51 protein-coding genes (2 of these 51 running past the window's edge) are annotated in these 57425 nt (G+C 68.0%); 19 read left to right on the plus strand and 32 right to left on the minus strand.

All coding sequences use genetic code 11. The features are described 5' to 3' along the window. Positions 1–1268: the start of an error-prone DNA polymerase gene (locus JHW40_RS06400; protein WP_170851732.1), read on the minus strand. 2014 nt of this gene lie to the left of the window's left edge; 1268 of the gene's 3282 nt are visible here — the first part of the coding sequence; the start codon lies at positions 1266–1268; the stop codon falls past the left edge of the window. Next, positions 1265–2761, minus strand: a complete 1497-nt coding sequence (locus tag JHW40_RS06405; RefSeq protein ID WP_244519119.1) for a Y-family DNA polymerase — start codon at positions 2759–2761, stop codon at positions 1265–1267. Before JHW40_RS06405 ends, JHW40_RS06400 begins: the two co-directional genes overlap by 4 nt. Positions 2762–2993: 232 nt before the next feature. Here JHW40_RS06405 and JHW40_RS06410 point away from each other — a divergent pair, with 232 nt between their 5' ends. From JHW40_RS06410 to JHW40_RS06455, 10 genes are all read left to right on the plus strand, one after another. Next, positions 2994–3149: a hypothetical protein gene (locus tag JHW40_RS06410; protein ID WP_170851733.1), complete on the plus strand. Its 156-nt coding sequence runs from the start codon at positions 2994–2996 to the stop codon at positions 3147–3149. Between the two features lie 131 nt (positions 3150–3280). Beyond that, on the plus strand, positions 3281–3853 hold the full coding sequence (locus JHW40_RS06415) for a winged helix DNA-binding protein (RefSeq protein WP_090610641.1): 573 nt from the start codon (positions 3281–3283) through the stop codon (positions 3851–3853). An 8-nt stretch (positions 3854–3861) separates the two neighbouring features. Then, positions 3862–5793, plus strand: a complete 1932-nt coding sequence (locus tag JHW40_RS06420) for an ABC transporter ATP-binding protein (RefSeq protein WP_090610642.1) — start codon at positions 3862–3864, stop codon at positions 5791–5793. 4 nt (positions 5794–5797) lie between these two features. After that, positions 5798–7327, plus strand: a complete 1530-nt coding sequence (locus tag JHW40_RS06425; RefSeq protein WP_090610643.1) for an ABC transporter substrate-binding protein — start codon at positions 5798–5800, stop codon at positions 7325–7327. Positions 7328–7385: 58 nt separating this feature from the next. Further along, positions 7386–8309, plus strand: a complete 924-nt coding sequence (locus JHW40_RS06430; protein ID WP_090610644.1) for an ABC transporter permease — start codon at positions 7386–7388, stop codon at positions 8307–8309. 3 nt (positions 8310–8312) lie between these two features. Beyond that, complete coding sequence (locus tag JHW40_RS06435) at positions 8313–9164, plus strand: ABC transporter permease (RefSeq protein WP_090610645.1); 852 nt, start codon at positions 8313–8315, stop codon at positions 9162–9164. Further along, positions 9161–10888, plus strand: a complete 1728-nt coding sequence (locus JHW40_RS06440) for a M14 family zinc carboxypeptidase (RefSeq protein WP_090610646.1) — start codon at positions 9161–9163, stop codon at positions 10886–10888. The genes JHW40_RS06435 and JHW40_RS06440 overlap by 4 nt, the downstream gene beginning before the upstream one ends. A gap of 4 nt (positions 10889–10892) precedes the next feature. Then, on the plus strand, positions 10893–11654 hold the full coding sequence (locus tag JHW40_RS06445; RefSeq protein WP_090610768.1) for a LamB/YcsF family protein: 762 nt from the start codon (positions 10893–10895) through the stop codon (positions 11652–11654). Between the two features lie 17 nt (positions 11655–11671). After that, positions 11672–13243 (plus strand): 5-oxoprolinase subunit B/C family protein, encoded by a 1572-nt coding sequence (locus JHW40_RS06450; protein ID WP_090610647.1) that lies wholly within the window; start codon positions 11672–11674, stop codon positions 13241–13243. Next, positions 13240–14961 (plus strand): acetyl/propionyl/methylcrotonyl-CoA carboxylase subunit alpha, encoded by a 1722-nt coding sequence (locus tag JHW40_RS06455; RefSeq protein ID WP_090610648.1) that lies wholly within the window; start codon positions 13240–13242, stop codon positions 14959–14961. The genes JHW40_RS06450 and JHW40_RS06455 overlap by 4 nt, the downstream gene beginning before the upstream one ends. 4 nt (positions 14962–14965) lie before the next feature. On the opposite strand, the gene JHW40_RS06460 is transcribed toward JHW40_RS06455, so the two are convergent. Continuing rightward, entirely contained in the window at positions 14966–15865 is a 900-nt protein-coding gene (locus tag JHW40_RS06460; RefSeq protein ID WP_090610769.1) for a LysR substrate-binding domain-containing protein, read from the minus strand. A 116-nt stretch (positions 15866–15981) separates the two neighbouring features. Here JHW40_RS06460 and JHW40_RS06465 point away from each other — a divergent pair, with 116 nt between their 5' ends. Together JHW40_RS06465 and JHW40_RS06470 are read left to right on the plus strand one after the other, a co-directional pair. Next, positions 15982–17214 carry an aminopeptidase P family protein gene (locus tag JHW40_RS06465; protein ID WP_090610649.1) on the plus strand — a complete coding sequence of 411 codons (1233 nt, stop codon included), beginning with the start codon at positions 15982–15984 and terminating at the stop codon, positions 17212–17214. A 116-nt stretch (positions 17215–17330) separates the two neighbouring features. Further along, positions 17331–18407: an ABC transporter substrate-binding protein gene (locus JHW40_RS06470; RefSeq protein WP_090610650.1), complete on the plus strand. Its 1077-nt coding sequence runs from the start codon at positions 17331–17333 to the stop codon at positions 18405–18407. 27 nt (positions 18408–18434) lie between these two features. Here the strand turns inward: JHW40_RS06470 and JHW40_RS06475 are convergent, their stop codons facing one another. From JHW40_RS06475 to JHW40_RS06545, 15 genes are all read right to left on the minus strand, one after another. Further along, positions 18435–22883, minus strand: a complete 4449-nt coding sequence (locus JHW40_RS06475) for an eCIS core domain-containing protein (protein ID WP_090610651.1) — start codon at positions 22881–22883, stop codon at positions 18435–18437. 189 nt (positions 22884–23072) lie between these two features. After that, positions 23073–26390 (minus strand): hypothetical protein, encoded by a 3318-nt coding sequence (locus tag JHW40_RS06480; RefSeq protein WP_090610652.1) that lies wholly within the window; start codon positions 26388–26390, stop codon positions 23073–23075. 59 nt (positions 26391–26449) lie between these two features. Continuing rightward, a complete protein-coding gene (locus tag JHW40_RS06485; RefSeq protein ID WP_090610653.1) occupies positions 26450–29707 on the minus strand; it encodes a phage tail protein in 3258 nt (1085 codons plus the stop codon). Next, positions 29704–32232: a baseplate J/gp47 family protein gene (locus JHW40_RS06490; protein ID WP_090610654.1), complete on the minus strand. Its 2529-nt coding sequence runs from the start codon at positions 32230–32232 to the stop codon at positions 29704–29706. The genes JHW40_RS06485 and JHW40_RS06490 overlap by 4 nt, the downstream gene beginning before the upstream one ends. 4 nt (positions 32233–32236) lie before the next feature. Then, positions 32237–34669 carry a baseplate J/gp47 family protein gene (locus JHW40_RS06495; RefSeq protein WP_090610655.1) on the minus strand — a complete coding sequence of 811 codons (2433 nt, stop codon included), beginning with the start codon at positions 34667–34669 and terminating at the stop codon, positions 32237–32239. Next, on the minus strand, positions 34666–35058 hold the full coding sequence (locus JHW40_RS06500) for a GPW/gp25 family protein (protein ID WP_090610656.1): 393 nt from the start codon (positions 35056–35058) through the stop codon (positions 34666–34668). Before JHW40_RS06500 ends, JHW40_RS06495 begins: the two co-directional genes overlap by 4 nt. Before the next feature lie 12 nt (positions 35059–35070). Then, positions 35071–35547, minus strand: coding sequence for a hypothetical protein (locus JHW40_RS06505; RefSeq protein ID WP_090610657.1), 477 nt, complete (start codon positions 35545–35547; stop codon positions 35071–35073). Positions 35548–35550: 3 nt separating this feature from the next. Next, positions 35551–36291, minus strand: coding sequence for a phage baseplate assembly protein V (locus JHW40_RS06510; RefSeq protein ID WP_090610658.1), 741 nt, complete (start codon positions 36289–36291; stop codon positions 35551–35553). Continuing rightward, the gene (locus JHW40_RS06515) at positions 36288–37433 is read right to left on the minus strand and encodes a phage late control D family protein (RefSeq protein WP_090610659.1); all 1146 of its coding nucleotides are present in this window, start codon (positions 37431–37433) and stop codon (positions 36288–36290) included. The genes JHW40_RS06510 and JHW40_RS06515 overlap by 4 nt, the downstream gene beginning before the upstream one ends. A 7-nt stretch (positions 37434–37440) precedes the next feature. Next, positions 37441–37719 (minus strand): hypothetical protein, encoded by a 279-nt coding sequence (locus JHW40_RS06520; RefSeq protein WP_090610660.1) that lies wholly within the window; start codon positions 37717–37719, stop codon positions 37441–37443. A gap of 8 nt (positions 37720–37727) precedes the next feature. Then, positions 37728–38408, minus strand: a complete 681-nt coding sequence (locus JHW40_RS06525; RefSeq protein WP_090610661.1) for a CIS tube protein — start codon at positions 38406–38408, stop codon at positions 37728–37730. Continuing rightward, positions 38405–38677 (minus strand): hypothetical protein, encoded by a 273-nt coding sequence (locus JHW40_RS06530; RefSeq protein WP_090610662.1) that lies wholly within the window; start codon positions 38675–38677, stop codon positions 38405–38407. The genes JHW40_RS06525 and JHW40_RS06530 overlap by 4 nt, the downstream gene beginning before the upstream one ends. Next, positions 38674–40554, minus strand: a complete 1881-nt coding sequence (locus JHW40_RS06535) for an AAA family ATPase (protein WP_090610663.1) — start codon at positions 40552–40554, stop codon at positions 38674–38676. The genes JHW40_RS06530 and JHW40_RS06535 overlap by 4 nt, the downstream gene beginning before the upstream one ends. Further along, positions 40551–41708 carry a Pvc16 family protein gene (locus tag JHW40_RS06540; protein WP_090610664.1) on the minus strand — a complete coding sequence of 386 codons (1158 nt, stop codon included), beginning with the start codon at positions 41706–41708 and terminating at the stop codon, positions 40551–40553. The genes JHW40_RS06535 and JHW40_RS06540 overlap by 4 nt, the downstream gene beginning before the upstream one ends. Position 41709: 1 nt before the next feature. Continuing rightward, positions 41710–42243: a hypothetical protein gene (locus JHW40_RS06545; protein ID WP_272849080.1), complete on the minus strand. Its 534-nt coding sequence runs from the start codon at positions 42241–42243 to the stop codon at positions 41710–41712. A gap of 162 nt (positions 42244–42405) precedes the next feature. On the opposite strand from JHW40_RS06545, the gene JHW40_RS06550 reads away from it, so the two are divergent. After that, positions 42406–42540 (plus strand): hypothetical protein, encoded by a 135-nt coding sequence (locus JHW40_RS06550; protein WP_272849081.1) that lies wholly within the window; start codon positions 42406–42408, stop codon positions 42538–42540. Positions 42541–42715: 175 nt separating this feature from the next. Here JHW40_RS06550 and JHW40_RS06555 read toward each other — a convergent pair whose 3' ends face one another. The 11 genes from JHW40_RS06555 to JHW40_RS06605 form a co-directional block, all read right to left on the minus strand. Further along, positions 42716–43432, minus strand: coding sequence for a hypothetical protein (locus JHW40_RS06555; RefSeq protein ID WP_090610666.1), 717 nt, complete (start codon positions 43430–43432; stop codon positions 42716–42718). Positions 43433–43457: 25 nt separating this feature from the next. Continuing rightward, on the minus strand, positions 43458–43958 hold the full coding sequence (locus JHW40_RS06560; protein ID WP_090610667.1) for a phage tail protein: 501 nt from the start codon (positions 43956–43958) through the stop codon (positions 43458–43460). Between the two features lie 29 nt (positions 43959–43987). Next, positions 43988–45895 carry a phage tail sheath C-terminal domain-containing protein gene (locus JHW40_RS06565; RefSeq protein WP_090610668.1) on the minus strand — a complete coding sequence of 636 codons (1908 nt, stop codon included), beginning with the start codon at positions 45893–45895 and terminating at the stop codon, positions 43988–43990. Between the two features lie 516 nt (positions 45896–46411). Continuing rightward, a complete protein-coding gene (gene rpmE, locus JHW40_RS06570) occupies positions 46412–46633 on the minus strand; it encodes a 50S ribosomal protein L31 (protein ID WP_090610669.1) in 222 nt (73 codons plus the stop codon). Positions 46634–46644: 11 nt separating this feature from the next. Beyond that, a complete protein-coding gene (gene rplS, locus JHW40_RS06575) occupies positions 46645–47028 on the minus strand; it encodes a 50S ribosomal protein L19 (RefSeq protein WP_090610670.1) in 384 nt (127 codons plus the stop codon). Further along, entirely contained in the window at positions 47006–47893 is an 888-nt protein-coding gene (gene trmD / locus JHW40_RS06580; RefSeq protein ID WP_090610671.1) for a tRNA (guanosine(37)-N1)-methyltransferase TrmD, read from the minus strand. The genes rplS and trmD overlap by 23 nt, the downstream gene beginning before the upstream one ends. Beyond that, a complete protein-coding gene (gene rimM, locus JHW40_RS06585; RefSeq protein ID WP_090610770.1) occupies positions 47890–48390 on the minus strand; it encodes a ribosome maturation factor RimM in 501 nt (166 codons plus the stop codon). The genes trmD and rimM overlap by 4 nt, the downstream gene beginning before the upstream one ends. Positions 48391–48434: 44 nt before the next feature. After that, a complete protein-coding gene (gene rpsP / locus JHW40_RS06590) occupies positions 48435–48797 on the minus strand; it encodes a 30S ribosomal protein S16 (protein ID WP_090610672.1) in 363 nt (120 codons plus the stop codon). A 37-nt stretch (positions 48798–48834) separates the two neighbouring features. Further along, positions 48835–49143 carry a chorismate mutase gene (locus JHW40_RS06595; RefSeq protein WP_090610673.1) on the minus strand — a complete coding sequence of 103 codons (309 nt, stop codon included), beginning with the start codon at positions 49141–49143 and terminating at the stop codon, positions 48835–48837. Between the two features lie 6 nt (positions 49144–49149). Beyond that, the gene (gene ffh, locus JHW40_RS06600) at positions 49150–50649 is read right to left on the minus strand and encodes a signal recognition particle protein (protein WP_090610674.1); all 1500 of its coding nucleotides are present in this window, start codon (positions 50647–50649) and stop codon (positions 49150–49152) included. Between the two features lie 299 nt (positions 50650–50948). After that, a complete protein-coding gene (locus tag JHW40_RS06605) occupies positions 50949–51539 on the minus strand; it encodes an FMN-dependent NADH-azoreductase (RefSeq protein ID WP_090610771.1) in 591 nt (196 codons plus the stop codon). Positions 51540–51641: 102 nt separating this feature from the next. On the opposite strand from JHW40_RS06605, the gene JHW40_RS06610 reads away from it, so the two are divergent. Then, the gene (locus JHW40_RS06610; protein WP_090610675.1) at positions 51642–52496 is read left to right on the plus strand and encodes a LysR family transcriptional regulator; all 855 of its coding nucleotides are present in this window, start codon (positions 51642–51644) and stop codon (positions 52494–52496) included. On the opposite strand, the gene JHW40_RS06615 is transcribed toward JHW40_RS06610, so the two are convergent. Then, complete coding sequence (locus JHW40_RS06615; protein ID WP_211657221.1) at positions 52493–52765, minus strand: putative hemolysin; 273 nt, start codon at positions 52763–52765, stop codon at positions 52493–52495. The two genes, JHW40_RS06610 and JHW40_RS06615, sit on opposite strands and share 4 nt — an antisense overlap. 116 nt (positions 52766–52881) lie before the next feature. Here JHW40_RS06615 and JHW40_RS06620 point away from each other — a divergent pair, with 116 nt between their 5' ends. Both JHW40_RS06620 and JHW40_RS06625 read left to right on the plus strand, forming a co-directional pair. After that, on the plus strand, positions 52882–53457 hold the full coding sequence (locus JHW40_RS06620) for a peroxidase-related enzyme (RefSeq protein WP_090610676.1): 576 nt from the start codon (positions 52882–52884) through the stop codon (positions 53455–53457). Next, a complete protein-coding gene (locus tag JHW40_RS06625; RefSeq protein WP_090610677.1) occupies positions 53454–54431 on the plus strand; it encodes a DMT family transporter in 978 nt (325 codons plus the stop codon). The genes JHW40_RS06620 and JHW40_RS06625 overlap by 4 nt, the downstream gene beginning before the upstream one ends. Here JHW40_RS06625 and JHW40_RS06630 read toward each other — a convergent pair. Continuing rightward, positions 54412–54681: a hypothetical protein gene (locus JHW40_RS06630; protein ID WP_090610678.1), complete on the minus strand. Its 270-nt coding sequence runs from the start codon at positions 54679–54681 to the stop codon at positions 54412–54414. The genes JHW40_RS06625 and JHW40_RS06630 overlap by 20 nt on opposite strands. Beyond that, a complete protein-coding gene (locus JHW40_RS06635) occupies positions 54678–54851 on the minus strand; it encodes a hypothetical protein (RefSeq protein ID WP_170851735.1) in 174 nt (57 codons plus the stop codon). The genes JHW40_RS06630 and JHW40_RS06635 overlap by 4 nt, the downstream gene beginning before the upstream one ends. A gap of 285 nt (positions 54852–55136) precedes the next feature. Between JHW40_RS06635 and JHW40_RS06640 the strand changes: the two genes are divergently transcribed. The 3 genes from JHW40_RS06640 to JHW40_RS06650 all read left to right on the plus strand — a co-directional run. Then, positions 55137–55907, plus strand: coding sequence for a division plane positioning ATPase MipZ (locus JHW40_RS06640; RefSeq protein WP_090610679.1), 771 nt, complete (start codon positions 55137–55139; stop codon positions 55905–55907). Positions 55908–55998: 91 nt separating this feature from the next. Beyond that, the gene (locus JHW40_RS06645; protein ID WP_090610680.1) at positions 55999–57243 is read left to right on the plus strand and encodes an efflux RND transporter periplasmic adaptor subunit; all 1245 of its coding nucleotides are present in this window, start codon (positions 55999–56001) and stop codon (positions 57241–57243) included. Beyond that, positions 57240–57425 carry the 5' portion of an efflux RND transporter permease subunit gene (locus JHW40_RS06650; RefSeq protein WP_090610681.1) on the plus strand. Its footprint extends 2859 nt past the window's final position, so 186 of the gene's 3045 nt are visible here — the first part of the coding sequence; its start codon is at positions 57240–57242; the stop codon falls past the right edge of the window. Before JHW40_RS06645 ends, JHW40_RS06650 begins: the two co-directional genes overlap by 4 nt.

Below are 57425 nucleotides of genomic sequence, written 5' to 3' on the forward strand. Positions count from 1 at the left end.
GCCCGGTCGCGGGTGTATTTCTTGTAAATCCACTGGATCACCTCTTCGCGGCGTTCATGTTCGAAATCGACGTCGATATCGGGCGGCTCTCCGCGGTGGCGAGAGATGAAGCGTTCAAAGACCATGTGGATCTGATCGGGGCTGACATCGGTGATGCCAAGCGCCCAGCAGATGATCGAATTCGCCGCCGAGCCGCGCCCCTGACACAGGATCCCCTCTGACCGTGCATAGCTGACGATGTCATGCACGGTCAGGAAATAGGCGGCGTATTCCATCTCGGCCACCAGCGTCAGTTCCTTGGCCGCCAGTTCCCGGTGACGGTCCGTGATGCCATTGGTACAGCGCCGCGCCAGCCCTTCGGCCACCAGCCGCTCCAGCCGCGCCTGCGCCGGTTCGCCATTGACGACCTCATCGGGATATTCGCCGCGCAGTTCGGCCAGATTGAAGCTGCATCGTGCGGCGATTTCCAGCGTGCGGCGGATCGCGGCGGGGTGGTGGTGAAAGATCCGCGCCATCTCGGCCGCGCTTTTCAGGCGGCGTTCGGCATTCATCAGCGCCTGCGTGCCGATCCGGTCGATGGTGATGCGGTGCCTCATGCAGGTCAACACATCGGCCAGCGGGCGACGGTGGGCGCGGTGCATCAGCACATCCCCCACCGCCACCATCGGCGCCGAGGCCCGCAGCGCCAGCCCCGCACAGGCATTGAGCCACGCCTGATCGCTGCCGTCATAGCGCGGCGCGGCACCCAGAAAGACATGGCGGGGAAAGTGGCGTTGCAGGGTCTGGACCGGTCCCAGCGCCTGCGCCAGATCGGCGGGCGGCAGGGCGATCAGGATCATGCCCGCGCAGCCCTGTTCCAGATCGGCCAGCGTCAGGTGACATTCCGCCTTGCCCGCCCGCCGCTTGCCCTGCGTCAGCAGCCGCGACAGCCGCGCATAGGCGGCCCGGTCGGTGGGCAGCGCCAGCCATTCGACCGGGCAATCCCGCAGCACCAGCCGCGCGCCGGTGATGAGCCGGGGCAGTTCAAGGCCCTCTGGCCGGTCGGGATCGGCGGCGATGCCGCGCAGCCCTCGCCATGCCCGCACCACCCCGGCCAGAGAGTTGCGGTCGGTGATGGCGATGGCCTTCAGCCCCAGTTCCGTGGCGCGTTTCATCAGCTCATGCGGATGCGAGGCCCCGGTCAGAAAGGTGAAATTCGAGGTCACGCACAGTTCGGCATAATCCGGGGCAGGGGGCGCGGGATCGGCGGGCGGCGGTGCGGGCGTCACAGGAATTCCCCCTGCACGAACCAGCCGGGCCGCTGCGGGGTGTGGAACATCCACAGCCGCCAGCCCTGATGGGTCTCGACGCGCCAGTAATCGCGGATGCCGCTGCGCCAGTCGTCATTCTCGGTCCACCATTCGGGGGCGATGCGTTCCGGCCCGGTGGCGCGACCGGTGGTCAGGGGCATCCGCCGCCAGCGGAACCGGGCGGGCGGGGTCGCGCCGCGCGCGGTGACGGGTTCGGGCGGAAACAGCCGCAGGGGACGCGGGCGGGCCATCTGCCAGTCGCCGCAGGGCCGCGATGCCGTGACGGGAACCAGCCGGAAGCTACCTTCGGGAATATGGCTGTCAAGCCGCTGAAAGCGCCGGATATTCTCTAACCCGATCCGCAGCCCGATGCGGGTGATCAGGTGATCCAGCCGCTCGGTTTTGGCCATGTCGGGGCCGGTCTGTTGCAGATGCAGGACTTCGGTCTGCACCGCCTCCAGCCGCAGCTGGTCGATGCCGAAACCGGCGTCGATACCCTCGATCCGGCGTTCCAGCAGCGGCAGGATACGGGCCGGGTCGCGCATGGCCGAGGCCAGCCGCAGCTCCAGCACCTGACTGCCCTGATCGACCCGGCGCAGGGTCAGGCACAGATGGCGCGCGCCTGCCTCATGGGCCTTCAGTTTCGCGCAGAGAGCATCCAGCAGGCGTTTCAGCGCCGCCATCACGTCCGAGGCCAGCCCGATCGGTTCGGGCAGGGTCAGTCGCACGGCGAAATGGGGCGGCTGCACCAGCGGGGCGATCGCCTCGGCCCGCCGTCCCAGCGCCTGATCCAGCCGCATCAGCAGTTCCGGCCCGAACCGGCGCGCCAGAGGCGCACGCGCCGCCGTCGCCAGCGCCCCGATGCTGCGCAAGCCCAGTCGTTGCAGGGCGATGGTGCTGCCCTCATCCAGACGCAGCGCGGCGACGGGCAGGGCCGCCAATGCCGCCAGACCGTCGCCCGGCGGGGCGATCCCCGGCCCGTGATGCGCCAGCGCCCATGCCGCGCCGCGGGTATCGGCCAGCCCGATCCGCGCCCCGATTCCGGCGCGCTCCAGCCGGGCGCGCATATCGGCCAGCAATTCGGCCTCGCCCCCCGCCAGATGGGCCGATCCGGTGATGTCCAGCACCAGCCCGTCGGGTTCTTCGCGCCCGGCCCAGGGGCAGTAACGCAGGCTCCAGCGGCGCAGCCCTTCCAGAAAGCGGGCATCGGCGGGGGGATCGGCGGGGCGGGCCTGCAATTGCGGGCAGAAGGCGCGGGCCTCGGAAAAGGGCATGCCGCGATGCAGTCCCTGCGCTTCGGCCAGCGCGTTCAGGCAGAAGATCCGCTCGGTATTGTCAACCCGCAGGGTCAGCGCGAAGGGGCCTTCGACCGGGCGCAGCCGCAAGGCCCGGTCCGAGGCCAGTCGCGGAAACCAGATCGACACGACGCGCCTTTGCGTCAGATCGAACAGAAGAGGGCTTGGATGGTCCATCCGTCAGATCATACAGTTCCTGTTTTGTTCTTTTTAATTTCCCCGCCTGCCAGAGTCGAGTCACACTGGCAGGCGGGGTTCTGCGACCATCCTGCCGCAGATCTATTGTACAAATGGACAGCAAGGCAAAACATCGCCCACCCTTGACGGGGGTTTGGCAGGTTTCGGCTGCGTCTGCGGGGCCGGTCTGCCCCCTTTTGGCCATTTGCGTTAACCTTAATTCATGGGGATCATGTTGTTCTTGCCGCTGACCGCGCTTGCCGCTTTTCTTGTCGGGCTGGACCGCCGGGGCAAGGGACGGATTCTGGCCTTTGGCTTTGGCAGTCTGGCAACCGCCGTCTGGCTGTGGGTCGTGGTGGCGCTGGTCGTCGTCAACCGCCCCTTCTGATTCCGGGAAATCCTGTACAACCAGCGCTGGCCGTCGTCGTGGTTTCCAGTGCCATTCGGCATGTCATGCGACAGATACATTGACAAACCGTCTATAAATCGTCGATGAATTACCGATGAGATGGAGGACGGATGGCTGCCAGACCTGACAAAGCCCTGCCCATTGCCGCAATCGCTGCCCCTGCCGATGCTGCGCGGGCCGATATCGGGCCGGTCGTTTCCTCGGCGCATCTGGCCTCGGGGCGGTCGCCGGGCCTGTCCGAGGTCGAATACGGCATGATGATCGCGGTCAGCGCCTTCAACCGCTGGATGGTGCGCTGCATGGCGGCGGCGGGACTGCCGGGCCTGTCGGCGACCGAGGTCGCGATCCTGCATTCCATCGCCCATCGGGGCCGCGAACGGCGCATGGCCGATATCGCGCTGGTGCTGGATATCGAGGATACGCATATCGTGACCTATGCGATCCGCAAGCTGGAAGCCGCCGGGCTGATTACCACCCGCCGCGCCGGCAAGGAAAAGCTGGTCTCGATCAGCGATGCCGGGTTCGATGCCTGCAAACGCTATGGCCAGCTGCGCGACAAGCTGCTGCTGGACATCACCAGCGAGGCGAGGATTTCCGAAGACAAGCTGTCCGAGGCCGCGGCCCTGCTGCGTCTGCTGTCGGGTGCCTATAATCAGGCGGCCCGCGCCGCCGCGACCTTCTGAGGGCCGTGATGACCGATCAAACCTGTCCGGTATTGCTGAGCGTCGAGAACCTGTCGGTACGTTTCGGCGCCTCGGAGGTCGTGGATGACCTGAGCTTTGTGGTGCGTCAGGGGCGCACGACGGCGGTGGTGGGCGAAAGCGGCTCGGGCAAGTCGGTAACGTCGATGTCGATCATGCGGCTGGCTGATTTCGGCGGCGCGACCTATCCGCAGGGGCGGATCATGTTCGGGCAGGACGGTCAGGCCAGCGACCTGCTGACCCGCGACAGCCGCGCCATGCGCCGGATCCGCGGCAACGAGATCGCGATGATCTTTCAAGAGCCGATGACCTCGCTGGACCCGCTGTTCTCGGTCGGGGACCAGCTGGCCGAAGTGCTGATGCTGCATGAAAACATGGGCCGCAGGCAGGCGCTGACCGAGGCCGAGCGGCTGCTGACGCTGGTCCGGCTGCCTGACGCCCGGGCGCTTCTGGGCCGTTACCCGCATCAGCTGTCGGGCGGGATGCGGCAGCGGGTCATGATCGCTATGGCGCTGGCCTGTCGTCCGAAACTGCTGATCGCGGATGAACCGACCACGGCGCTGGATGTGACGGTGCAGGCGCAGATCCTGACGATCATGCGCGAATTGCAGGCTGAACTGGGCATGGCGATGATCTTCATCACCCATGACATGGGCGTGGTCGCGGAAATCGCCGATGATGTGGTGGTGATGTGGAAGGGCAAGAAGGTCGAGGAAGGCCCGGTCGATCAGATTTTCGCCAATCCGCAGCATCCCTATACCCGTGCGCTGCTGTCGGCGGTGCCCCGGCTTGGCTCGATGACCGGGCAGAGGTTTCCGCTGCGCGAGCCCTTGACCGTGCTGGAGGATGGCCAGCCCCGGCTGGTCGGCGAGACCCGGCAGCAAAAGACCGCCCGCCATGACGGCCCGCCGCTGTTGCAGGTGCGCGATCTGATGGTGCGTTTCGACCTGAAAAAGAATTTCCTTGGTCGCCCGCTGCGGGTCTGCAACGCGGTCAACCATGTCAGCTTTGACATCTTTCCGGGGGAAACCCTGTCGCTGGTGGGGGAATCGGGGTCGGGCAAATCGACCATCGGCCGCACCATCCAGCAATTGCAGCAGCCGGTTTCGGGGCAGGTCATCTTCGAGGGCCGCGACATGGCGACGATGAGCCGGGCCGAAAGGCAGCGACTGCGGCGCGATGTGCAATATATCTTTCAGGACCCCTTTGCCTCGCTCGATCCCAGAAAGTCGGTCGGCTGGTCCATCGCCGAACCGATTCGCACTCACGGAATTCTGGATAACGACCGGGCGATCAGGCAGCGCGTGGGCGAGTTGCTGGAACGTGTCGGGCTGCAACCCGACATGGCCAGCCGCTTTCCGCACGAGTTTTCGGGCGGGCAGCGGCAGCGCGTCTGCATCGCCCGCGCGCTGGCCTCGAAACCCCGCCTGATTATCGCGGATGAGGCGCTGTCGGCGCTGGACGTGTCGGTTCAGGCGCAGATCATCAACCTGTTCATGGATTTGCAGCAAGAGGACGGGCTGTCCTATCTGTTCATCTCGCATGACATGGCGGTGGTCGAGAAGATGAGCCATCGTGTCGCCGTTCTCTATACCGGGCAGATCATGGAACTGGGCAGCCGCGCGCAGGTGTTCGAACAGACCGCCCATCCCTATACCCGCAGGCTGCTGTCGGCGGTTCCCGTGGCCGATCCCGGCGTGCGCCGCGACCGCCCGATGCTGGAGGGCGAGATCCCCTCGAACAGCAGCCCGGCGGGAGAGGCACCACCCCGCATCCCGCTGCGCGAGATCGCCCCCGGCCATTTCGTCGCCGAAGGCTTCAGCGGCCCCGCCACCCTGACCGAGATTCCCGATACCGCCCCGCCCGTCATTCCCCCGGTGGTGGCCACCGGCACCAATCAGACAACACCGACAGGAGCGTAACCCGATGTCACTGACCCCGAAACTGAAAGCCGCCGTCGCATCGGCCCTGCTGGCGACGACCGCAATGGCCGTGCCCGCACTGGCCGAAGGCAAGCTGACCGTGTCCAGCCCGCAGGATCCCGGCTCTTGGGATCCGATCGACACCTTTCTGGTGAACTGGGCATCGGCCGCGACCAATATCTTTGACGGGCTGACCTATCGCGGGCCGGATATGGAACTGGTCCCGGCGCTGGCCGAATCCTGGGAAGAACTGGACGAGGGCACCCGCATCCGCTTTGTGCTGCGTCAGGGTGTGACCTTCCACAATGGCGAACCCTTCAACGCCGAGGCGGTGAAATTCACCTTCGAGCGTCTGCTGGGCGACGAGGGCGCGAAAGGTCCGCAGCAGTCGAACTATACCGCCATCGAAAGCGTCGAGATCATCGACGATTACACCGTCGATTTCCACTTGTCGGCGCCCGATCCGGTGCTGTTGACCAAGCTGGCGGGCTATGGCGCGATGATCGTGCCGCCGAAATATGTTTCCGAGGTCAGCGAGCAGGAGTTCAACCTGAACCCCGTCGGCACCGGCCCGTTCCGGGTCGTGTCCTATGATCCCAAGGTCTCGCTGAAGATGGAAGCCTTTGAGGATTTCTGGGGCGATCAGGCGAAGCTGTCCGAACTGGAATTCCGCTTCATCACCGAACCCGCGACCGCCGTGGCCGAATTGCAGGCGGGCCGTGTGGATGTGGTGATTCCGCCGACCATTCCGATCTCGATGATCCCGACCATCGAGGCCGATCCGAACCTGACGCTGGCCACCGCGCCGGGGCCGACCGTCTATTCGCTGCGCTTCAACACCCGCGACGGCATCACCGCCGATGAAAACGTCCGCAAGGCGATGATCATGGCGGTGGATCGCGACACCATCGTGACCGAGATCCTTGGCGGACAGGCCGAGGTGATCGCCAGCCTTCAGGGCAAGCTGTCCTTCGGCTTCGATCCCGATCTGGAGCCGCTGCCCTATGACCCCGAAACCGCCGCGCAACTGCTGGCCGAGGCCGGCGTGCAGCCGGGCGCGACCGTGCAGATCGATATCCGCGGCAATGACGCGAGCTTTGGCGAAGTGACGCAGGCGGTGTCCGCCTATCTGTCCACCGTCGGCATCAACGCGACGATCACGCCATACGAGACGAACACGCTGCTGAACGACATCATCCCGCAGGGCAAGACCGGCGCGATGTTCCAGCAAAGCTGGGGCGGCTGGACCTTCGATTACGATAACACCGCCTATTCGATGTATCACACAGGCGAGAAGTGGAACCCTTATGACAGCGATCCCGAACTGGATGCGCTGCTGGAAAGCCAGCGCCCGCTGACCGACCGGGCCGAGCGCGAGCGCATCCTGCGCGAAATCGCCGCCTATGCCGCCGATCGTGCGCTGGAAATGCCGCTGTATAACCTGAACGCGATCTATGGCGTCAACAACCGGGTGCGGAACTTCGATCCGGCGCCCGACAACCGCATGCGGCTGAACACGGTCGAGGTGGAATGACAATCCGCTGCCCTCCGGCGCGTCCGGGGGGCAGGCCCAACCGGCAAGGAAGCGCAAGGTGATCACCTTCTTATTGAAACGGGTCTTGCAGGCGGTGTTCGTCGTTCTGGCGGTCAGCCTGATCGTGGCCTTCGCCATCCGCCTGACCGGCGACCCCGCGTTGATGATCGCGCAGGGCGCGACCAATATCACCGAGGCCGATCTGGTCCGCATCCGCGAGGGTCTGGGTCTGAACCAGCCCTTCCTTGTCCAGTATCTCAATTCGCTGAAGGGGCTGATGCTGTGGGACTTCGGCAACAGTTTCGTGGGCGGCACGCCGGTCAATCTGCTGATCGACAAGGCCCTGCCTGCAACGCTGATGCTGGCCTTTGCCTCGCTGCTGCTGTCCATCGTGATCTCGATCCCGCTGGGGATCAAGGCGGCGGTGTCGCGTGGCAAATGGTCCGATCAGCTGATCCGCATCCTGTCGCTGGTCGGGCTGTCCTTCCCCAACTTCTGGCTGGCGACGATGCTGGTGCTGATCTTCGGCATCACGCTGAAATGGCTGCCGCCTTCGGGGATGAGCGGCTTCGAGAGCTTCATCATGCCCGCCCTGACCATGGGCGTGATCCTGACCGCGACCAATGTGCGGCTGGTGCGCACGACCATGCTGGAGACGCTGAACCAGCAATATATCATGGTCGCCCGCGCCAAGGGCCTGTCGGAAAGCAAGGTGTTGTACAAACACGCGCTGCGTAACTGCGCCATCCCGCTGATCACCTATTTCGGCCTGCAATTCGGCGGGCTTCTGGGCGGCATCGTGGTGATCGAGCGGGTGTTCAACTGGCCCGGCATGGGCACATTGGCCTTTGATGCGGTCGCGGCGCGGGATTATCCGGTGTTGCAGGCGGTGATCATGATCCTGTCGCTGCTGATCGTCGCGGTGAACCTGGCCGTCGATATCGCCTATGGCCTTGTCGATCCCCGCATACGGAACGAATAAGCCATGAGTGCAACTGTTCAGAAATCCCCGCGCCGGAAGCTTGCCTCGCTGGAACTGGTGATGGGCGCGGTGCTGATGGTCACCATCATCGGGGCGGTGCTGCTGTCGGGCTGGCTGTTTGCCGATCCGGGCAAGATATCGCTGTCGGCGCGGCTGGTGCCGCCGTTCCAGAACCCCGAACATATCTTCGGCACCGATGCGCTGGGGCGCGACATTCTGGCCCGCGTCGCGAATGGCGGCTGGATCTCGTTGCAGGTGGGCTTCATCTCGGTTCTGGGCTCGGTCGTGCTGGGCGTGTTCATGGGGCTGATCGCGGGCTATTATCGTGGCATCTGGGATGTGATCGTGATGCGCTTTGCCGATGTGCAGCTGGCGCTGCCCTTCATCCTGCTGGCGATCACCTTCGTCGCGATCCTTGGCGGGTCGCTGACCAATACGATCATCCTGCTGATCGTCAGCCAGTGGGTGCAATATGCAAGGCTGGTGCGCGCTGCCGTGCTCAGCCTGCGGGAACGCGAATTCGTGCTGTCGGCCCGCGCCATCGGCGTGTCGGACCGCAATATCATCCTGCGTCACATCCTGCCCAATCTGCTGGGGCCGGTGGTGGTGCTGATGACGCTGAATGTCGCCAACAACATCCTGCTGGAAAGCTCGCTGACCTTTCTTGGCCTTGGCGTCGATCCGACGATCCCGTCATGGGGCGGGATGCTGGCCGAGGGGCGGACCTATCTGCAAACCGCATGGTGGATCTCCGTCGTGCCGGGGATGGCGATCCTGCTGACCGTCTTTGGTCTCAACCTGCTGGGCGACTGGCTGCGCGATATTCTGGACCCGACCGGAAGGACGAACCGTTGATCCTGTTCGAACAGGGCTTTGCCCCCACGCTTCAGACGCTGACCGGCACCCTGACGGCCGAGCGGGTCGAGACATGGACCTTTGACGACCGCCAGACCCGCCGCCGGGCCGAGGCCGAGTTCTTTGCCGAAAAGGGTATCCGGGCGATCTGCCGTTCGGCCTACAAGCCGCTGGTCTGCGCCTTCCGCGAGGAAATCCGCACCAGCGGGCTGATCCGCGCCCGCATCACCTGTCCGCGCCATCCCGATGCCGGGGCGCGGCGGTTCCTGTTGGAAACCTATCCTCTGGCCGCGCTTTATCCCGATGTCGCGTTCGAGTTCTCCGAGGGCGAGCCGACCGGTGATATGCCGCGGTATCACCTGCGGCTTGGCTATGCCGACGGGACCGAGACCGAGCAGAGCGTGCTGGCGCCCAATCGCAGCCATTCCGATCACGCCGGCAACCGGGTGCTGTCGCCCTGCGGCTGGCTGATCGCGGACGGAGAGGGCAGCGCGCTGGAAACCGATTACGAGGCGCTGTTCCACCAGACCGTCGAGGCGATCAAGACCGCGCCCTGGCAATCCGAGCCCTATTTCGCGGAACTGAACATCGCTGTCAGCTTTCCCGCGCAGGACGAGGATCTGGGTCACGGCGATGAGGTTCTGTCGCTGACCGAGGCGCTGCACGAGGATTTCTATTTCTCGCTGCTGGAGGTGTTCCAGATCCGCTCGGGCCGTCCGATGGGCGACCGGCGGTTGCAGCCGGGCCAGATCGTCCCCGAGATCCGCTATGGTCCGCCCGCCGTCCGGGTCGAGCTGCGGCCCCATGACGCCACATCATTCTCGACCCATATGCAGCCGCTGGAAACGGCGGGGCGGGCGCTGTCGCAGGTGCAGATCGCGGCGGAACTGGATCGGATACCGGGCGAACGGTTTCAGGCCATGTCGGTCGCGGGCCGTCCGGTCGTCGCGCTGCATCATCCGGGCAGCGACCGGGCGGTGATGATCTCGGCCGGGCAGCATGCCAATGAAACCTCGTCACCGGTGGGGGTTCTGCGTGCCGCGCACCGGCTGATGATGCGGCAAGGGGCGCATTTCACCCTGTCGCCGCTGGAAAACCCCGATGGCTATGCGCTGCATCAGCGGCTGATCGGGGACAATCCGCGCCATATGCACCATGCCGCCCGCTATACCGCGCTGGGTGACGATCTGGAATATCGCGAGGGTAAGCAGCTGTTCGAAAAGGCCATCCGGTTGCAGGCCGAGGCCCGCGTCGATGCGCTGCTGCACCTGAACTTTCACGGCTATCCGGCGCATGAATGGACCCGCCCGCTCAGCGGTTATGTCCCGCGCGGGTTCGAGGTCTGGACCCTGCCCAAGGGCTTCTTTCTGGTCATGCGGCACGCGCAGGGCTGGGACGATCCGGCCCGCAGGCTGATGGAGGGCGTCACGCGCCGCTTGCAGGACGTGCCCGGCCTGCGCGCCTTCAACGATGCCCAGATCGCGCTGTTCGAGCTTCACGCAGGGGAAACCGGGTTCGAGATCATGAACGGCTTTCCGGTGCTGATTTCCCATGATCCGCGCCACCGGGTGCCGATGACGCTGATAACCGAATATCCCGACGAAACGGTCTATGACGACGCCTTCCGCGCCGCGCACGAGGCGCAGATGGCCGCCGCGCTGGCCGCCTATGACGCGCTTCAGGAACTGCCCGAAGCGTCGTTTCCCAATGGTGCGATGGTCTGACGCCATGACGGAAATCGACCTGAACAGCGATCTTGGCGAAGGCTTCGGCCCGTGGCGGATGGGCGACGATGCCGCGATGCTGGCCGTGGTGACCAGCGGCAATATCGCCTGCGGATTTCATGCGGGCGACCCCTCGGGCATCCTGCGCACGTTGCAAGAGGCCGCCCACCGAAATGTCGCGGTTGGGGCGCATGTCGGTTACCCCGATCTGGTGGGCTTCGGTCGCCGCCGGATGGAACCGTCAAGCGACGAACTGACCGCCGATTGCCTCTATCAGATCGGGGCCTTGCAGGGGCTGGCGCGGGCTGCGGGAACCGTGGTGCGCTATGTGAAACCGCATGGCGCGCTTTACAATACGATGGCGCATGACATGCGGCAGGCCGATGCGGTCATTGCCGCGATCCGCGCCACGGATCCGGGGCTGGCCCTGCTGGCGCTGTCGGGCGCGCCGGTCGTGGCCCGCGCCCGCGATGCCGGTCTGCGGGTGATCTGCGAGGCATTTGCCGACCGCGCCTATAACCCCGATGGCACGCTGGTCGGGCGTGAACATCCCGGCGCGGTGCTGCATGACCCGGCGGACATCTCGGCCCGGATGGTGCGGCTGGTCCGCGACGGGGTCGTGACTGCGCTGGACGGCACGCCGGTCCGGCTGGAGGCGCAGTCGATCTGCGTTCACGGCGACAGCCCGGCGGCGGTCGCCATCGCCACAAGGCTGCGGGCCGATCTGCTGGCAGCGGGCATCCGCCCCGGTGCCTTTGCCGCATGACGGAAGGGTCGCGGAACATGCGTTTCCTGCCTGCGGGTCAGGACAGTCTGCTGGTCGAGTTGCCGGACCTGCCCGCTGCGCTGGCGCTGCTGGATGCGTTGCTGGCCGCCCGGCTGCCGGGTCTGCGCGATATCATCCCCGGCGCGCGCACCGTTCTGTTGCGTTTCGATCCGTTGCAGGTGACGGCTGCGGCATTGGCCGATCAGCTTTGCGTGCTGCGGGTCGGGCAGGCTCTGGCCCGCGCCGGTCAGGTTTTCGATATCCCGGTTCACTATGACGGCGAGGATCTGGCCGAGGTCGCGGCCCATCTGGGCTGGTCCGTCGCCGAACTGATCGGGCGGCATACGGATGCGCTTTATACCGTGGCCTTTACCGGGTTTGCGCCGGGCTTTGCCTATATGACCTGCGACGATCCCGACATCGTGGTGCCACGGCGCAAGTCGCCGCGCGTGCGTATCCCGGCGGGATCTGTGGCGCTGGCGGGCGAATTCGGCGGCATCTATCCCTCGGACAGTCCGGGTGGCTGGCAGTTGCTGGGCCGGACCCCGCTGCGGATGTGGGATCTGGCGCGGGAACGTCCGGCCCTGCTGGCGCCCGGAGATCGGGTGCGGTTCCGCGACATGGCCAAAGGCGCGACGGTTGCGGTCGATCCCGCGCCGCCCGCGCCGGTCACACCCGCAGGTGAACCCGCGCTGACCATCACCCGCGCCGACCGTCCGGGGCTGTTTCAGGATCACGGGCGGCCCGGTCTGGCCGGGCAGGGGCTGTCGCAATCGGGTGCGGCGGACCGCGCCAGCCTGCACGCGCTCAACCGCTGCCTTGGCAATCCGCGCGACATGGCCGCCGTCGAGATCGCCTTCGGCGGTTTCGCCTGCCGCGCCGATCAGCCGGTGACGGTGGCGGTCAGCGGCGCGCCTTGCCCGCTGAAGGTCAGCGGCCCGAAAGGTGACTGGCATCCGCCCATTGGCCGCGCCTTTGCGATGGATGCGGGCGACGAGTTGCAGCTGGGGCTGCCCGCGCGCGGTGTTTACAGCTATCTGGGGCTGCGCGGCGGGTTCGGGGTCGATCCGGTGCTTGGCTCGGCCTCTTGCGATACGCTGGCGCGGCTGGGGCCTTTGCCGCTGCAACCCGGCGATGCGCTGGTTGCGGCCCACCGTCACGCGCTGGCGGTCGATCCGCTGCCGCCCGCCGCCGCGCCCCTGCCTGCCGCAGGCGAAACCGTGACGCTGGATATTGTCCCCGGCCCGCGCGACGACTGGTTCACGCCGCAGGGCATCGACACCTTTCTGACTCAGCTTTGGCAGGTCACGCCCGAAAGCAGCCGCGTCGGCAAGCGGTTGCAGGGGGATCGCCGGATCGAACGCAGGGATGATGCCGAACTGGCCAGCGAGGCCACCGTGCCCGGCGCCATCCAGATCCCGCATAGCGGCCAGCCGGTGCTGTTTCTGGCCGATCATCCGCTGACCGGAGGCTATCCGGTGATCGCCGTGGTGGCCGCCCATCATCTGGATCTTGCCGCGCAGCTGCCCGCAGGCGCGCAGGTCCGCTTCACCCCCATTCCCGCCAGTTTCACAAGAGTTGAGCCATGAAAAAGCTGCTTGTCGCCAATCGCGGCGAAATCGCTCTGCGGATCATCCGCGCGGCACGGGATCATGGCGCGGCCTCGGTCGCGATCTATTCGGACGAGGATGCCGGGGCGCTGCATGCCGAACTGGCGGATGAGGCATGGGGGCTGGGGACGGGTCGGGCCCGCGAAACCTATCTGGATATCGACCGGATCATCGGCATTGCGCGGCGCGCGGGCGCGGATGCGGTGCATCCGGGCTATGGCTTTCTGTCCGAACGGCCCGAATTCGCGCAGGCGGTTCTGGATGCCGGGATGGTCTGGGTCGGCCCTCCGCCCGCCGTCATTGCCGCCCTGGGCGACAAGATCGAGGCCCGCCGCATCGCGCAGGCGGTCGGCGCGCCCCTGGTGCGCGGCAGCGACGGCCCGCTGACCAGCGGGGCCGAGGCGGTGGATTTCGCCCGGCAGGTGGGCCTGCCCATCGCGATCAAGGCGGCCTTCGGCGGCGGCGGGCGGGGCATGAGGATCGCGCGCGAGATGGACGAGGTGGCCGAACTGTTCGACGCCGCCACCCGAGAGGCCACCGAAGCCTTCGGTCGCGGCGAATGCTATGCCGAGCAATTCCTTGACCGCCCCCGCCATATCGAGGCGCAGGTTCTGGCCGATCGGCATGGTCATGTCGTCGTTCTGGGCACCCGTGACTGTTCGCTGCAACGCCGCAACCAGAAGCTGGTCGAGGAAGCCCCGGCCCCCTTCCTGACCCCCGATCAGCGCGACCGCATCCACAAGGCCGCCGCCGATATCTGCCGCCATGCGGGCTATGTCGGTGCCGGCACGGTCGAGTTCCTGATGTCGCAGGACGGCGTGATTTCCTTCCTCGAGGTCAATACGCGGTTGCAGGTCGAACATTGCGTGACCGAGGAAACCACCGGCATCGACATCGTGACATGGCAGTTGCGGATCGCCGATGGCGAGGCCCTGACGGTGACGCAAACCCCGCAACCGCTTGGCCATTCCATCGAATTCCGCATCAATGCCGAGGATCCGGGCCGTGGCTTTCTGCCGACGCCGGGCCTGATCCGCCGCTTTCGCGCGCCCGAAGGGCCGGGGGTCCGGCTGGACAGCGGGGTCGGGGCCGGCTCGACCGTATCGGCGCTTTATGATTCGCTGATGGCCAAGCTGGTGGTCACCGGCCCGGATCGCGATACCACCATCCGCCGCGCCCGCCGCGCCCTGTCGGAATTCGTGATCGAGGGTCCGGCCACGGTTCTGCCCTTCCACCGCGCCATCCTGCAGGAACCCGATTTTACCGCCGAGACCGGCTTTCGCGTCCATACCAACTGGATCGAGACCGAGTTTTCCGGCCTGCCGCCCGCAGATCGCGTCCCCCCCGCTGATCCGGCGCTGATCCGCAGCTTTGTCGAGATTGACGGCAGGCGGCACAGCCTTGCCCTGCCTGCCGGGCTGTTTGCGCAGATGCCCGGGGCCGATGACACCACGCCGCCGGTTGAGGCGGGCGATGATGGTGACATCCTTGCCCCGATGCCCTGCCTGCTGCAAAAATGGCTGGTGGCCGAGGGCGAAACCGTCGCGCCCGGTCAGGCCGTCGCGGTGATCGAGGCGATGAAGGCCGAAACCCCGATCACGGCCGGGCGGGCCGGGCAGTTGCACCGGATCGCCCCCAGCGGCGAAACCCTTGCGGCAGGCGCGCGGCTGGGGCTGATACGACCCGCCCCGGCATAGCGCGTCACGCGGATCCGCCATCCCGTTCGGCAAAGACCCAGTCGCGGAAGGCGTTGGCCTGGGCCTGCATGGAGTTGGCGGCCAGCGGTCCCCACAACAGGTAATAGCCGTATTCCTCCAGCACGCTGATGCGGGACAGGCGGATCAGGTGCCCGGCCTCCAGATCCTGCCGGATCATCGCCTCGGGGCACAGTGCCACCCCCTGACCGGACAATGCGGCGGCGCGCAGCAGGTTGAAATCCTCGAAAACCGGACCGGGGGGCGGGGCATCGCCCAGCCCGGCGCGGTCGAACCATTCCTGCCAGCCCGAGGGGTCGGTGTCATGCAGCAACCCCAGTGACGCCATCGCCTGCACGGGATCGGCATCGCCAAGACGCGCGGCCAGCGCCGGGCTGCATACCGGAACCGAGTCGCCGGGCAGAAAGGGCTCTGCCCCGATACCGGGCAGGGCGGGCATGCCTTTGGCGAAAACGAAGGCAAGGTGGACATCCTGAAAGTCGATGTCGTGGCCATGCATCGCATAGATGATGCGGATGTCGATTGCCGGATGGGCCTTGCGAAAACCCGCCAGCCGCGGAATCAGCCAGCAGACCGCGACCGAAGGGATCGCCGCAACGACCAGAGGTTGAGAAATCCTGCGGTTCTTTGCCCGCTGACAGGCGGCCCGGATTTCCCCAAAAGACAGCGAAAGCGTGCGGGCCAGATCTTCTGCATGGGGCGCGGGACGCGGGCGGTTGCCGTCGCGGAGGAACAGCGGCGCACCGAACCAGTCCTCCAGATGCCTGATCTGGTGGCTTATGGCGCTTTGGGTCACGCAAAGCTCGTCTGCGGCGGCGCTGAAGGAACCGTTGCGGATAACGGCCTCGAACGCGCGCAGGGCATTCAGCGGCAGAAGTGACGACATATCGGGCACATTATTTTTTCTCATGTTGCCGTGAAAAACCCTCTTTTGACAAGCCCCCAGCTTCGGCGGACTGTCAGGGCAGGGGCCCGGTGCGGGCATCATCACAGGATCAGGGCATGGAACGGGAACGGCTTCAGAACTATGTCGGCAACGGCGCGCAGGTGCAGCCCACCTTTTCGGCGGCAGAGATGCAGCGGCGTCTGGACGGTATCCGCAAGGCGATGGCGGATCAGGGCGTCGATGCGGCGCTGTTCACCAGCTATCACAACATCAACTATTACGCGGATTTCCTGTATTGCCAGTTCGGGCGGCGCTATGGGCTGCTGGTCGATCATCAGGTGATGACCTCGATCAGCGCCGGGATCGACGGCGGCCAGCCTTGGCGGCGCACCTTCGGCGGGCGCAACCTGACCTATACCGACTGGCAGAAGGACAATTATTTTCACGCCATCCGGCAGTTGACAGGCGGCGTGAAACGGCTGGGGATCGAGTTCGACCATGTGAATATCGACCTGTTGAACCAGCTGAAATCCGAATTCCCCCATATGGAATTCGTCGATATCGCCCAGCCCGCGATGCGGCTGCGCATGGTCAAATCGCCCGAAGAGATCGCCCATATCGAAAAGATGACCCGCACCGCCGATATCGGCGGCGCGGCGGTGGTCGAGGCGGTTCAGGTCGGCGTGCCGGAACACGAGGTCGCGCTGCATTCCACCGCCACCATGGTGCGAGAGATCGCCCGCATCTGGCCCCATGCGGAATTGCTGGACACATGGACGTGGTTCCAGTCCGGGCTGAACACCGACGGCGCGCATAACCCGGTCACCTCGCGGCGGATCGAGAGGGGCGATATCCTGTCGCTGAACTGCTTTCCGATGGTCGCGGGGTACTATGTCGCGCTGGAACGCACGCTGTTTGCCGAAACGGCCTCGGACCAGCATCTGCGGCTGTGGGCGTTCAACTGCAAGATCCATGATCGCGGCAAGGAATTGCTGGTGCCGGGCAACCGGTGCAGCGATATCGCCCGCGAGTTGAACGAGATGTATGCGGCCGAGAACCTGCTGCAATATCGCAGCTTCGGCTATGGTCACAGCTTTGGCGTGCTGTGCCATTACTATGGGCGCGAGGCCGGGCTGGAACTGCGCGAGGATTGCGACACCGTGCTGGAACCCGGCATGGTCATCAGCATGGAGCCGATGATCACCATCCCCGATCACCTGCCCGGCGCGGGCGGCTATCGCGAACATGACGTGCTTGTCATCACCGAAGACGGCAACCGCAACATCACCGGCTTTCCCTATGGCCCCGAACATCTGATCGTGGGGCCGAAGGTCAGGGCCGCCAGCTAGGATCAGGGGGGGCGGCGCGATCAAAGCGGCGCCCCTGTTGCTTCAACGGCCCCGAACGAAGGGCTGCCCGCCGCCAATGATGCGGCCAATGAAACATCCAACACGGGAAACACGACATGAAGAAATATCTCAGTCTCACCACCGCGCTGACGCTGGTGGCCACCGCCAGCGGGGCGGAAAGCATCACCATCATCTCCTGGGGTGGCACCTATGCCCACAGCCAGGTCGAGGCCTATCACAAGCCCTTCACCGCCCAGACCGGCATCAATATCGTCTCGGTGGACAGCGACAATCCGGCGACGCCGATCAAGGCGCAGGTCGAGGCGGGCAATGTCACCGCCGATGTGGTCGATGTCGAATATGCCGATGCGGTCCGCCTGTGCGACGAGGGCATGCTGGAGGAAATCGACCCCTCGGTGCTGCCCCCCGCCCCGGACGGCACCCCCGCAACCGATGATTTCCTGCCGCAGGGGCTTAGCGAATGTGCCGTCGGCTCGATCGTGTTTTCGACGATCTATGCCTATGATTCGACGAAGTTCCCCGACGAGGTGCCGCAGACCATCGCGGATTTCTTCGATACCGAGAAATTCCCCGGCAAGCGCGGCGTGAAAAAGGCGCCCAAGGCGTTGCTGGAAATGGCGCTGATGGCCGATGGCGTGCCGGCGGATCAGGTCTATGATCTGCTGTCCACCGATGAGGGGATCGACCGCGCCTTTGCCAAGCTGGACACGATCAAGCGCGATATCGTCTGGTGGGAAACCGGCGCCCAGCCGCCGCAGTTGCTGGCCGATGGAGAGGTGGTGATGACCGCCGCCTATAACGGCCGGATCTTCAACGCCGCCGTGACCGAGGACAAGCCGTTCGAGATCGTCTGGGACGGGCAGGTCTATGAATACAACCTGTTCGCCATCCCAAAGGGCGCCCCGAATCCCGAAGGAGCGATGGAGTTCATCAAGTTCGCGACCGACACCCAGCGGCTGGCGGATCAGGCGCAATGGATCAGCTATGGCCCGGCGCGGCAATCCTCGGCCGGTCTGGTCGGCCTCTATCACGATGGCAAGACCGAGATGGCCCCGCATATGCCGACCAGCCCCGAGAACATGACCAACGCGCTTGGGTCGTCTTATGATTTCTGGGTGGATCACGAAAGCGAACTGATCGAACGCTTCAGTTCCTGGCTGACCGCCAGCTGACGACGCCGGGCATCGAGGGACCGCGCCTCAGGTGCGGTTCTGCAGGTGCATGAAGGCTGCCACGGCTGCGATCAGTTGTTCGCGGGTGCGGTCCTCGGCCCCGGCGCGGCCAAGACCCTGCTGGGCGGCCATTGCTGCGCGCATGAAATTGCGGAACTGAGTGCGGATATGGTTCAACGCCGCCCCGCGCTCGCCCGCGGTGCTGAGGATGGCGGGACGCACGCGATTGATGGTCCGCATCAGCTCGGCGGTGGAAATGCGTCTGCGCGCGCGGTTCTGCGCGGCATTGGGCCCGGCGCTGTCGCTGCGCCGTCCGGCGTCGTAATCCATCGTCCGCCCGGTGCCCTGACCGACGGCGAAATTCAGGTCGCCCGTGCCGGCAAGGCGTTCGGGCAGGCTGCTGGCGCCCGCACGGGTCGCGGCCATTCCTTCGGGGCTGAAGGCCGTGGCCCCGATCAGTCCGCTGGCAAGGTTCTGCGTCGCGAACTGACCCGGGCCGCGCGCCGCCTCCATCAGCCGGATCTCGGCCGAGCGCACACCCGCCCATGCCGGATCCGTCTTGCCCCGGCGCTGACCGAGATAGGTTCCCACTCCCAGCGGACCACCCCGACCGGGCCGGTTCATCCGGTTCTGGATCGCGGAATAAGAGCCGCCATGCCTGACCTCGCCCGGCCGCACCGCCCAGGGGGCGGCGGGGTTGTCGGTAAAGCGCGACTGCACCGGAAAGCTGCGGGCGGGTTCGCTGCCGACCGCGGCCATGGTCCGGTTCACATTGACCGACGTGTATCGATGCTGCATCGGCGTTTCGGCAATCCCGCGATAAAGCTGGACCCGATCCGCATCGGCAAGGCTGGAATTGACCGATCCGGTCCTGCGCGCCGTGCCCAGTTCGCCCTCGATGTTCCGGCGCAATTCCGGGTTGGCGGCATAGCGTTGCTGGAAGAACCGATCTTCCGCCTCGCGCAGGATGGGTTCCAGCATGCCGCCCAGTTGCTGGGCGTCGATCTCTTCGATGCGGGCGGTCAGTTCGGTCGAAGGGTTGATCGACAGCCGGATGCTGCGCCCGGTCAGCGCCAGCGTCGTCAGCCGCCAGCGCAACCGCCAATAGGTCATCTGCAACGACAGCCTTGTGCGTGACGCGCCGTTGCGCAACAGCCGCCGCACCGCCGGGTCGATCGCCGCTTTGGCGCGGTTCAGCCGCTCCAGATTGCGGCGCTCGCGTTCCCGTCTGCGGCGGGCGTCGGGGGTCTCGCGCCGGCGATCGCGATTGCGGTCCCGCTGCTGGTTGCGCCTTGCGCGGCGGCGGTCGGACGCGCGCTGGCGGCGGCGCGCATCCGCCGCGGCGCCGCGTCGGCGATTGCCCGATCCCGGCGCGTCGCGCCCGTCGTCACGTCTGGCGCGGCGGCGCTGCCCGGCCTGTCGCCGCGCCCGTCGCCTTGCCATATATTGGCGGAAACGCTGCTGGATGCGGGCGATGATGCGGCCGAAGGGGCGGGCGATGGCGCCCAGCAGGCGGCGGATCAGCGCGTCGATGCCAAGGAAGGTCAGCACCATGTCCACCGCCGCGACGATGCCATGCGCCAGCGCGCGCGCAAAGGCCGCCGCGCCATTGCCCGGCGCCGCGACCTGCATGACGAATTCCAGAAACGCCCGGGCGGCGGAAAACAGCGATTGCACCAGCGACCATGCCGCGCGGATGGCGTCGATCACCGCCATGATCGCGCCCGCGCCCGGAATCAGCTTCAGCGCCAGCTGAACCGCCAGCCATGTCATTGCCGCCGCCGCCATGGCGGGCATCAGGGCGGGCAGGTTCTCGGTGATCAGGCCGATCATGCTGGAGGCCAGCGCGGTCAGCATCTCGACCCAGTTGGGCGGCAGGTTCATCAGCAGTTGCAGGCCCGGCACCTTGTTGAAGAACCATTGCTTGAAGGCCTCTTTCAGCGAATCCCACAGGTGGTTCTTTACGCCCTCCTGCGCCTGCGATCCGGCGGCGGACAGAAAGCGCCCGACCCCCATCCGCGTCACCCGCGCCAGCAGGGCCATGAATTCGCCCAAGGCATCCGCGATTGCCTTGATCGCGGCGGCGATGCGATCGACCAGCCCGGCATTCTCGGCCTGGATCTCGGCCAGTTTCGCGTCCATCTCGCGGATTGCCCGTTCGCGTTCGCGGTCCAGCGCGGCCAGTGCGCTGCGCTGCGTGGCCTCGATGCGGCTTTCCATCGCCTGAAACTGCGTCCGGGCGCGGGTCAGCGCCGCCTGTGCCTCGGCATCAAGGTTGCCCTTGTTCGTCTCGGCCAGCTGGTCGATGGCGGTCTTTGCTTCGGACAGGATCGTCTTGCATTCGTCGATGGTGCGCTGGATGCTGGTCCGGATCCCGGCCAGCAGGGCGTCGATATCGGCGATATACTGGCTGCGGTGACGGTCATAAAGCGCCTTGACCTCGGGCAGGCTGTTGATCGACAGCACCCAGTCCCGCGCCCGGTTGTAAAGCCCCCGCGCCCCCGAATAGCGCCGCGACTTGAACGCTTCCAGATCGGCGCGCACGCCCGAGGCAAAGCTCTCCAGCCGCTGGCCCTGACGGTCGCGAAAGCCCTGCACTGCATCGCTTTCCAGCGTGCCCAGCCTGGCGTTCACCTGCCCTTCGGCGGTGGTATAGGTGGCGTTGATCTGTTCGGCCAGCGTGCGGGCGCCGGTCTCTTCGCCCAAGCGGGCGCCGGTCTGTTCGCCGCTGACCGCCTCCTGCGCGGCATCGCGCCCGGCCTCCATGTCGGCGGTGCTGTCGGCTTCGGTCGCGGCCAGCCCCGCCGCGGCCTCTTGCGTGGCGGCGGATTCGGTCGCGCGGGCGTTGGATGCGGCGCTGTCCACGTTTTCGTTCAATTCGTCCTTGTCGTCGCCGATGGCGCGCAGGGGGCCTTCCTCGGCCTTGGCCAGCGTGGCGTCGTCCACGTCATGTTCGGCCAGCGCCGCATCGGCGGATTCGCGGAATTCGCTGGCGTCCAGCGATTCCTCGGGCACCGGCGCGGGGGCCGCCCCGGTCAGGCCGGGGGCGGGGGTCGATGGCGCCGCGACGGGTTCGGTTTGCGGCACGGCAGGGGGCGGCGCGGCACCCTGCGGCGGGTTCTGCACCCCCGCCATCGAGGATTGCACCGGGGCGGCCTGCTGGCTGGCCTCGGCGCCGACCTGCTGGCTGATCCGCTGACGGGTGCCCGCGCCACCGGGACCGGCGAAATTGTCCAGCTCTTCGATGGTTGAAGGCGCGGCGGATGCCAGCGCCGCCCCCGCCCGCTGCTGTGCCGCCGCCGCATCGGGGGCGGGAATATCGGCCCCGGACAGGGCGGCCGCCTGCTGACCCTGCCCATCGGCCTCGGCGGCGTTCGGGGCGGGTTCCGCCGCTGCCCGCGCCGCCTCGATCCGCGTATCCGCGCCTTCGTTCACCTGCAAGGCTTCGGCGCGGCGGGCCAGGCGCTGTCGGGCCTCGTCAGCCGCAGCCTCGCCCCGGTCGCCAAGGTCCTGACCGAAACGCTTTGCCGCGCCGCCACCCCTGCCGCCGCGTTGCGCCCGCGCACCGCCCTTGCCCGGCGCGGATCTGGCCTTCGGCTTTTCCGTCTCTGGCTTCGGCGCGTCCCTGGCCATCTTCTTGGGCGTGCCCTGCGTGGCGGCGGCTTCGCCCGCCCCGGCAGACGCACCGGCGATGGTAACCGAAGGGGCAGGTTTCGCCTCGGCCCCGGTGCCGCCGCGCGCCGTCTGGGCCTCGTCGGGGGCCTTGGTGGCGGGGGCAGCGGCGCCGGGCTTGGTCAGGCCCGAGATACGCCCGCCCGCCGCCGACACCTGCGAGGTCATCACCGGCGTCAGCACCGGCACCGATCCCGGCGCGACGGCACCCGGACGGGCCGGGGCCTGCGTCATCGCCCGCGAGGCAAAGGGCGCCGCCCCGGCCAGCGCGCGGCGCATGATCCGGCCCCGCAGCGATTGACCCGCCGCGCCGAGCTGCGCCCGCCCCCCGGCCAGCACGGTTGCGGCGGCGGTGTCGGCGGCGCTTTCGGCAGCCTCTCCGGGATTCGAGATCAGCGATTTCGCCTGCACCGCGCCGCCGCCGCCCGAACGGCGCTGCTGCACGACATGGGCCAGCTCATGCGCGATCAGGCTGTCGCCCGCCTTCGATCCCGGCTGATAGCGGCCCGGCGCAAAGGCGATATCGCGCCCCGAGGTCAGCGCCTCGGCCCGCATCCGCCCCGTCGCCTGCGCCGCCGCGCCACCGGTATGGATGCGCACATCGGTGAATGAAGCGCCAAAGCCCGTCTCCATCCGCGTGCGCAGATCCGCGGGCAGGGCCGCGCCGCCGACAAGGCTGCGTTGCAGCGCGTTCAGCGGCTGTGGGGTGCTGTCATGGGCAGGCGGTGCGGGTGCAGGCGCAGGGGCCGGGCTGCGCGAGGCTGTGACGGAAGGGGTTGAAACGGGGCCGGTTCTGGTCTTCATCCCGCGCCCTCCGCCTGATGCGATGCGCGGATGGGCGGAAGTGGACCAAACCTGCGAATGATCCACTTCCAGGGACTTGAACCCTTCGGCAATTGCCGACCAGTCATCGACGACTCGAACGCGGCTTCCCGGATCGAGGTCCCCTTCAGCCTAGCATTTCCGCGGTCCTTTTCCAAAGCATATCTCCGCTCAGGGCAGGGTCGTGGGGCGGCTGGGCAGGCCCGGACCCGAATAGGCATTGTCGGCGAAAGCGCCGATGAAGATGTCGGGGCGGCCCCAGCTTGGTTCGTCATTTCCAAGGCTGACCCAGCGGATCCCGACCGAGGTGCCGTGGCAGAAATTCCCCCGGACCTCGACCAGCGGGCCGAACCAGCCCCACAGGCGGATGCCGTCGCAATCCAGTCCGATCGGCCCTTCGCCATCCGCCAGCGGCATATAGGCGGGGTCGATGATCTGGTTGCCGTTGATCCGCGCCGACAGGGTGCTGCCGATCCAGATGCCGCCGCGCTGGCGGGCCTGCCACGGCAGGCGCAGCCCGATGCGGTTGTCCTGCACCTCGACCGCATGCAGGAACACGAAATTCGACTGCTGGCGCGTGGATCCGGCGACGCGGATCCCCTGGGTAAAGCCCGAAATCCGGTTGCCCCGGATGCGCGCGCCTTGCCCCGGCTGTGTCAGCAGCGCGGCGACCGGGCGCGGCAGCGCCTTGCTCCGTACCGGCCCACGAGAGGCGGCGACCGTGATCCCGGTGCGGCCATGTGTCACCGCATTGGTGGCGATCAGCCCGTCGCGCAGGGGCTGGAACGACGGTCCCATGCCGGTCGGGATGGTCACGGGCGAAGCGAGGCCGAACACCGCGCGGGCAAGGTTCTGGCGGAAGTCGCGCAGGTAATTGTCCATGATCTCGGGCGGGAAGGTGCCGCCGCCGGGGGGTTGGTTTGCTCTGGCGATCCGCTCCCACAATTGCGCGTCAAGCGAGACATGCGTGGTGAAGCTCAGCGTATCGCGGCCCCAGATGCCGTTCGCCATGACGATACCGTGGCGCGCGACGATGGGCGGGCCGTGCGGCGAGGCGAAGGAAAAGACCGGGCTGCCGACGAAATCGAAGCCGCCATCGCCTCGGTGCAGGGTGATGCGGTCGATCAGCACCTCGCCGGTGGCGCGCAGGGTCTCGGCCCCAAGGGCCAGATCGGCGTCGAAGGCAAAGACCTCGGGCCGGGTGGCGATCACGTTGTCGCAGATCTCGGCATGGCCGGGATCGGCGGCGGTGACGCCGCTGTCGAATTGCCCAAGGCTCAGCGTGCAGCGCCGCATGGCGAATGTGCGGGTCGGGCGGCCCGGTGCCGAGACCTGCCGGATGGCCGAGGGGCCGGGTCCGTCAAGGCCGGCCGCCGTCACGCGGATCTGGTCCAGCCGTACCTCGGCGCAATCGACGAAATCGATCACCGCGCCATCGCCCGCCGCCATCGCCTCGACCGCGAAATCGCGCAGATCGACCGAGCGGCAGCGTTCAAAGCGGATGATCCGGCGCAGGTTGCCGCGCAGGATCGTGCCCGGCCCGATGCCGCCGACGATCAGGTCGCCCTTGTCGGCCACCACGATGGTTTCGGTCAGATCGCGCACGCCCGCGTTCAGGCAGATGCGGGCATTGCCATCCGCCGGGATCGTGTCGATCACCGTCTGGACCGGGGCGCCGGGCGGCACCGCGATTTCGCCGCAACCGTCCGACAGGCGCAGGAACAGCTCGTCCAGCGCCTCTTGCACGGTATCGGCCCCGGTGCCGACGCGGGTGCCGTCATAGGCGGTGAAATCGGCCTCTTGCTGGCACAGCTTGCGACTGCGGCTGTCCAGCCATGCGCGCAGGATCATCGGCGTGGCGGCCGCGTCGCGTTCCAGCAGGGCCAGCGGCGCGAACAGGCGTTCGGGGCCGTGGGCGGTGGTGACGGCGGGGCCGTTGGCCTGCGGGGCCAGCACGCGGGCCTCGGCCTGCCACCAGTCGCCCGGCTCGAACGCGCCGTCGATTTCGGCGATCAGCCCGTCCTCCAGCGGCAGGGTGGCCGCGCCGGTGCCGGGGCGTTCCAGAATGCCCGACCACAGCCGCAGTTTCAGCCCCTCATCCCCCAAGGGCGCGGGGTCGAAGGGCGGCGCGGGGGTTTCCGTCAGCGCATCCAGCAGCCGGAATTCGCGCAGCGATCCGGCGACGACATCGCCGCCGTCCAGCCGGAACAGCATCCCCTGCATCCGTTGCGGACGGCGAAACCCAAGGGCATTGACCGCGCCGGGTGCGGCATCGCCACGTTCGATCGCGTCCGAGGTCAGCTCGACCAGATCACCCGCCCGCAGCGGGTCGTTCACGCCGATGCGGATATGGGTGACGGCCGCGCCCGGCGGCTGGTCGGGCATCAGTGTGCAGGGCCACAGCCCCGCCGCATTGTCGCGCGACCATTTGAACCGGGTCAGCGCACCCGCCCCGGTCGTGACCTCATGCACCGCCAGCCGATACAGCCGGTTTTCCGTGCCGCTGTAGCCGCCCGGCACCGGCAGATCGCAGGGATCGGCGGCGGCAGTGCCCGCGCTGGTCCCGAAACTGACGCGGCCCGTCGGCAGGCTCACGCGGGCGAAGGCCCCGGCGATGGCGGCGGGCTCGGCCAGGCCGGTGACAGGGGCCAGCTTGACCTGCGCCACCAGTTCCGAGCGGCTGGTCGTCTCGCGCCCCGGCCCCAGCGCCTGTTCGCGCAAGCCGGGATCCTCGACGGCGGTGACGACACGTTCGGACAGTTCCAGATAGGCCGCAAGCCGCGATCCGACCGCCCCGCCCGAGGCCGCGCGCAACTGATCCGCCGCCGGGCCGGTCAGGTCGGGCCAGACGGCATCGGATGCGGTGGCCAGTAGCCCGCCGATCTGAAAGCCGCCCGCGCACCAATGCAGCACGGCGGCGGCATCTGCGGGGGCCTCGGTCTCGATCAGGGCCAGCCAGCAGGGCTGCGGGCCGGCGGCGAACACGGTCTGCGCGCCGTTCAGCGTGACCGGGAATGGCGCGTAATCGCCGCCCGCCGGGATGTTGACGGGGGTGCCTGCGACGCTGACCGTCACCGCCTGATCGGCGCGCATCCAGACCCGGCAGGGGGTCGGCGCGTCCAGCGGATCGCGCAGCGGGATGGTCACCGTGCCCGCGCCGCCATTGATCTGCAAGCCCGGCAGCCGCTGCAGATACCGGCGCGAGAAATCCCGCACCGCGCTGGCCCCGCCTGCCACCTGCGGCATCTGCCCCAGCACCGGGTCGAACATCGCCAGCAGCCGCCCCGGCGTCACGAAGAATCCCAGATCAGTCGCGCCGCTGTCGCAGGCCACATGGGCCAGCCCCTGCCGGTCGATCCGGTCGCTGGCATCCATCAGCGCATGCAGGTCGCTGTCGAGGATCGGCGCGCCCTGTCGCGGCAGCACCCGCCTGTAATCCCGTCCCCGCTTGGCGTCAGGCCGGTGTCCGCGCGAAAAGTCCCCTTCCATGGCCTGTCCTCCCTGTCATCCGCCGCGCAAGGGCGGCACGATTCCTGTGCGGCCGGGCATCATGCCCGGGCCACGATTCCCGTCCTCAGCCCCGCAGGCGTGTGTTCGGCCAGACGCCGCCCCAGCCCCGCGTAAAGTTCCCCCAGCCTTGCCGCATTGAAGGCGCCGATCTCTCCGCCATCCGAGGCGCCGGTCAGTACCCGCCCGTCGCCCTGCGCATCCAGCCGCAGAAAGGCCGGGTCGCGGCGTTCGCGGCTGACAAAGGGCGGGCGGATGGGCTGGCCGGTTGCGGGGTCGGTTTCCAGCACCCGATGGCGGCGCGGGGTCTGGCTGCCCGCACCGACCAGCGAATAGCGCAGGCAGCCCCGAAAGCGTTCCTGCGCCAGCAGCAGCCCCGCGACGATGGTGTCGGACAGTTCGGCCTGCCCGATTTCGACCCGGCCCAGCAGGGTGGCGCGTTCGGTGGCCAGTCGCGCCAGCGGTGCCAGCAGCGCAGACTGGCTGTCCTCGGCGGCGGTGATGATGGAATCGGTCAGTTCGACCTCTCCCGGCTCGTCGATCTCCAGCGGGCCAAGCAGGCAGCGCCGGATCGCGGCGCGTTCGACCCCTGCGGCCTCGAACAGGTGCAGATGCAGGGTGATGTCGGCGCGCAGCACGCTGACGAACCCCAGCAGGATCTGCTGTGCCGGGGGCAGGTCCAGCGTGGTCCCGGCGGCGCCCGCGCGCGTCAGGGCGATGCCGCCAAGCGTCAGCGCGTCATAGCTGGCCGCGCCGGGGGTCGAGCTGGCGATCTGGATCACCGGACGCTCGAACGGGGCGGCGCGCAGTTCCAGCCGGGTGGGGGCGGCGGGCCAGATCAGCGTCTCGGCGGGATAGAAGCCGGAATCGACGATCTCGATGACCTCTTCGGGCGCGGTGGCCGCCGCCAGTGCCTCGGCGACACTGCGATGCAGCGGCAGGTCCAAAAGCGCGGGCGAGGCGGCACCACCCAGATGCCCCTGAGCCGAGACCAGCCGCGTCGGCGCCGGGCGCAGGCCCAGCCAGCGGCGGTGATCGACGGGCAGCGCGCCGAGGGGCATGGTCGCGCCCTCTTGCAGGTCCACGGTGACCGGATCCGGCGCGGCAATCCCGGCAGAGGGCGGATGCGGCACCATCCCGTCGCCGGTATTCATCGCGAACAGCCCGAAACGCGGGTCGATATCCAGCCGTCCGGGCCGCGTCGGTTCCAGCACATCGGGGCCGGATTCGTTCTGCCACGCGCACAGCCGCCGCCAGCCCGCCTCTCGCCGTCGCATGGTCAGCGGGCCGGGCAGGGGGGCGGCATCGCCCAGCCCGCGCCGCATCGGCGTCGTCGTCCCCGCCAGCCAGGTCGAGCCATCCGCGCCCACCTGCACCGCCACGCTGTGCCGCGCCAGCGCCGGGCCGCGCGGCCAGAAGGCGCTGCCATCGGGCGCGGTCTCGGCAGTTTCCGAGGCGATGAGTTCGGGCAGATGGATCAGCACCGCGCTGCCGTTGAAACCGGTGAATGCGACCTCGGCCGGAGTCAGGATCGCGCTGTTGACGCTGGATTCAAAGCGCAGCGACAGCGCCAGATCGGACGGCCCGGCGGCCATGATCGCGCCCAGCTGGCCGAACCGCGCGGGCAGAGCGGGGGCGGCCAGCGGCACGCCGTCGGCACCGATGGCGGACCATTCGGCGCTGCGCGGGTCGGGGCCGGTCCAGTCCAGCCGCAGCATCGGCGCGAAATGGCGCTGACCGGCGAAGAAGGACAGCGCAAGGACCAGTGCGCAGCGGGTGGCGGGGGTTGCGGGCAGCAGACCGCTGGCCCGCAGCACATTGCCGCCATGCAGGACGGCGGGCGCGGCACCGGGCGCGGCCAGTGCCGGGGCAAAGGGGGCGCGTTCGGCGCTGCCTGCGGCCTCGGGCCAGACCGGACCCGCCGGGTTCGAGGCCAGCGCGCGGGCCGGCAACGCGCCCGCCACCAGCGGCAGGGGCTCATGCAGCGAGCCGTCGGCGCCGATCCAGTAAAGCCGCTCTCCGGTGATGCGCTGTTCGGGGATGCGCAGATACAGCCCGCCGCGCAGATAACCCGCCCGCGCCAGATCGGGCGGGGTCGCGGCGCGAGCGGCGGCGGCGGTGCTGCCCGCCACCTCGATCACCGTTGTCCCGATCATGCGGCTGGCGGCGGGGGCCTGCGGGCGCAGGCGCAGCAGCATGACGTGATCCCCGGCCACATCGCCCGCGCCGGGCGCGGTGCCGGTCACGCCCGCCGGGCCGATGGTGATCTGGCCGCGCATCTCGGCCAGCGCCAGATCGGGCAGGTTGCCGGTCAGAGGGGCGGCGATCAGCCCGATCTCGACCGGGCCGGAACAGCGCCTTGTGTCGGTCTCGATCAGGGTCAGGGTGGCGGGACTGCGGCCAAGGGCATTGTCGGCGGGCGCGCGGCTGGCGCTGCGCTGCACGGGTGTTGCGGGCCGGGATGCGGCGGCGGGAACGCCGGTCAGACGGACGGCAAAGCGCCCCTCGGCCCCGAACCATGCGCCGGGATTCTCGGCGAACAGCCCATCGGGCAGGCGGTCGGTGCCGGGGCGGTCCTCCAGCCCCGCCGCGCGTACCCGCAGCGCCCGCCACGCATTGTCCGCATCAAAGGCAAAGCGCCGGTCATCCGCGCCCGGCGGCAATTCGTGACAGGCCGCGTGGCGCAGGGGGTGAAGCTGCGTCGGAAAGGCCCAGTGGATCAGGTGGCGGGGATGGACATGGCCGGAATCGGGGCCGATGGGCCGCGGATCGAACAGCCGCATCAGCCCGGCCAGCGGGCCAGAGGCGCGGTCGGCGGTCGAGGCCGGGCGCAGATCGGCCATGACCCGTTCGGGCCGGATCAGGTTCAGGTCCTGCGTCAGGATCAGCGCCTTCCAGCCCTCGGCCAGCGCCACCTGCCGGTCGGACAGGATCCGCGCCATCTCCTCCAGCATCAGCGGCGTGCCCTTGCGCCGCCGCCAGCCCATCGCCGCGCCAAGGTTGCGCCGGTTGGCCTCGGCATCGCGAAAGACCAGATCCAGCCCGATCGAGGCGGCCAGCGCGGGCAGCATCTCTTCTCCGGCGCTTTCGATGAACAGATCGGCGTAAAGTTCCTCGACCGACTGGCGGGTGGCGGCAAGGGGGGCGGCCAGCGCCTCGATCATGGCCAGAAGCTCGGCCGGTTCGGGCGGCATGGCCTGCGCGGCGGCGCGGTCGCGGCGCTTGTAATATTCGGGCACCAGCGCATAAAGCAGATCGCGCGTGCGGTTCAGGTGGTCGCGGTCATAGGGATAGCTCATGGCGCGGCCCCCAGTTCGGTGCGGTCCAGCGCGCCCGGCTCGACCATCTGGATATCCAGCGCCGAGGGTTCAAGCCGCAGCCATTGCCGGGTGCTGGCATGGATGATGTCGGCGACCTCGGGGCCGCCCGGCTGGGCCAGCCGAAAGCGCAGGGCCAGCACGCCGCTGATGCCGGGGCGTTCCAGCAGCCGCGCATACAGACCCGACAGCGATTGCGGCGCGGACAGTTCGCGGCCCGCGAAGGTGAACAGGCCCGGCGCGTCGGATCCGCCCAGCAGCACCGTTTCGGCGTCCAGCCGCACGGCCTCGGCCAGCCATGCCCGGTCACGCTCTATCCGCAGGGTCAGGGTGATATCGACGGGTTGCGGGGCGGTGACGATCAGCGCCAGCCCGGTATCGCGGCGCGCATCCAGAAAGGCGGTGAAGGCGGCCAGATCAGCGGGGCCGCCGCCTTCGGCATCGGCGGCGACCAGCTCGATCCCCGCGCCGTCGCGCCAGCGGGCCGAGGCGCGGCTGATCCCGGGATAGAGCAGCGCCAGATCGGCGTGATCCTCGACCGAGACCGCGCGGTCAAAGACCCGGACCGGGCGCGTGGCCTGTCGCGCAATGTCATCGGCGCCTGCGGGATCGGCGCCGCCCGCGATGGGCAGCGGGTTCGTCACGCCCTCGATCAGCGGCGATGCCTTGCGGATGCGGCTGAGCCTGCCGGCGCCGGTATTGCCCGCCAGCCCCAGCCCCATGCGATAGGCGGCGGTGACATTGCGCCGGCCCGAGGGCGGGATGGCGCCGCGCCCTTCGCCGCCGAAACGGATGCGGACCTCGCCCGCCGCGTCGGTCTGCGCGACATGGGTCCGGGCATCGGGGCTGGCCTCGTGGAAATCCGGGGCCAGATCCCACAACACGCCATCGACGCGGATCTGCAACGCCATGCGGGGGCCAAGCGCGCCGGGCAGGCGGGTGACGGGGGCGTGTTTCAGCGCGAATTCCTGATGCGGCGTGACCCCGTCGGAACTGCCGAGGATGTCCTCTTTCGCCTCGCCGTGGCTGACGCGGATGACATTGCCCAGCACCTCGACATCGCCCATCGGCCAGTCCGGGGGGAAACCGCCCGGCACCTCCAGCCGCAGGGTCCAGAGGCTGCCTGTGTTTGGGGGCTTGATCGCGGCGAATGTGGCCTCGCGCGCCTCGCCGGTCGAGACGCGGCGCAGAATCGCGGGACGGCCGGGGCGCATGGCGGACAGATCGGCCGCGACCTCGAATTCCGGCTGAAGCGGCGCAAGGTTCGGGATCATCGGCAGGGGGTGCAGTATCTCGGACCAGCCGGTCAGAATATGGGCGTCCAGCGGGAATTGTGTCCAGACCCGCGGCGGCATCGCGGGCGACAGCATTGCCAGTTCCAGCATGGCCACACGCCGCGACAGCGCCGTTGTCGTGACGGTCCGCTGGGTCGTGACGGATACCGTGCCCGCGCCCGGTGCCGTCGAGGTCAGGATTCTGGGTTGTTCGGTCACCTCGCGGCGCAGGAAGGTCACGACGGTCTCGCCCAATGCGGCAAGGCCATAGACATCGGCCCGGTCGAGGAACAGCACCACCACCCTGTCGCCCGGCGCGGGCGGGTCCTTCAGCGTTTCCGACAGCAGCAGCGCATTCCCCGTTGCGGTGGGCTCGGTATAACCGAAGCCGGTGGTGCCCGTCTGATCGTGGGACGAGACAGGCGGGGGATGACCCGGTGTCGCCAGTCTGTTGGCGGGCCACAGCGTCGCCGGCGCGTTCCAGCCGAACAGCCGCAGGTGATGACGCGGACGGGCAAGGATGCGATAGCCGGTCTGCCAATCCGCCGCCGTGCCCGCACCCGCAAAGGCATGCCCGCCAATATGCTGCAATGCGATCTGCGGCGGCTGGCTGGCCTCCATCGCATCGGCGACACGAAAGACGCCGGTGCCGCGCGCGCCTTCAAGAATGACGATCTCATCGCGGGACAACCCGTGGCGCTTGCTCAGCCGCAGCGTCAAGGCACCTTCGACCGTCTGGACGGGATCGAAGATTTCGGCCAGCGCCGGGCGGATGGCGTTCCATTGCGCATCGACGCGGGCCTTGGCCAGCGTCTCGAAGGTCTGCGCTTTGGCCTCTCCCAGCGGCGAGGTCTGCAAGGCGAAACCCTGCGGCAACTCGCCCGACAGCCCGGGCTTGACGGTGAAGGCCGCCAGTCCGGTCGCCGCCGCGCCGGGGGCGGGGCTGTGCGCCAGCTTGCGGGCGTGCCGGGTCAGGTTCCCCGCCAGCCGGGCCGAGCCGAGGCTGGCCTCCCGCGCATAAAGGCTTTGATGTTCGCCAAGGATATGGGCGATCAGCGCGGGCAGTTCGATCAGCGTGCGGGCAAGGCCGCGCCCCTTGGCCGGGATCTCGATTCCGTGGTGGTCGTGGGCGACGGTTTCGGCCAGCGCGACCAAAGCGTTGAAATCCGGCCCGAAATAGCGGTCGCTGCCACGGGGCGAGGGGCTGGGGCGATGGATCGGCGGACGGGACATGGTGTCACCCTGTGCTTGCGGGTTCGGGGGCGGGACCGGCCAGAACGAAGCCCTGACCGGGCGGCGGCGTGTCGGTGCCCATGACCGTGACGGTCAGGCGGCCGCGTTCGGGATGCGCCTCGTCGCCTGCGAATTGCGCGATCTCGGTCGGGCCCAGTTCGATCACCTGCGCGACCTGCGCCGTGCCCGCATGGTGCAGGGGACGGAAGGTGGCGGCCTTGACCGCGCCGACGCCCCGGGCGCGGGCCGCCGCCGCCAGCAGGTCGGGCAGGCGGATGCTGTCGCCAAAACCCCGGCGCGAGGGGTGGAAGAAGCCGGGCCGGGCGGCGCTGCCCGGCGCCAGCGCATCGCGCAGATTGCGGCGGATCGCGGCGGCCCCGGCGCTGCCGCGCGGACAGACGATCAGATGCAGGTCCAGCGCGACATAATCCGGCGCGCCCAGCACATGCTCTCGCCCCGCCATGCGCAGCACATCGAGGCGGGCATGGACCGCCGCCGCCGTCGCCCCGTCCAGCCGGTCACCCTCGTCCGGGGCGCACAGGACCATGATCGTGTTGAACACCCCGCCCAGAGGCTTGGCGGCGGCGCGGGCGATGCCGGGCACATCCTCGGCGGCGCGGGCATAGTCGTCGGCGGTGACGCAGCGCGCGCGGGCGGGGTTGCGGATCGATTCCGGGATGAGATCGCGGGCCACAGCGGTCGAGACCCGCGCCCGTCCCCCCGTCGCGGGCAGCAGGTTGGTTGCGGCAACCGGCGCCAGCGCCGCGAAATCCGCCGCCGCCCCGGCATCGTGGCCACCCGGCGCGCGCGCGCCCGTCAGGGCGAAGGCGCCAAGGTTGCCCGCCTCGGCATCGCCTTGCCGCCAGTCCAGCCGGATGCGCTGATGCGCGGGCTGGTTGGCCAGCGCCCGCGCCCCGGTTCCCGGCGGCAGCGGCACCGCCCGGCCACGGTTGCCATCGCCGAAGGTCAGCCAGACCGAGCCGTCCTCTTCGGTGTCGGTGGTGAAGTGACGGTCGAACCCGGCCGAGTTCATCAGCGTCGGCTGCCATTGCCATTCCTCGGCCCCGATATGCAGCCGGACCGAGGGGCGGCCATCCGCATCCGTCAGCACCTGCGCCTGCGGCGTGCGCAGCGCGCGGATCATGGGCTGGCCGGTCACAAGATCGGTGGCTGTGACCAGATCCTGACGGCTGGCGCCCAGACCCATGGCCGCGCCTTCCTCGTTGGCGGCGCTGACGGGGGTGCCGTGGATCGCCTCGACAAGGTTCGCGGTAATCAGCAACGGTGCGCCATCGGGATCGGACCAGGGCCGGAAGGGGGCGGGCAGGGGCGCGGCCAGCTCCAGCCGCGTCAGTTCCTGCGACAGCATATGGGCCGGGTCCGAGGGGTCGGCCACCCATCCCGGCTGGCTGATTTCCGACAGGGCCGCGATCCGGGTCACATGGGCCGTGCGCCCCTGCACCAGCGCGATGCGCCGACCTGGCAGCAGATGCGCGCCCCAGCCCCACAGCAGCAGATCGCGCGTGCCTGCGGGCAGGATCGCGTCGGGTGCGCCGGGCCATGCCGCCAGCCGCAACTGCCCCCGGTCGCCGTCGCGCTGCAAGCCCGCATTCCACGCGGCGTCCAGCATGGCGGGGGCGGTGCTGGTGAAGGTGGCGGTGATCCGGCCCATGCCCTCTTCGCGCACGAATCGGGTGCCTGCGGGCAGGAAACCGGCGCGGCCCGGTGGCAGGTCCACCGCGACGATGGCAAGGGCCGATCCGCCCTCGTCCAGCGACAGGCCAAGCGCCGCGGCATGGCGGGCCAGCGACAGCCTTTCGCGGGCGGTGTCGATAAAGGCCTCTTGCGCGACGCGGTCCTGATGCAACGACAACATCTCGGCATGATGGGCCAGCAACTCGATCAGCATGGCCTCGGTCGAGGCGGGGTTGCCGCCTGCCCAGTTCGGATCGGTGGCGGCGGCCCAGTTCTGCATCACGGCAAGGAAACCGGCGAAGTCCTTGGTGGCAAGGTCGATGGCGGGTTGCGGCCCGGCGGGCGGCGGCGGCGGGTCGGGTTCGCGGCAATCGCCCGCCGGACAGGCGACGAAAAAGTCGAAACCGGCCTCGGCAAAGAACGGGTCCAGCGGGTCGTCGCCCCCCGACAGCAGCCGCACGCGGGTCTGGCCGCGCGGACCCTGTGCGGCAAAGCGCAGGGTGATCTCGGCATCATCGTCCGATATGGGCATCACATCGGTTTCCAGCGGCAAGCCATCGGGCGCGGTGACGGCGATATCGTCGGGCAGGATGCCGGATGCGGGTATCGCCAGCCGCACCGTCAGCGCCACGACAAAGCCCGGCGGCGGCGGCTCCGTGAATCCCAGCGCGACGATGCCCTGCCAGCCCGGGCCGATCTCGGCATCGCCCCATTGCAGCCCGAATGCGCCCGGATCGGTCATAGCACCACCTCCAGCCGGTGCGGGCTGCGGTCGGCATGCAGCGCATAGTCGATGGCGACGAGGATTGTCCCCTCGCCGCCTTCTTCGACCGTCAGATCCTCCAGCGTGACCTCGCCCGCGAAGACCGCATCGAGGCTTTCGCGGATGCGGTATTCGATGGCCGACAGCGCCAGAGGAGAGATGTTCTGGAGCACCTGCGCATCCAGCCCGGCGCCGAAACGCGGGCGCATCACACGCTCGGCCGGGCGGGTGAACAGCACGGCCATGATGCGGTCGCGGATATGGATATGGGGGTCCGGGGTTTCGGCCAGCCCCTCGCGGCGCAGCCTTGTGCCGGCGCGGACCAGCGACGGGCCAAGGGCGAAGGGATCGGCGATATGTCGGGGCATCTGCGTCTCCTTTCAGGTCACGGGCGCGGGGGACATGGGCGGCGGAAAGGTCACGATGGCCGACATGGCCTGCGCCTGCAGCGCCGCCGCGATCTGATCCGCACGCGAGGATTGCGCCGCGTCGAGGTCGGCCAGCGCCGCCGTGATCGCTGCCCCTGCGGCTGCGGTGGCGACCGGCGGTGCCGCCACGCCGGGGCCGAAGGACTGCCCGGCGACATAGGCCATGAAGGACAGCGCGATCCCCTGACCGGCCCCCGCCGCCGATCCGGCCTGAAGGACCGGGATCAGCTGCCCCTGCAACTGGCTTTTACGCGCCGATGCAGTGGAACAGGGAATGCCCGCCGCCATCGCCATGCCGAACCAGTCGGCAATCGCCCCCGCCAGCGCATCCGCCGAGGCCGGGGCGTCGTCCTTGAATTCGCCGTCCTCGTCGCGGGGCAACCATTGCGACTGAAGCGATTGCGAAAGCGTGGCAGAGACCAGCGGCATGACCTATTCCGTTGTTGAAACCTTGCTGAGATGGCTGGAACTCATCGGCTGGGCGGGCGGACCCGAGGGGCCGACGCCGGTGGGATGGGTGTGGCTGTTGAAGAACTCCATGAACGTGTCGCCAAGGATCACCGATTCCGAAGCATTGCCGCCCAGTCTGATCTTGTCGGCGGTGATCGTGACTTCGCCCTGACCCGAGATGCGGATCTCTGCCCCCGAGGCTTCGGCGATGACGATCAGCCCGCCATCGTCGTCAAGGCTGATGACATGGCCCGCCTTGCTGCGCAGGATCACAAGGCCGGGCGCGGCAGGGCCGTCGGGGCCTTCGGGCGCTTCGGTGCCGGTGGCAGTGCCCAGATCGTCCTGCCCGCCGGTGCTGTCGGGCGCGCCCCAGAAGGTTCCGGCCCAGATCGGGCGCATCGGATCACCGGCCTCGAACTCGATCCAGACGGTGTCGCCGATCTCGGGCAGGGCGAAAAACCCGCGGTTATGGCCGCCGCCCCAGGGCAGGCAGGGCAGCGCCCAGCCGCAATCTTCGTCCTCGCCAAAGACTTCGGGGACGCGGGCGCGGATGCGGCAGATCTGTCTGGGGTCGTCGCGATCGGTGACGATGCCCGCATATTTGCCATAAAAGGCGGGGCGGTCCGCCTCGCCCAGCAGCGCGGCCAGCGCGCGCAGCAGATCGGGGCTCAGCCCCTCTGCCGCCAGCATCCGTCCGAAATCCACCCGTGATGTGCTGGTCATGCCGGGGGCTCCTCTTCCGCCGATTGGCCGAAACTTTCGCCGCCGCGCCGGCCCATCGCGTTCGACAGGGCCGAGAACCGCTGAACCAATGTGCCGCCGGTCATCTCGGTCGTGACCTCGCGGATGTAGTAGGTGCCGCTCAGCCGGTCGCCGACGCCCTTGATCAGCGCGGTGCGATGTGCCCGCAGCAACCCGCGATAGCGCGCCGGGTCCAGTTGCCCGCGCGCCTCGATGGCCAGATGATCCTCGGCCCCGCGCCCGCCTGCATGGGCGCCCATCGCCGCATCGCGGGGCAATGCGCCACGCTGGAACCGCACCGAGCCGGTGGCGCCCGCGCGCATCAGCCCCTGCGCGGCCTCGGCGGTAAAGAGATCCTGCCCCAGCACCTCGTCCTGCGTATCGCCGCCCGCGCGGACCATGCGCTTGGACACCGCGTCGATGCCGTGGGCCAGCCGCTTTTCAGGGCGGTCGAGGCTGGCGGCAAAGTCGATCCAGTCCAGATTGGCATTTTCGCGCAATATGGTCAGATCGGCCTGCGGTTCTGCGCCCAGTTCGCGCGGGTGGAAATGGCAGACAGGCTCGCCCGACGCGGGATCGGGTTCCAGATAGGTGACGAAACCGTTCCGCGCCGCCAGATGACGCAGAAAGGACCAGTCGTCGGCGCGCTGGATCAGCAGCATGTCATCGGCGGCCAGTTTCGCATCGGTGTCCTGCGCCTCGACCGTCAGGCCATAGCGCCCGGCGATTTCGCGCGCGGCATCGGAATCACCGGCATCGGGATAGCTGGCGACGCGCTCTTGCGCCGCCATCAGCAGGGTGGCGTCCCGGGCCAGAACCTCCAGCCATGAATTCGCCTCGGGTTCCTCGAAATGTGGGCGCAGATGCGAGAGATAGCCGGAAAACACCACCTGATCCGCCCCGCCCGGCGCGGCCAGTGTCAGGCGGATTTCCGCGCCCGGCTCGAACGGGCTGTCATCGAGGATGTCATAGGTTCCGTCCGCCCCCTGCCGCAGCCCGATACGCAGCGCAAGGCGGGCGGGCTGATTGTCGGCCTCGGTCAGTTCCAGCGTGGCAAGACGGCCCAGCAGCGCCCCCGAAAGCCGGGTTCCGTCGATGTCGATGGAAAAGCGCGGCGTGGCCATGACACCCTCACTTGTCCGGCGGGATCTGCACCGGCGCGCCGGGCATCACCGCATCGAAGGGGTCCAACGCCTGCGCCGCATCGGCGATGCGCCACAGCCTGGCCGGGTCGCGATAGTAGCGCGCGGCCAGCGTATCCAGCCGGTCGGTATCTGTGGCCCGGGTGGCAAAGACCGCCGCGCGGGCAGGGCGCGGGGTCAGGCCGATCAGTTCGACCGGCGAGCCATCGACCCGCACCCACGGCACGCGCTGGGACGTCGCGTAACGGCTTTTCTTGTCGATGCCCATCGGTCCTCCTATTGCGGCAGGTTGATGTTGGTGCCCTGATCGGCGGTCGTATCCAGATAGAGCCGCGCCATCTTGCGGCGGTTCGCGGCGGTGAAATTCAGCGAGGATTGCACACGGGTATTGTCGCGGGCCTCGGCCTCTCCCAGCACCTCCAACCCGACCTCGATTTCGGCGCGGACAGGATAGAGCTTGCCGTTGAAAAATGTTTCCGAAATTGCCATGCCGGTGATCTTGACCGGCACCACGCGCCGTTCGCCCCAGATGAACAGCACGATCGGGCGGCGGCCGCGTGCGCGCACCGGTTCGGTTCCGTCCGAGGGGGCCTCGGCCTCGCTTTCGACGGGATAGAGCAACTCCTCCAGCGCCGAGATTTCCGGCATGACGCCGAATTCCACCGGCAGCGAGGAATTCGCCTCGACCCGGTCGGCCAGATCGAAACGCAGCATGACCGACAGGCTTTCCTTCAGTGTGCCGGACGAGGAATCCGCGCCCTGTTCGCCGCTGCTGCCGCCCGATCCCTGTGCGCCGGGTTCGGCCCCGCCTTCGCCGCCCTGCGCCTGTTCCAGCTGCAATTGCCGGGTCAGCGATTCCGGGTTGAAACGGAAGGGGATGAAGCTGGACATGGTGGCGGTGTCGTCGGGGTTATAGACGGCGAATGCGCCCTGGGTGAAGTTGATCGCGTCGCTCATCGGGCGGCCTCCCATCCGGCGCGGATCGCGGTTTCCAGCCGCGCGGCCAGCAGAGCCTCGGCGCCGGGCGCCAGCAAGTCGCGGGCCGGGCCCAGATCCAGCCGCAGATCGCCCAGGGCTTCGTTGCCCGCAGGCAGTCCGGCCAGTCGCCGCGCGGCGCGGGCAAGGGCCTGTTCGATCACCGCGCGCAGCCGGGTGGCATCCTCGGGGTTGGCGCCTTCCATGGCGATCTCATCAATGTCGATGACCAGATCCGCGGCGGTGTTCATTGCGCCTCCTCCAGCCAGCGGGCCAGCGGGCCAAGGTCTTCGGCCCCGCGCGGCAGCCCGGATTTTTCCAGTTCCCGCAGCACGGCGCGGGCAAGATGGCGCGGCCCCAGCCGGGCGCGTTCCGCCGCCGCCAGATGCGCCGCCGCGACGGCGGCATTGCGGATATTGCCGCCGGCAAAGCGGAACCGTTCGGCCAGCATGCCCACATCCAGCCCGTCCTCGCACCAGTCGGGCAGGGGCAGGTTGCGCTGCCACAGCAACTCGCGTTCAGCCCGTTGCGGCATCGGAAAATCGACGATGAACTGCATCCGCCGGGTAAAGGCGGGGTCCAGATTGGCCCGCAGATTCGTTGCCAACACGACGATGCCGCCGAAGGTTTCCAGCCTTTGCAGCAGGAAACCCACCTCGATATTGGCATAGCGGTCATGCGCATCCTTGACCTCGGACCGTTTGCCGAAGATCGCGTCGGCCTCGTCAAAGAACAGGATGCCGTGACCTGCCTCGGCATCGTCGAAGATGCGTGACAGGTTCTTTTCGGTCTCGCCGATATATTTCGACACCACCTGCGACAGGTCGGTGCGATAAAGGTTCAGCCCCAGCGCATTGGCCAGACAGCGCGCGGCAAAGGTCTTGCCTCCGCCTGGCGGGCCGGAAAACAACAGGGTCAGCCCCTGCGATTCACCGGCATCCAGAGGCACGCCCATCTCGGTCCAGACCCGCGTGCGGGCAGAGCGCCATGCGATCGCGTCGGCCAGCTGGCTGCGGATTTCCCGGCCCGCGACCAGATCGTCCAGCGTCACGTCCGAACGGACATTGGTCACGAACGGCCCCATGCGGCGGGCCCCTGCGGCGCGTATGGCGGCGGTAAAGCGTTCCGGGCCCGGCTGGCCGTCCGGGGCATCGCCCGCAAGGCTGCCAAGGATTTCGGCCTCTTGCCGGGCGGCGATCAGCTCGGCAAGCGTCAGCTGAAAGCGCGGGGCAAGCGCGTCGGCGGTGGCCGCGTCGATCCCGGCGGCGTCCCATGCGGCGCGGGCCTGAGAGGGCGTGAAGACAGGCGCATCGATGGCGCGCAGCTGCCCGGCGTCGAAACGGTCGGGGGCCAGCAGGATCAGCGCGCCCGGCCCCTGTCGCGCGGGGATGCGGGGCGGGGCCTCCAGCGCGAACAGATCAAGGGCAAGGGGCGGACCGTCATCCTCGGGCACGGGCAGGGCTTCTGCTGGGCGCAGCGCGACCAGATCGAAGCCGCGCGCGGGGGTCAGCGCGGCAAGGTCCATCGCCAGTTGCAGCGCCATCCGGCGCGAAGGGCTGCGCAGCCAGATGATCCCGTCGGCGGCCAGAATGTCGGCCGCCGCACGGGCGGGCTGGGCCATGACCGGGCGATGCGTGGCGGCGATGAGGTCGCCCTGCGCGCGGGGCTGGTGGCGGAAAGTGCGGGCCAGCCCCTCGGGCGTCAGCCGCAGCCCCCATTGCGCGGCGGGCAGGCAGGTGCCCGGCGGCGCGGCCAGTCCGATATGGCGGTTGTCGCCGGGTGCCGTCAGCGCCGCTGCCAGCGCCCGGTCATGCTCCACCCCCAGCCCCGCCGCCGCGATCCGCGCAAAGACCGCAGGCGTCGGCAGATGCAGCCCGGCATTATCGGCAAGGATCGAGAAGGCGGCGGCGGCCTCGGGGAAGCGTTCGGCGGCCAGCGCGGCGGCCTCGATCCAGCCGGTCAGCGGCAGCGGCCATTCAGCGGCCAGAGCGGCCAGAGGTTGCCAGTCAGCGGCGGGCCAGCTTTGGGCCTCATTGTCCTGAAGGTGATGGGCGACGGCCAGCAGCGCGGCCTCTCGCATCCATTCGGCGGGTCTGCCCCCGCCGGCGTGGGCGTTCATCACGGTCATGGCGCCACCTCGACCGGCACGGCGGGGGTAAAGCGGTTCGGCCCCATGCGCAGCGCCGCCAGCATCGGAATGGCGCGCAGCCCCGCCCCGTCCAGCGCCGCCCGCGCCACCACCACCTGAGCGGCGGTCACGGCAGTCGGCGCCAGTTCGATCACCTCCAGCGGCGACAGGATGCCGCGCGCGGGCCACAGAAAGACCTGCGCGGCCCCGGCCAGATCGCTGCCGGTCAGGACCAGATCCGCGCCGGGGGCCAGCGGCGTCAGCGGCGCGTCCAGCGCGGGTCTGCCGGTGGTGATGGTCAGGGAATGACGCTCGGACCCGCCCTCGGGCGCGATCAGCACGATATCCAGCGCGCCGGGATCGGCGCCGGGCGGGCAGGTGGCGAAGATATGGCCCGATGCGTCGGGACGGGCGATCTGATCCGGGCCAAGCGGCGGGTCGGCAATCGCAAGGCTGCTGGTGCCGATGCGCAATTCGGTCGCATTCGCGGCCTCGGCGGTTTCGATCCGCAAGCGGCGGCCAGCGCCAAGCGGATTGGGCAAGGCGCCAAGGATCGCCGGCCGGGTGATCGGGCGCGGCCCGACCAGCCGGACACCGCCCGGGGCGACGATGTCGGGCGCGGGCAGGGGTGGGTTCAGCCGTTCCAGCTGCACCGGCCCCAACTCGACCAGCGCCCATGGTCGAAGGCGCATTTGCAGCGGCGTGAAAATCTTCTCCATCAGATCCGCCGCGACCGGAACCAGCGTGACCGTCATCCGCCCCTGACCCGGCACAGGGTCGATATTGGCCGAGGCGGGGATCGGCATCTCGATGACCGGATCGGTCTCGATCACCTGCAGCGCCTGCCCCAGCCGGTTGAGCGCCTGCACCGGCTCCCCCGCGGGCGAGGTGCCATAGGCGGTGACGACGAAAAAGGCAGACAGCGACAGCGGCGGGGCGCGGCGCTGGCCGTCCTCGCCAATGAACCAGTCGTCGTTGCGATGCGTGGGCTGCGGCGTGACCCATAATTGCGAGACGCGGATCGCCTCGCCCTGCGCATTGGCGTTCTCGATCGGCGGGCCTGCGGCGATATCGCCCAAAAGCGGCGCGATCCCGGCCTTGAGATGGGCGGCAAGGGCGCGGCCCGCATCGTGAAGATTGGTGAAACGCGCCATCTCAGCCTCCGACCGGGCGAGGGATGGAATGGCCACGCCCCGCGCGCCGGGTGGCCGGGGCAAGCAACGATTTGCGCGGCGTGCCGGGGGTCTGGCGGGCCTCGCGCGTGACGATGGTCAGCGCCCCGATGCGGATGCGGACCTGCGGTTTGGCGGCGGGTGGCGTGGCAGGCAGCGGCGCGTCGGACGGGCGGGCCGGACGCAGGCTGGCGGGTGCCGCGCGTGGCGGTGTGGGCGCTGGGGGTTGTGGTTGCTGTGGTGCGGGTTTGGCGGCTTTCGTCGGGGTTGCGGGCTGGTGGCGGGCCGCTGGTTGCAGGGTTGCAGGCAGCGGTTCCGCGCGACGGGAAAGCGGTTCCGGCGCGGGCGTTGCGGGCTGGGGCTGCGCCGGTTCCGGTGTCGCGGGCGGGTGCAGTTTCAGCCGCTGCGCGGTGGCGGCAAGGCGTTCGGGATCGGCGGGCAGGGGCGGCGCCTTTGGTGTGGGCGCAGCGGTTCGCGGTCTGACAGGCGCGGCGGCGCGAAAGCCGGTCAGCACCACGCGCGAGGTGATCGGCGCGGGCGGCTTTGCGGGTTGGCGCGTCTGCGTGGGCTGTGCCGGGGGCGGGCGGTTTGGCCCGAAGGGGCGGGCGGCTGGGGCAGGGGTTTCCTTACCGCCGCGCCATCTTTGGCATGCGCTGGGCGGGGTGGTTGCGGCTGGGTGGTGGCGATCTCTGGTGCCGATTTGCGGGCTGGCGGCGGGTTCGCCTTTTTCGCCGTTGCGGGGGACGCGGCGGGTTTGGGCGGCGGCGCGGGCGTCGTGTCGCGCCGTGTCGTGGGCGCGGCTGATCCGGTGTGATGCTGGCGCGGCGCTGGTGGCGCTGCTGCCGCCCGTTCGGGCGGGGCCAGGGTTACTGGCGCTGGCGTTGGCGTTGGCGTTGGCGTCGGCATAGGCTCGGCCGCGGGGCGCAGGCGAGGGGCGGGCGCCGCGCCTGCGACGGGTCCGATCAGCGATGTCAGCCGGGGCGCGCGCATCACGAGACCTCTGCCAGCGTCTGCGCGGCAAGGATGCGGCGCAGATAGTCCTGTCGGCGCGGGCTGGGCAGGCCGAGGATCTCGGCCTCGGACCAGTGATAGCTGCTGGCGATCAGATGAACCTCGTCCAGCAGCCTTGCCGCGCGGCTGCGCAACTCGGTATCAAGGAAATCCGCCACATCCAGCGGCAGCACCAGTGCCGCGCCGCAATCGGTGCAGGATGTGCCGATCTCCAGCCCCAGCCCGGCAACGGCGCTTTCCAGCGCGGCGATGGCGGTGTCGCGGTCGGGGCCGGTCAGCCGGGCCTCGGCCTGCGCCGGGCCCATCCCGGTGGCCTGAGACAGCAGCGCGATCAGCGCGGGCTCGCCTTGCAAGCCGCGTTCCTCCAGCGCGATCAGATCGGTCAGCCGCAACGGCCCAAGCGGCGTGCCGTCCAGCGGCAGCGCGGCCGAGGGCTCGCGCGGCAGATCATCCAGCGAAAAGGCCAGCGCATTGCCCGTGCCGCAACTGTCGCAATCGGTCTCGGATTCGATCTGCGGCCCGATCAGCGCCCGGCGCAGCGACAACAGCGCGTCCTCCCATTCCGCCAGCGTCAGCGCCGCCAGCGCCGCGATCCCGCGCCCGCCGACCGAGGCGGCAAGCGCCGCCAGCCGGGTATGGGGGCCGCCCGCGGGATCGTGAAAGGCGATCTCATCCTGTCCGGTCAAAACACGCACTGGATACTCCTCTCCCGGCAGGCGCTCAGGTTTCGGCAGGCTCGGTCACCGCCTCGTCGAGTACGAAATTCTCGTACTCGATCTTCAGCGACTGGATCGCGACGGCATTGGCATTCGCGTCCATCTCGGGCAGGGCCTGAAATTCGCTGGCCCATGCCCGGAACAGGTTGAAGGCCATGACCGGTGTGCCCTGCATGTTCAGCACCTCGACCCGGACGGCCTTGCGGTAATTGACAAGGCTGTTTGCGGCCTCGCCCTGCGGGTCGTTCACCTGATTGGCCCATTCCAGAAACTGCCGGTCATGGGTCAGGCCGGATTCGAAGGTCACCGGCTCGAACTTGGTGCGTCCGGGCATCTTGCGCACGATCCCCGCATCGGCAGCCGCGCGCCATTCGATCGCCTCGGTCGCCTTCTTGATCGCGGACATCTTGGACAGGGCGGCGACGACCCGCCCGTCCCATGTCACGCGGAAACGGAAGTTCTTGTAGGGGTCGATACGATGGGCATTCACGTTGAACATCGGCATGACGCCACCTCCTTTTCAATCGCCCGCGCCTAGCGCCGGGTCATCTGGCTGAGGGTTACGATGACGAATTCCGCCGGTCGCAGCGGGGCGAAACCGACCTGAACATTGACGATCCCAGCCGCCTGATCGTCGGGCGTGGTGGTGTCGCTGTCGCATTTGACGAAATAAGCATCGCGGCTGGTCGCGCCGGCAAAGGCGCCGTTGCGGAACTGGGCTTCCATGAAGGCGCCGATGGTGGCGCGCAGCGCGGCCCACAGCCGCTCGTCATTGCCCTCGAACACGGCCCACTGGATGCCGTGAAAGATCGACTTGCGCAGAAACATCGCGGTGCGGCGGACGTTGATATAGCGCCATTCGGTGGTCGGACGTCCGGTGCGCCCGCCCCAGACCACGCGGCCCGCGCCCGGCACCGTGCGCAGCGCGTTCAGCCCGTGCGGGTTCATGCGGTCCTGATCGCGGTCCAGCACCTGGAAATCCAGACCCACCGTGCCCGCCAGCGTGGCCTCCAGCCCCGCCGCGACCTTCCAGACCCCGCGCCGCCCGTCGGTGCGCCCGTAAAGCCCGGCGATATGACCCGCCGCCGGGATCGCACGCACCGGGTCGCGGCCCAGCCCCGCCGGATCCGGCACCACGATGCGCGGCCAGTAAAGCGCGCGGAAATCCGATCCGGTGATGCCATTGCGCGCCTGATCCACCGCATTGCCGACAGGGTCCTCGGCCGCGGTCGAGCGCGGGGCATCGGCGACAAGGAACATGTCGCGCTGCGGCCGGGCCTCGACATAGGCCAGAACGGCGTTGATGAAACCCGCATGCTGGGCATTGTTGGTCGCGCTGAGCAACCCGTCCGAGGCGCAGACGATCAGCGCCGCGTCGTCGATCCCGTCCAGTGCCGACAGCGCGGCGGCATAGCCGGTGACGGCGAAGGTCGCATTGCCGCCGGTGCCCCCGGCCAGCGGGACGCCCGGAGTGGCCCCTGTCAACTCGCCCTGATTTCGCGGGCGGAACGCCACCGGAGGGTCGATATCCGCCCAGCCCAGAAAGGCCGAACGGGCAAGCTGGTCCAGCATGTATTTCTCATCCGCCGGATCGGGGGACAGGCCCTCGAACCGCTCGGCCTCGGTGAAATTCGCCTCGCCCACGGGCCGGTGGAAAACCACCAGATTGAAACGTCCGGGATCGGCATCGGTGCTGTCGGCGATGGCCACGCGCAGCGCGTTGCCCCATGTCCCGGCACCCCGCGCGCGCAGGCTGGAGGCCGTGGTCGCCCCGCCTTCGCCCAGCAGGATGCCCTCGGCGCCCGCCGCCATGTTGACCGGGCGGATCGCCGGGCCGGACCAGCGGATGTCGGGATCATCGGCCAGCCGGGTGATGACATTGTCCGCGTCGTCATCTTCGGTGGTCAGATTGGTCAGCGTGGGATTGGTGCCGCGATTGGCAAAGCTGGTGCCGTTATTGGTCGAGATCCGCACCGTCAGGTTGAAATGCGCCGCATCGCCATCGGTCGCATTGGCGATGACGATCTGGATCTGCTCGTTCGCGGCGGGGGCGCGGGCCTGCACGATCCGCGCGGTCGTCCCGCCATCATCGGCCACGGTGATCGCGCGTTCGGCATCGACGGGCAGGCTGGCAACGGTCGCCGCCGCATTGCCGACACCTGCGGCAAGGCGCAGCACATAGGCGCGCGGGCCGCCATTCTCGAAAAAGCCCTTGATCGCATAGGGCAGCAGCAGCCGTGCGGTCGCGGCGTCGCCCTCATCGCGGAAATAGCCGCCGAAGACGCGCTGGAACTGGATTTCCGACGAGACGGGCGTGGGGCCGGTCGGGCCGCGCTCGGTCTCGCCGACGAAGACGGTGACGGCGGTGGGCGCGGCCTCGATCGCGCGCGCGCCGCCGGGCGCTTCGCGAACATAGACCCCCGGCGTAAGAGGCGTAGTCATGGTGCATGATCCTCGCTGCTTGTCGGCAGCGGTCCGGGGACATGATAAGCCTGAGCAGAGACTGCATCTCTGCCTGTCCGCGCCGTTCCCGACTCAGAGAAATTCGATTGTCCGATCCTGGCTGTGCGACCACGGGGGCCGGGCGCCTGCAAACGCATCGTTCCGGCCAGCGCCTGTCCGGAAGCGTGACGCCCGATCTTCCGGCTTTCCGGAAGGGTCAAAAGCCTTTTGGTCCTGCCACTTTCAGGGCCAGAGCCCCTGAATTCCGAAGGGCCGCATGAACCCCTCGTTTAATCCAACAGGGTCATCCCAAAGTCTGATTCTGTCAAGTCAGAAGGTGGTTGAAACGAACATATGGCCAATTCGGGCAAGGCGAAAATTTTTTGCAATCGCGGGGGGTTGCGCAGGGCGAAACCGTAACTTCCGGCATTCCATGCCCGACCTCGCCCGTCCGGACATGGAAACGAAAAACGCCGCCCCGAGGGGCGGCGTTCATGGGAAATCCGGTGGGGGCGATCAGAAGCCCAGACCGGCATATTTCGATTTGAACCGCGACACGCGACCGCCGGTATCCATCAGCTTGGCCGAACCGCCGGTCCATGCCGGGTGCGAGGTGGGGTCGATGTCCAGCGTCATGGTGGCGCCTTCCGCGCCCCAGGTCGAGCGGGTCTGATAGGTCGTCCCGTCGGTCATCTTGACTTCGATCAGGTGATAATCGGGATGGATGTCTTTTTTCATCTCGTGACCTTTCAGGCTTTCGCGTCCGACAGGGGACGGTAGTTGGTCTTTTCGGCGATCCGGGCCGATTTGCCGCGACGCTCGCGCAGGTAATACAGTTTGGCGCGGCGGACCTTGCCGCGACGCACGACCTCGATCGAATCGACATTGGTCGCATAGAGCGGGAACACACGTTCCACGCCTTCGCCAAAGCTGATCTTGCGGACGGTAAAGCTGGCGCCGATGCCGCTGCCGCCCTTGCGCGAGATGCAGACGCCTTCATACATCTGCACACGGGTACGGGTGCCCTCGGTCACTTTATAGCCGACGCGGATGGTGTCGCCGGCCTTGAAATCCGGGATGGTCTTGCCAAGCTCGGAAATCTGCTCGGCTTCAAGCTGTGCGATCAGGTTCATCGCTGTGATCCTTCCTATGCTCGCGGTGGTCCCGCGATTGGTCTGATGCGCCCGAGAGCTGTCGGTCCTTTGCCGGGTCCATATGAGTCGCCTCATATGCCCGCCACAGGTCGGGGCGGCGTTCCTTGGTCAGCCTTTCGGCCTCACTGGCCCTCCAACGATGAATGGCCGCGTGATTGCCGGACAGCAGAACCTCCGGTATCTCGCGGCCTTCCCATTGGGCGGGCTTCGTGAACTGGGGGGCCTCAAGCAGACCCCGGTTGCCGATGGAAAAGGATTCCTCGGCCAGCGAATCCTGATTCCCCAGCACGCGCGGTATAAGCCGGACCGTCGCGTCGATCAAGACCTGAGCCGCGATCTCTCCGCCGGTCAGGACATAATCGCCGATACTGACCTCTTCGACATGGTGGGCGTCCAGAACGCGCTGGTCCACGCCCTCGAACCGGCCGCAGATCAGGGTGACGCCGGGGCCGTCCGCCAGCGCGCGGGCACGGGCCTGCGTCAGCGGGCGGCCACGCGGCGACATATAGATGACGGGCAGGCTGTCCCCCGCATCGCGCAGCGCCGCGTCCATCACATCGGCGCGGATCACCATGCCCGCGCCGCCGCCCGCGGGCGTGTCGTCCACGTTGCGATGACGGCCGATGCCGAAATCGCGCAGCGGGATGGTGCGCAGGTTCCACAATCCTTGCGCCAGTGCCCGGCCGGTCAGTGACAGGCCGAGGATGCCGGGAAACGCCTCGGGGAACAGGGTGACGACATTCGCCGTCCATGCGCCCCTGACCTGCGGTTCGCCCATCAGTTCACGCGGGCGCAGGCTGGCCGAGATGGTCAGCCTGCCGTGGGATTTGGGCGTATCGCTCATTCGTCGCTGGCCGGAGGGTCGGCGACGATGCGGCGCGCGCCGAGGTCAACGGTCGGGACCACGGCGCGGGTGAAGGGCAGCAGCAGGATATCCTTGCCGCCGACGACTTCCAGAATATCGCCCGCGCCGTGATCGAAAATCGCCCGCACGCGGCCCAGCACCTGCCCGCCGGGATCGACAACCTCCAGCCCGATCAGATCGGCATGATAGAATTCATCGTCCGGCAGCGAGGGCAGGGCCTCGCGCGGGGCCCACAGCGTGGTGCCGCGCAGCGCCTCGGCATCCTCGCGGGTGGCCACGCCCGACAGGCGCGCGCCAAGGCCGCCGGTGACCGGGCGGGTCAGCCGGATGGTAAAGCTGCGCTTGCCGTCCTCGGTCCAAAGCGGGCCATAGCCGGAGATGTCCGCAGGCTCGGCGCAAAAGCTTTTCAGCCGCACCTCGCCCCGGACGCCAAAGGCTCCGGCGATCGCGCCGACGCAGATGCGGTCTTGTGCCATCGGACCCTCGCGGACCAAAGGCGGGGTTGCCCCCGCCCGCAGGATCACTCGGCGGCTTCTTCTGCCGGAGCGGCAGCCTTGGCGGCCCTTTCTTCGGCGCGCTTCTTGGCCTTGTCGCCGGGCTCACCCTTTTTCAGGTTCTTGCGTTCGGCCTTGTCCTTGGCGCCTGCGGCTTCCAGGAAACGTGCCACGCGGTCGGTCGGCTGCGCGCCCTGGGCCAGCCAGTATTTCACACGCTCGACATCCATCTTGATGCGGTCTTCGCTGTCCTTGGGCAGCAGCGGGTTATAGGTGCCCAGCTTTTCCAGAAAACGGCCATCGCGCGGCATGCGCGAATCGGTCGCGACGATGGCGTAATGCGGGCGTTTCTTGCTGCCGCCACGGGCGAGACGGATTTTCATAGCCATTTGTATTTCTCCTTTGAAATGGCGGTGTCGGGATGCGTCAGGACGCATCCTCCGATTGATAGATCTCGTGATGTCGGATCACTTCCGAGATCACGAAGTTCAGGAATTTGCGCGCGAATTCCGGGTCCAGATCAGCCTCGCGCGCGAGGTGTTCCAGCCGCTCGATCTGCCGCGCCTCGCGCGAGGGATCGGATGGCGGAAGGTCGTGTTCGGCCTTGAGACGGCCGACGGCCTGAGTGTGCTTGAACCTTTCGGCCAGCGTATAGACAAGGATCGCATCCAGCCGGTCGATGCTGTTGCGATGCTCTTTCAGCAGGTCTGCGGCGAGGGTGGCGGTATCGTCCATCGGCGATCACTTCTTGCCGCCGAACATGCCGGACAATCCGCCCGGCAGCCCGGCCTTGCCCAGTTGCCCGCCCAGACCCTTGGGGTCTTGCAGCATCTTCGTGGCCTCGGCCATTTTCGTCGGGTCCATGTTCTCCAGATCGGGCAGTCCGCCGCCCTTGCCGGTCATGGCGCGCATGGCCTGTTTCAGCATGCCGCCCTTGCCCATCTTGCCCAGCTTCTTCATCGTGTCGGCCATCTGTTTCTGCATCTTCAGCAGGCGGTTCAGTTCGGCCACGTCCATGCCCGCGCCGCTCGCGATGCGCTTCTTGCGGCTGGCTTGCAGGATCGCGGGATTGGCGCGTTCCTTTTTCGTCATCGAATTGATCAGCGCGATCTGGCGGCGCACGGCGCTGTCGTCCATGCCTGCGGCTTCGGCCTGTTTGGCCATCTTCTGCATGCCGGGCATCATGCCCATGATCGACTGCATGCCGCCCATCTTCTGCATCTGTTCCAGCTGGCCCTTGAGGTCGTTCATGTTGAACAGACCCTTCTGGAAACGCTTCATCATGCGCTCGGCCTGTTCGACCTCCAGCACTTCCTGCGCCTTTTCGACCAGGGCGACGATATCGCCCATGCCGAGGATCCGGCCCGCCACGCGCTGCGCGTCAAAGCCCTCCAGCGCGTCCATCTTCTCGCCCAGACCGACGAAGCGGATCGGCTTGCCGGTGACCGCGCGCATCGACAACGCAGCGCCGCCGCGCCCGTCGCCGTCCATCCGGGTCAGCACGACGCCGGAAATCCCGACCTTGCCGTCGAATTCGGTCGCCACGTTCACCGCGTCCTGACCGGTCAGGCCATCGACGACCAGCAACGTCTCGCGCGGGTTGGCGATGTCGCGGACCGCCTGCACCTCGTCCATCAGCACCTGATCGATATGCAGACGCCCGGCGGTATCCAGCATATAGACGTCATAGCCGCCAAGGCTGGCCTGCTGTTTCGCCCGCTGCGCGATCTGCACCGCCGTCTGGCCGGGCAGGATCGGCAGGGTATCGACGCCGATCTGCTGGCCGAGGATTGCCAGCTGCTCCATCGCGGCCGGGCGCTGGGTGTCGAGGCTGGCCATCAGCACGCGTTTCCTCTCGCGGTCCTTCAGGCGCTTCGCCAGTTTCGCGGTGGTGGTGGTCTTGCCCGAGCCCTGCAAGCCCACCATCAGGATCGGCGCGGGCGGGTTGTCGATGCGCAGGGCTTCGGGTTCATCCTCGCCCTGCAACACCTTGATCAGTTCGTCATGGACGATCTTGACGACCTGCTGGCCCGGGGTAATGGATTTCGTGACCGCCGCGCCGGTGGCCTTGGAGGTGACGGACTTGACGAAACTGCGCGCGACGGGCAGCGAAACGTCGGCCTCCAGCAGTGCCACGCGGACTTCGCGCATGGCGGCGGTGACGTCATCCTCGGACAATGCGCCCTGTTTGGTCAGCCGGTCGAAGACGCCGCCCAAACGGTCGGAAAGGTTCTCGAACATGGCCGGGCCTCCTTAACGGGTCCAAAACAGGTTGGCCCCCGTGGGCGCAACGCGCTGACGGGGGGCGATCCCCGCGACGGACGGGGACCGGAAGGCTCTCCTTCCGGGAATCTGGGGGCTGATACGAAAAAACGGCCCCCGAGTCAACGAAGGCCGTGCGATAAACGCGCCATGTCTTACCGTCGCATTGCAGGACAAAGGGCAGCGCCCGGCCGAGGTGGGGGCAAAGCCCCCGCCTGGGGGCGGGCAGGGGCTGCCCGGCGTGCCGCCGGGCGGGGCATCGCAGGCCGGGGTCCCGCTCAGGCGGCGATCCGCTCCATTGCCTCTTGGGCGCGGGCCATTCCGGCATCGCGGTCCATTGCCAGCCGGTCGGCGGCGACGAATTCGACATCGGTGATGCCCAGAAAGCCCAGAATGAACCGGAGATAGCCCGAGGCGTGATCCAGATCCGAACCGAAAGGCGTGCCCGCCGCGCTGTAGGCGATGATGGCGCGCTTGCCCTTCAGCAGGCCCTCGGGGCCGGCCTCGGTATAGCGGAAGCTCTGACCCGCGCGGGCGATCTGGTCCAGCCAGTTCTTCAACTGCGCGGTCAGGGTGAAGTTATAGACCGGAGAGCCGATGACCAGAACATCCGCATCCTTGACCTCTTGCAGATAGGCGTCCGAGATGTCGATCAGCTTTTGCTGTTCGGCCGTGGGGTTTTCGGGGGCCAGACGCACGGCATGGAACCACTCGGTGTCGATGGCGGGCACGCCCTTGTTCAGGTCGCGATAGGTGACGGTCGCGGACGCGTCGGCGGCTTGCAGCCGGGCCACGATTTCGGCCGTCAGCTTGCGCGAGACCGAGGCTTCGCCGGTGATGGCGCTGTCGATGTGCAGGATATGCATGATTTCAATCCGATGATGGGTGCTGTTTTCTGTCAGAACCGATTTAGGGCTTTGCAAAGTCGAACGGAATGACAATAAATGCGCATATTCTGTGCAGGGGCGCACATGAAGGTTGAAAGCTGGGACGATATCCGTACGGCACTGGCGGTGGCGCGCAGCGGGACGGTCAGCGGCGCGGCGCAGATGCTGGGCGTCCATCATGCCACCGTCATCCGCCGCATCGACGCGCTGGAAGAGCAGTTGCAGGCGCGGCTGTTTCAGCGCCACCCGCGCGGCTATGCGCTGACCGAGGCCGGGCAGGCGCTGCTGAAGGCCGCCGAGCAGGCGGATGAGCGTTTTTCTCAGATGTCGGCGCAGATCGCGGGGGCGGGCGACCGGATCGAGGGCGACCTGATCATCACCTCGCTGCCGGAACTGGCCGATCTGCTGATGCCGCGGCTGATTTCGCTGATACAGCAGCATCCGGGACTGCGACTGCGCTATCTGACCGATCCGCGGCTGTTCCGGCTGGACGCGGGCGAGGCGCATCTGGCCATTCGCGCCGGGGCGCAGCCGACCGAGCCTGATTACGTCGTGCTGCCATTGGCCAGTACCAGCCATCACCTCTATGCCTCGGCCGGTTATCTTGACGCGCATGGGCCGGTGGATGATCCGTCCGGGCACCGTTTCGTGCTGCCGGGTTCCGAGGGGCGGGGCGCGCCCTATTTCAAGTGGATCCACGACCGCGTCAGCCCGGAAAACATCGTGATGGTCAGCAATGACGTCGCCGCGCGCGAGGCGGTCATCCGCGCCGGGCTGGCGATGGGCTGGCTGCCTGCGGGATCCGCCGCCGGGCTGATCCGGGCGATGGCGATGCCGGAATGGGATTCCGATCTGTGGCTGGTCACCCATGTCGATCTGCACCGCACGCCCAAGGTTCAGGCGGCGCTGTCCGCGCTGCGGGATGCCGGGCGGGGCTAGTTCATCTGGCTGGTGCGGAACAGCAGCCATTCCTCGATCACGCGGCCATCGGGCAGATGGCAATAGCCGACCTGACCGCCGGATTCGTTCTGAATGCTCAGCCTGCCGCCCTGCCTGACGCAATTGGCCGAGGCCGGGTTGGGCATCGACGCCGCCCGCTCTTCATCCGTCGGCATGATCGTCGATTTCACCGATTGCACCGTCCCGCATCCGGCGATCGCCAGAACCGGCAGCAGCAGCGCGATGTTGCGCATGGCCCGTATCTGCATGAACTGTCCTTCCCTTGTGGTCCTTGGCGCGATTGTGGACGGCAGGTCCGCCGGAAGGCAAGGGCCGCTTCCCTTCGCCGCATGGCTCGGCCACAGTACCGCGCAAGGAGGATGCCATGACCCAGACATATCCGATCAGCCGGTTTCCGGTTCCCGATCTGGCCGACCTGCCCGAGGATATCCGGCAGGCCATCGAAAAGGTTGCCGAGAAATCCGGCTTTGTCCCCAATGTCTTTCTGGCGCTGGCCCACAGACCGGCCGAGTTCCGCGCCTTCTTTGCCTATCACGACGCGCTGATGGACAAGGACGAGGGGCTGACCAAGGCCGAACGCGAACTGATCGTGGTCGCCACCAGCGGGCTGAACCAGTGCCAGTACTGCGTCGTGGCGCATGGCGCGATCCTGCGCATCCGGGCGAAGAACCCGCTGATCGCCGATCAGGTGGCGGTCAACTGGCGCAAGGCGGATCTGGATGCCCGGCAGCGCGCCATGCTGACCTATGCCGAGAAGGTGACGCTGAATGCCCAGCAGATCGGTGATGCCGATCATGCCGCGCTGGAAAGGGCCGGTTTCACCGCGGACGAGATCTGGGATATCGGCGCGATCGCCGCTTTTTTCGGCATGTCGAACCGGCTGGTCAATGCAGGCGACATCCGCCCCAATGACGAATTCTACATGCTTGGACGGCAATGACGGCAGGCGCCACCGAGGCCCCTGCCGCCCGGCGCGAGGCCCTGCGCGGCCATCTGGCCATGCTGCTGTTTTCGGCGCTGGTGGCGGGATCGTTCTCGCTGGGGGTGCGGGTGGCGAACCTGATCGCGCCCGAGGCCATCACGGCGGCGCGTTTCGTCATCGCCGCCGGGGTGATCGGTGGGCTGGTCGCAGTCGGCGGCGCGGGGCTGAACCGGCAGGCGTTTCGCGCGCCCTGGCGTTATCTGCTGCTGGGCGGGCTGTTCGCGGCCTATTTCGTGCTGATGTTCGAGGGGCTGAAGACCGCGCCCGCCGTCTCGGCCAGCGCCGTCTTTACCCTGACGCCGCTGATGTCGGCGCTGTTCGGCTGGATGCTGCTGCGCCAGCGGGTGACGTGGCGCATCGCGGTGGCGCTGATCCTTGGCGGGCTGGGCGCGCTGTGGGTGATCTTTGGTGGCGATCTGGCTGCGATGTCGCGGCTGCAACTGGGGCGCGGAGAGGCGATCTATCTGCTGGGTTGCGTGGCGCATGCGCTTTATACGCCGATGGTGCGCAGGGTGAACCGGGGCGAGACCGCGCTGGTTCTCAGTTTCGGGACCATGCTGGCAGGCAGTCTGGTGATGCTGGTCTGGAGCTGGCCGCAGCTGACCGCGACCGACTGGCTGCATCTGCCGGCGATCGTCTGGATCGCGATGCTCTATCTGGCGGTCTTCGCCAGCGCGGCGACGGCGGTGCTGGTGCAATATGCGGTGCTGCGGCTGCCGGCGTCGAAGGTGATGGCCTATACCTATCTGACCCCGGCCTGGGTCATCGCGCTGGAGGCTTTTCTGGGGCAGGGGATGCCCGGGCTGATCCTGCTGCCGGGCGTGATCGCGACGCTGGTCGCGCTGTCGCTGCTGTTGCAGGGCGACGAAAGGAGGGCACCGCCCCGCGACGGGGGCGATGCCGGAAAGGGTGTCAGCTGGGGCGGCCGGTGATGCGCGCCCACCAGCCTTTCGGGGCGCTGTCGCGGACCGGATGGCCGGTCAGGGCGATGCCCCCGGCGTCGATCATCACCCGGCCATCGCGAAAGCGGCGGGTCACCGGACCCTGCGCCTGCTGATAGCGGCCGATAGAGATGGCGGCATGGCCCAGATCGGGCGCGGCGACCGGGGCCAGATCGAAGATCGCGCCGGTGGCATGGGCGGGGATCAGCGGCACAAGGCCGGTCAGATGGTTCGGGGTCATTGCAGCACTCCTTTTTCGGTATCGGCAAAGGCGCCGTCATATCGGGGGTCGGATGTCCGGGCGCCCCGCGCGGTCGGGACGGCGGGTCTGCCGCGGAGGATCCGCAAGGCCACGGCGATGCGGTGGCTGATGCGGCCAAGGATGGCGTGGCTGATTCCTGTCATCGTCATGTCTGCTCCTTTCCCCATGCGGGCCGGGCTGGCCCTCTGGATGGGTTTATTACGACAAAGTTTGTCGTGTTAATCAAGAAAAAAGCGACTTTGCCGGTCGTGTTTCTTTTAACGTGTTTTTAAGGGCTTGCGGATTATCTGGCTTCCAGAGGTGAAAAAACATGGCGAATCACGGGAACAGGGCACGCGGATCGCGACGATGGGTCAATCAGATGCCGGGGCGGCTTTTCATCGGCTGGCGCTGTCGTTAGGTTCCGCCGCAAAGAACGGATCAAGGGGCAGCCGGTGGCGCATATCATCGTTGTTGGCAACGAAAAGGGTGGGTCGGGCAAGTCCACCACCACGATGCATGTCGCAACCGCGCTGGCGCGGCTGGGTCATCGCGTCGGCGGGCTGGATCTGGACGTGCGCCAGCGCAGCTTTGGCCGCTATCTGGAAAACCGCACGGCCTTTGCCGCACGAGAGGGGCTGGATCTGCCGACCCCGGTTCTGGGGGAACTGGGGCAGGGGCAGGACCCGCTGACCCCGGCGCTGACCCGGCTGGAGGCCGAGTGCGACTTCATCCTGCTGGACTGTCCCGGCTCTCATACCGCGCTCAGCCAGATGGCGCATACGGTGGCGGATACGCTGCTGACGCCGATGAATGACAGCTTTGTCGATTTCGACCTGCTGGCGCGGATGTCGCCCGAGGGCAAGGTGCTGGGCCCCTCGATCTATGCCGAGATGGTCTGGGCGGCGCGGCAGATGCGGGCACAGGCGGGCGCGGGGCCGATCGACTGGCTGGTGCTGCGCAACCGTCTGGGCACGCAGGCGATGCACAACAAGCGCAAGGTCGGCGGCGCGCTGGACACGCTGTCGAAACGGATCGGCTTTCGCGTGGCGCCCGGCTTTTCCGAACGGGTCATTTTCCGCGAATTGTTCCCGCGCGGGCTGACCTTGCTGGATCTGAAGGATCTGGGCACCGAACAGCTGTCCATGTCCAATATCGCCGCGCGTCAGGAACTGCGCGACCTGATCGGGGAACTGAACCTGCCGGGGGTTGCGGTCACATTTTAGGCATGACCCCGCGTCATCTCTGGCCGGGATTGTTGGATGGGGGTTTTTTGGACTATGTATGCGCCCTGACCCTTACCTTCGGCGGAGGCACATGCGCGCCCTGCTTATCTTCCTTGTCGCCGCGTGGCTGGCCTTGCCCGCCTTTGCCGAAGATGCCGCCCGGCAGGGCGGGACTGCGGACGAGGCCGCAGAAGGCCCCGCGATTCCGGCGGTAACGCTGGCCACCGCCGCCCGGACCGGGATGCAGGCGCGGGTGCCGGTGTCGGGCACATTGGTCGCGCGCCAGCCGGTGCAGGTCTTTCCGCAGGTGACCGGGCACGAGATCACCGAGATTCTGGTCGAAGCCGGGGACATGGTCGAGCAGGGTCAGGTTCTGGCGCGGCTGGACACGGATACCCTGTCGGCGCTGCTGGAACAGGCCGAAGCCGAATATCAGCGCGCCGAGGCGGGCGTCAGTCAGGCCGAAAGCTCGACCGACAGTGCCGCCGCCGCGCTGGTCCAGGCCGAGGCGACGCTGAACCGGATCCGGCGGCTGCGCGACAGCGGCAACGCCTCTCAGGCGGCGCTGGACGAGGCCATCGCGGCCGAGGCTGCGGCGCGGGCACAGACCGCATCCGCCGCCGATGGCGTGGGCGTGGCCAAGGCGGCGCTGGCGCTGGCTGCGGCATCGCGGCGTGTGGCGCGGCTGGACTTGCAACGCGCCGACATCGTGGCGCCGGTCGGCGGGCTGGTCTCGGCCCGCAATGCCGAACTGGGCTCGCTGTCGGGGGGCGGCGCGGACCCCCTGTTCACGCTGATCGCCGATGGCAGCATCGAACTGGCCGCCGAGGTGATCGAGACCGCGCTGCCCAGCCTGAAGGCAGGCGCCCCCGCCGAAATCAGCGTCGCCGGTCTGGGCCGGATCGAGGGCGAGGTGCGGCTGATCCCGGCCTCGGTCGATCCCGTCACCCGGCTGGGGCTGGCGCGGATTGCCCTGTCGCCGCAGCCGGGCCTGCGCAGCGGGTTGTTCGCCAATGGCTGGGTGATCACCGAGCAGCGCGAGGCGGTGGCCGTTCCCGCCAGCGCGGTCCTGTCCGACAGTGATGGCGAACGGGTGCAGGTGGTCCGCGACGGCGTGGTCGAGACGCGGCAGGTCCGCGCGGGCCTGCTGTGGCAGGGTCAGCGCGAAATTCTGGAGGGCGTGGCCGAGGGCGAAACCGTCATCGCCCGTTCCGGTGCGTTCTTCCGCGATGGCGACCGGGTCCGCGCCGCCCAGCCACAAGGCGAGGCCATGCAGCCGCAGGGCGATGCCCAGACGGCCCGCGAGGGCGCCGATGACATGGCGGACGGGACATGAATTTCGCGACATGGTCCATCCGCCACCCGGTTCCGCCCATGGCGCTGTTTCTGGTGCTGCTGGTGGTGGGGCTGTTCAGCTTCAACCGGCTGGCGGTCACGGCCATGCCCAATATCGACCTGCCCATCGTCGAGGTCACCATCGCCCAGCCCGGCGCGGCCCCGGCCGAGCTGATCACCCAG

Source organism: Paracoccus alcaliphilus (genome assembly GCF_028553725.1).
Classification (GTDB): Bacteria; Pseudomonadota; Alphaproteobacteria; order Rhodobacterales; family Rhodobacteraceae; genus Paracoccus; species Paracoccus alcaliphilus.

Coding starts and splice junctions, on each gene's coding strand:
- JHW40_RS06405 (WP_244519119.1), bottom strand. CDS start 2,761: ATGGACCATCCAAGCCCTCTTCTGTTCGATCTGACGCAAAGGCGCGTC.
- JHW40_RS06410 (WP_170851733.1), top strand. CDS start 2,994: ATGTTGTTCTTGCCGCTGACCGCGCTTGCCGCTTTTCTTGTCGGGCTG.
- JHW40_RS06415 (WP_090610641.1), top strand. CDS start 3,281: ATGGCTGCCAGACCTGACAAAGCCCTGCCCATTGCCGCAATCGCTGCC.
- JHW40_RS06420 (WP_090610642.1), top strand. CDS start 3,862: ATGACCGATCAAACCTGTCCGGTATTGCTGAGCGTCGAGAACCTGTCG.
- JHW40_RS06425 (WP_090610643.1), top strand. CDS start 5,798: ATGTCACTGACCCCGAAACTGAAAGCCGCCGTCGCATCGGCCCTGCTG.
- JHW40_RS06435 (WP_090610645.1), top strand. CDS start 8,313: ATGAGTGCAACTGTTCAGAAATCCCCGCGCCGGAAGCTTGCCTCGCTG.
- JHW40_RS06445 (WP_090610768.1), top strand. CDS start 10,893: ATGACGGAAATCGACCTGAACAGCGATCTTGGCGAAGGCTTCGGCCCG.
- JHW40_RS06450 (WP_090610647.1), top strand. CDS start 11,672: ATGCGTTTCCTGCCTGCGGGTCAGGACAGTCTGCTGGTCGAGTTGCCG.
- JHW40_RS06455 (WP_090610648.1), top strand. CDS start 13,240: ATGAAAAAGCTGCTTGTCGCCAATCGCGGCGAAATCGCTCTGCGGATC.
- JHW40_RS06460 (WP_090610769.1), bottom strand. CDS start 15,865: ATGTCGTCACTTCTGCCGCTGAATGCCCTGCGCGCGTTCGAGGCCGTT.
- JHW40_RS06465 (WP_090610649.1), top strand. CDS start 15,982: ATGGAACGGGAACGGCTTCAGAACTATGTCGGCAACGGCGCGCAGGTG.
- JHW40_RS06470 (WP_090610650.1), top strand. CDS start 17,331: ATGAAGAAATATCTCAGTCTCACCACCGCGCTGACGCTGGTGGCCACC.
- JHW40_RS06475 (WP_090610651.1), bottom strand. CDS start 22,883: ATGAAGACCAGAACCGGCCCCGTTTCAACCCCTTCCGTCACAGCCTCG.
- JHW40_RS06480 (WP_090610652.1), bottom strand. CDS start 26,390: ATGGAAGGGGACTTTTCGCGCGGACACCGGCCTGACGCCAAGCGGGGA.
- JHW40_RS06485 (WP_090610653.1), bottom strand. CDS start 29,707: ATGAGCTATCCCTATGACCGCGACCACCTGAACCGCACGCGCGATCTG.
- JHW40_RS06490 (WP_090610654.1), bottom strand. CDS start 32,232: ATGTCCCGTCCGCCGATCCATCGCCCCAGCCCCTCGCCCCGTGGCAGC.
- JHW40_RS06495 (WP_090610655.1), bottom strand. CDS start 34,669: ATGACCGATCCGGGCGCATTCGGGCTGCAATGGGGCGATGCCGAGATC.
- JHW40_RS06500 (WP_090610656.1), bottom strand. CDS start 35,058: ATGCCCCGACATATCGCCGATCCCTTCGCCCTTGGCCCGTCGCTGGTC.
- JHW40_RS06505 (WP_090610657.1), bottom strand. CDS start 35,547: ATGCCGCTGGTCTCTGCCACGCTTTCGCAATCGCTTCAGTCGCAATGG.
- JHW40_RS06510 (WP_090610658.1), bottom strand. CDS start 36,291: ATGACCAGCACATCACGGGTGGATTTCGGACGGATGCTGGCGGCAGAG.
- JHW40_RS06515 (WP_090610659.1), bottom strand. CDS start 37,433: ATGGCCACGCCGCGCTTTTCCATCGACATCGACGGAACCCGGCTTTCG.
- JHW40_RS06520 (WP_090610660.1), bottom strand. CDS start 37,719: ATGGGCATCGACAAGAAAAGCCGTTACGCGACGTCCCAGCGCGTGCCG.
- JHW40_RS06525 (WP_090610661.1), bottom strand. CDS start 38,408: ATGAGCGACGCGATCAACTTCACCCAGGGCGCATTCGCCGTCTATAAC.
- JHW40_RS06530 (WP_090610662.1), bottom strand. CDS start 38,677: ATGAACACCGCCGCGGATCTGGTCATCGACATTGATGAGATCGCCATG.
- JHW40_RS06535 (WP_090610663.1), bottom strand. CDS start 40,554: ATGACCGTGATGAACGCCCACGCCGGCGGGGGCAGACCCGCCGAATGG.
- JHW40_RS06540 (WP_090610664.1), bottom strand. CDS start 41,708: ATGGCGCGTTTCACCAATCTTCACGATGCGGGCCGCGCCCTTGCCGCC.
- JHW40_RS06560 (WP_090610667.1), bottom strand. CDS start 43,958: ATGCCGATGTTCAACGTGAATGCCCATCGTATCGACCCCTACAAGAAC.
- JHW40_RS06565 (WP_090610668.1), bottom strand. CDS start 45,895: ATGACTACGCCTCTTACGCCGGGGGTCTATGTTCGCGAAGCGCCCGGC.
- rpmE (WP_090610669.1), bottom strand. CDS start 46,633: ATGAAAAAAGACATCCATCCCGATTATCACCTGATCGAAGTCAAGATG.
- rplS (WP_090610670.1), bottom strand. CDS start 47,028: ATGAACCTGATCGCACAGCTTGAAGCCGAGCAGATTTCCGAGCTTGGC.
- trmD (WP_090610671.1), bottom strand. CDS start 47,893: ATGAGCGATACGCCCAAATCCCACGGCAGGCTGACCATCTCGGCCAGC.
- rimM (WP_090610770.1), bottom strand. CDS start 48,390: ATGGCACAAGACCGCATCTGCGTCGGCGCGATCGCCGGAGCCTTTGGC.
- rpsP (WP_090610672.1), bottom strand. CDS start 48,797: ATGGCTATGAAAATCCGTCTCGCCCGTGGCGGCAGCAAGAAACGCCCG.
- JHW40_RS06595 (WP_090610673.1), bottom strand. CDS start 49,143: ATGGACGATACCGCCACCCTCGCCGCAGACCTGCTGAAAGAGCATCGC.
- ffh (WP_090610674.1), bottom strand. CDS start 50,649: ATGTTCGAGAACCTTTCCGACCGTTTGGGCGGCGTCTTCGACCGGCTG.
- JHW40_RS06610 (WP_090610675.1), top strand. CDS start 51,642: ATGAAGGTTGAAAGCTGGGACGATATCCGTACGGCACTGGCGGTGGCG.
- JHW40_RS06615 (WP_211657221.1), bottom strand. CDS start 52,765: ATGCAGATACGGGCCATGCGCAACATCGCGCTGCTGCTGCCGGTTCTG.
- JHW40_RS06620 (WP_090610676.1), top strand. CDS start 52,882: ATGACCCAGACATATCCGATCAGCCGGTTTCCGGTTCCCGATCTGGCC.
- JHW40_RS06625 (WP_090610677.1), top strand. CDS start 53,454: ATGACGGCAGGCGCCACCGAGGCCCCTGCCGCCCGGCGCGAGGCCCTG.
- JHW40_RS06630 (WP_090610678.1), bottom strand. CDS start 54,681: ATGACCCCGAACCATCTGACCGGCCTTGTGCCGCTGATCCCCGCCCAT.
- JHW40_RS06635 (WP_170851735.1), bottom strand. CDS start 54,851: ATGACGATGACAGGAATCAGCCACGCCATCCTTGGCCGCATCAGCCAC.
- JHW40_RS06645 (WP_090610680.1), top strand. CDS start 55,999: ATGCGCGCCCTGCTTATCTTCCTTGTCGCCGCGTGGCTGGCCTTGCCC.